General features: G+C 70.5%; 52 protein-coding genes and 7 pseudogenes (2 of these 59 cut by a window edge). 34 read left to right on the top strand and 25 right to left on the bottom strand.

The window, feature by feature from the left end; translation table 11 throughout:
* Positions 1-180: the 5' portion of an SDR family oxidoreductase gene (locus ACFY0O_RS00290; RefSeq protein ID WP_388940796.1), read on the bottom strand. Its footprint begins 660 nt before the window's first position; the window shows 180 of its 840 coding nt (coding positions 1-180); it begins with the start codon at positions 178-180; the stop codon falls past the left edge of the window.
* 227 nt (positions 181-407) lie between these two features.
* The gene (locus tag ACFY0O_RS00295; protein ID WP_388940799.1) at positions 408-1,646 is read right to left on the bottom strand and encodes an MFS transporter; all 1,239 of its coding nucleotides are present in this window, start codon (positions 1,644-1,646) and stop codon (positions 408-410) included.
* Between the two features lie 116 nt (positions 1,647-1,762).
* On the opposite strand from ACFY0O_RS00295, the gene ACFY0O_RS00300 reads away from it, so the two are divergent.
* Positions 1,763-2,437, top strand: coding sequence for a TetR/AcrR family transcriptional regulator (locus ACFY0O_RS00300; RefSeq protein WP_388940802.1), 675 nt, complete (start codon positions 1,763-1,765; stop codon positions 2,435-2,437).
* 227 nt (positions 2,438-2,664) lie between these two features.
* Positions 2,665-3,600 carry a DUF5996 family protein gene (locus tag ACFY0O_RS00305; RefSeq protein WP_388940804.1) on the top strand — a complete coding sequence of 312 codons (936 nt, stop codon included), beginning with the start codon at positions 2,665-2,667 and terminating at the stop codon, positions 3,598-3,600.
* 26 nt (positions 3,601-3,626) lie between these two features.
* Here the strand turns inward: ACFY0O_RS00305 and ACFY0O_RS00310 are convergent.
* A pseudogene (locus ACFY0O_RS00310) lies at positions 3,627-3,704 on the bottom strand (VOC family protein); the annotation flags it as partial.
* A gap of 269 nt (positions 3,705-3,973) precedes the next feature.
* On the opposite strand from ACFY0O_RS00310, the gene ACFY0O_RS00315 reads away from it, so the two are divergent.
* The 3 genes from ACFY0O_RS00315 to ACFY0O_RS00325 all read left to right on the top strand — a co-directional run bounded on the left by ACFY0O_RS00315 (position 3,974) and on the right by ACFY0O_RS00325 (position 5,987).
* Positions 3,974-4,372 (top strand): TipAS antibiotic-recognition domain-containing protein, encoded by a 399-nt coding sequence (locus ACFY0O_RS00315; RefSeq protein ID WP_388940807.1) that lies wholly within the window; start codon positions 3,974-3,976, stop codon positions 4,370-4,372.
* A gap of 578 nt (positions 4,373-4,950) precedes the next feature.
* The gene (locus tag ACFY0O_RS00320) at positions 4,951-5,157 is read left to right on the top strand and encodes a transposase domain-containing protein (RefSeq protein ID WP_388942196.1); all 207 of its coding nucleotides are present in this window, start codon (positions 4,951-4,953) and stop codon (positions 5,155-5,157) included.
* Positions 5,158-5,426: 269 nt separating this feature from the next.
* The gene (locus ACFY0O_RS00325) at positions 5,427-5,987 is read left to right on the top strand and encodes a hypothetical protein (RefSeq protein WP_388940809.1); all 561 of its coding nucleotides are present in this window, start codon (positions 5,427-5,429) and stop codon (positions 5,985-5,987) included.
* A gap of 118 nt (positions 5,988-6,105) precedes the next feature.
* Here the strand turns inward: ACFY0O_RS00325 and ACFY0O_RS00330 are convergent, their stop codons facing one another.
* The 6 genes and pseudogenes from ACFY0O_RS00330 to ACFY0O_RS00355 all read right to left on the bottom strand — a co-directional run bounded on the left by ACFY0O_RS00330 (position 6,106) and on the right by ACFY0O_RS00355 (position 9,367).
* Complete coding sequence (locus ACFY0O_RS00330) at positions 6,106-6,831, bottom strand: DUF6461 domain-containing protein (protein ID WP_388940812.1); 726 nt, start codon at positions 6,829-6,831, stop codon at positions 6,106-6,108.
* A gap of 834 nt (positions 6,832-7,665) precedes the next feature.
* The gene (locus ACFY0O_RS00335; RefSeq protein WP_388940814.1) at positions 7,666-7,833 is read right to left on the bottom strand and encodes a hypothetical protein; all 168 of its coding nucleotides are present in this window, start codon (positions 7,831-7,833) and stop codon (positions 7,666-7,668) included.
* Positions 7,834-7,956: 123 nt separating this feature from the next.
* Entirely contained in the window at positions 7,957-8,106 is a 150-nt protein-coding gene (locus tag ACFY0O_RS00340) for a hypothetical protein (protein ID WP_388942274.1), read from the bottom strand.
* Positions 8,107-8,249: 143 nt separating this feature from the next.
* A pseudogene (locus ACFY0O_RS00345) lies at positions 8,250-8,342 on the bottom strand (hypothetical protein); the annotation flags it as partial.
* A 180-nt stretch (positions 8,343-8,522) separates the two neighbouring features.
* The gene (locus ACFY0O_RS00350; RefSeq protein WP_388940816.1) at positions 8,523-8,951 is read right to left on the bottom strand and encodes a MarR family winged helix-turn-helix transcriptional regulator; all 429 of its coding nucleotides are present in this window, start codon (positions 8,949-8,951) and stop codon (positions 8,523-8,525) included.
* A complete protein-coding gene (locus ACFY0O_RS00355) occupies positions 8,951-9,367 on the bottom strand; it encodes an SRPBCC family protein (protein WP_388940817.1) in 417 nt (138 codons plus the stop codon). Before ACFY0O_RS00355 ends, ACFY0O_RS00350 begins: the two co-directional genes overlap by 1 nt.
* A 171-nt stretch (positions 9,368-9,538) precedes the next feature.
* On the opposite strand from ACFY0O_RS00355, the gene ACFY0O_RS00360 reads away from it, so the two are divergent.
* Positions 9,539-9,898, top strand: coding sequence for an immunity 53 family protein (locus ACFY0O_RS00360; RefSeq protein WP_388940820.1), 360 nt, complete (start codon positions 9,539-9,541; stop codon positions 9,896-9,898).
* A gap of 163 nt (positions 9,899-10,061) precedes the next feature.
* Positions 10,062-10,454: a helicase associated domain-containing protein gene (locus tag ACFY0O_RS00365; RefSeq protein ID WP_388940821.1), complete on the top strand. Its 393-nt coding sequence runs from the start codon at positions 10,062-10,064 to the stop codon at positions 10,452-10,454.
* Between the two features lie 433 nt (positions 10,455-10,887).
* Here the strand turns inward: ACFY0O_RS00365 and ACFY0O_RS00370 are convergent, their stop codons facing one another.
* Positions 10,888-11,100 (bottom strand): hypothetical protein, encoded by a 213-nt coding sequence (locus ACFY0O_RS00370; protein WP_388940824.1) that lies wholly within the window; start codon positions 11,098-11,100, stop codon positions 10,888-10,890.
* 738 nt (positions 11,101-11,838) lie between these two features.
* Between ACFY0O_RS00370 and ACFY0O_RS00375 the strand changes: the two genes are divergently transcribed.
* Both ACFY0O_RS00375 and ACFY0O_RS00380 read left to right on the top strand, forming a co-directional pair.
* Positions 11,839-12,534: an alpha/beta fold hydrolase gene (locus ACFY0O_RS00375; RefSeq protein ID WP_388940826.1), complete on the top strand. Its 696-nt coding sequence runs from the start codon at positions 11,839-11,841 to the stop codon at positions 12,532-12,534.
* A 6-nt stretch (positions 12,535-12,540) separates the two neighbouring features.
* A pseudogene (locus ACFY0O_RS00380) lies at positions 12,541-12,717 on the top strand (SAM-dependent methyltransferase); the annotation flags it as partial.
* On the opposite strand, the pseudogene ACFY0O_RS00385 reads toward ACFY0O_RS00380, so the two are convergent.
* Together ACFY0O_RS00385 and ACFY0O_RS00390 are read right to left on the bottom strand one after the other, a co-directional pair.
* Positions 12,701-13,926, bottom strand: a pseudogene (locus ACFY0O_RS00385) (NAD(P)/FAD-dependent oxidoreductase); the annotation flags it as partial. The pseudogenes ACFY0O_RS00380 and ACFY0O_RS00385 overlap by 17 nt on opposite strands.
* A 396-nt stretch (positions 13,927-14,322) precedes the next feature.
* Entirely contained in the window at positions 14,323-15,540 is a 1,218-nt protein-coding gene (locus ACFY0O_RS00390) for a phosphatidylserine/phosphatidylglycerophosphate/cardiolipin synthase family protein (RefSeq protein ID WP_388940829.1), read from the bottom strand.
* A gap of 663 nt (positions 15,541-16,203) precedes the next feature.
* On the opposite strand from ACFY0O_RS00390, the gene ACFY0O_RS00395 reads away from it, so the two are divergent.
* From ACFY0O_RS00395 to ACFY0O_RS00430, 8 genes are all read left to right on the top strand, one after another.
* Positions 16,204-17,280: a globin domain-containing protein gene (locus ACFY0O_RS00395; protein ID WP_388940831.1), complete on the top strand. Its 1,077-nt coding sequence runs from the start codon at positions 16,204-16,206 to the stop codon at positions 17,278-17,280.
* Positions 17,281-17,315: 35 nt separating this feature from the next.
* Positions 17,316-17,933 carry a pyridoxamine 5'-phosphate oxidase family protein gene (locus ACFY0O_RS00400; protein WP_388940833.1) on the top strand — a complete coding sequence of 206 codons (618 nt, stop codon included), beginning with the start codon at positions 17,316-17,318 and terminating at the stop codon, positions 17,931-17,933.
* Between the two features lie 211 nt (positions 17,934-18,144).
* The gene (locus ACFY0O_RS00405) at positions 18,145-18,906 is read left to right on the top strand and encodes a metallophosphoesterase family protein (RefSeq protein ID WP_388940835.1); all 762 of its coding nucleotides are present in this window, start codon (positions 18,145-18,147) and stop codon (positions 18,904-18,906) included.
* A 193-nt stretch (positions 18,907-19,099) separates the two neighbouring features.
* Positions 19,100-19,858 (top strand): ATP nucleotide 3'-pyrophosphokinase, encoded by a 759-nt coding sequence (locus tag ACFY0O_RS00410; RefSeq protein ID WP_388940836.1) that lies wholly within the window; start codon positions 19,100-19,102, stop codon positions 19,856-19,858.
* 274 nt (positions 19,859-20,132) lie between these two features.
* On the top strand, positions 20,133-21,716 hold the full coding sequence (locus tag ACFY0O_RS00415; protein WP_388940839.1) for a sigma-70 family RNA polymerase sigma factor: 1,584 nt from the start codon (positions 20,133-20,135) through the stop codon (positions 21,714-21,716).
* Positions 21,717-22,051: 335 nt separating this feature from the next.
* On the top strand, positions 22,052-24,457 hold the full coding sequence (locus ACFY0O_RS00420; RefSeq protein ID WP_388940841.1) for a non-reducing end alpha-L-arabinofuranosidase family hydrolase: 2,406 nt from the start codon (positions 22,052-22,054) through the stop codon (positions 24,455-24,457).
* Between the two features lie 39 nt (positions 24,458-24,496).
* Positions 24,497-27,127, top strand: a complete 2,631-nt coding sequence (locus tag ACFY0O_RS00425) for an RICIN domain-containing protein (protein WP_388940843.1) — start codon at positions 24,497-24,499, stop codon at positions 27,125-27,127.
* 195 nt (positions 27,128-27,322) lie between these two features.
* The gene (locus tag ACFY0O_RS00430) at positions 27,323-28,210 is read left to right on the top strand and encodes an NAD(P)H-binding protein (RefSeq protein WP_388940845.1); all 888 of its coding nucleotides are present in this window, start codon (positions 27,323-27,325) and stop codon (positions 28,208-28,210) included.
* A gap of 1,688 nt (positions 28,211-29,898) precedes the next feature.
* Here the strand turns inward: ACFY0O_RS00430 and ACFY0O_RS00435 are convergent.
* Positions 29,899-30,246 (bottom strand): hypothetical protein, encoded by a 348-nt coding sequence (locus ACFY0O_RS00435; RefSeq protein WP_388940847.1) that lies wholly within the window; start codon positions 30,244-30,246, stop codon positions 29,899-29,901.
* A 497-nt stretch (positions 30,247-30,743) separates the two neighbouring features.
* Between ACFY0O_RS00435 and ACFY0O_RS00440 the strand changes: the two genes are divergently transcribed.
* On the top strand, positions 30,744-31,865 hold the full coding sequence (locus ACFY0O_RS00440) for a serine hydrolase domain-containing protein (protein WP_388940850.1): 1,122 nt from the start codon (positions 30,744-30,746) through the stop codon (positions 31,863-31,865).
* A 223-nt stretch (positions 31,866-32,088) separates the two neighbouring features.
* Positions 32,089-32,184, top strand: a pseudogene (locus ACFY0O_RS00445) (transposase); the annotation flags it as partial.
* Between the two features lie 451 nt (positions 32,185-32,635).
* Here the strand turns inward: ACFY0O_RS00445 and ACFY0O_RS00450 are convergent.
* The gene (locus tag ACFY0O_RS00450) at positions 32,636-33,505 is read right to left on the bottom strand and encodes a class II glutamine amidotransferase (protein WP_388940852.1); all 870 of its coding nucleotides are present in this window, start codon (positions 33,503-33,505) and stop codon (positions 32,636-32,638) included.
* A 696-nt stretch (positions 33,506-34,201) separates the two neighbouring features.
* Between ACFY0O_RS00450 and ACFY0O_RS00455 the strand changes: the two are divergent.
* Positions 34,202-34,495: pseudogene (locus tag ACFY0O_RS00455) on the top strand (transposase); the annotation flags it as partial.
* A gap of 153 nt (positions 34,496-34,648) precedes the next feature.
* Here ACFY0O_RS00455 and ACFY0O_RS00460 read toward each other — a convergent pair.
* Positions 34,649-35,146, bottom strand: coding sequence for a hypothetical protein (locus ACFY0O_RS00460; RefSeq protein ID WP_388940855.1), 498 nt, complete (start codon positions 35,144-35,146; stop codon positions 34,649-34,651).
* A 136-nt stretch (positions 35,147-35,282) separates the two neighbouring features.
* On the bottom strand, positions 35,283-36,227 hold the full coding sequence (locus ACFY0O_RS00465) for an AraC family transcriptional regulator (protein ID WP_388942199.1): 945 nt from the start codon (positions 36,225-36,227) through the stop codon (positions 35,283-35,285).
* 119 nt (positions 36,228-36,346) lie between these two features.
* On the opposite strand from ACFY0O_RS00465, the gene ACFY0O_RS00470 reads away from it, so the two are divergent.
* Positions 36,347-37,030, top strand: coding sequence for an NAD(P)H oxidoreductase (locus ACFY0O_RS00470; protein ID WP_388940857.1), 684 nt, complete (start codon positions 36,347-36,349; stop codon positions 37,028-37,030).
* 129 nt (positions 37,031-37,159) lie between these two features.
* Positions 37,160-37,687: a hypothetical protein gene (locus ACFY0O_RS00475; RefSeq protein WP_388940860.1), complete on the top strand. Its 528-nt coding sequence runs from the start codon at positions 37,160-37,162 to the stop codon at positions 37,685-37,687.
* Between the two features lie 326 nt (positions 37,688-38,013).
* On the opposite strand, the gene ACFY0O_RS00480 is transcribed toward ACFY0O_RS00475, so the two are convergent.
* Entirely contained in the window at positions 38,014-38,358 is a 345-nt protein-coding gene (locus tag ACFY0O_RS00480) for a hypothetical protein (RefSeq protein WP_388940862.1), read from the bottom strand.
* Between the two features lie 418 nt (positions 38,359-38,776).
* Here ACFY0O_RS00480 and ACFY0O_RS00485 point away from each other — a divergent pair, with 418 nt between their 5' ends.
* The gene (locus tag ACFY0O_RS00485; RefSeq protein WP_388940864.1) at positions 38,777-38,959 is read left to right on the top strand and encodes a hypothetical protein; all 183 of its coding nucleotides are present in this window, start codon (positions 38,777-38,779) and stop codon (positions 38,957-38,959) included.
* 38 nt (positions 38,960-38,997) lie between these two features.
* Positions 38,998-39,186 carry a hypothetical protein gene (locus tag ACFY0O_RS00490; RefSeq protein ID WP_388940867.1) on the top strand — a complete coding sequence of 63 codons (189 nt, stop codon included), beginning with the start codon at positions 38,998-39,000 and terminating at the stop codon, positions 39,184-39,186.
* Positions 39,187-39,366: 180 nt separating this feature from the next.
* On the opposite strand, the gene ACFY0O_RS00495 is transcribed toward ACFY0O_RS00490, so the two are convergent.
* The 3 genes from ACFY0O_RS00495 to ACFY0O_RS00505 all read right to left on the bottom strand — a co-directional run bounded on the left by ACFY0O_RS00495 (position 39,367) and on the right by ACFY0O_RS00505 (position 42,401).
* A complete protein-coding gene (locus tag ACFY0O_RS00495) occupies positions 39,367-40,137 on the bottom strand; it encodes a DUF6480 family protein (protein WP_388940870.1) in 771 nt (256 codons plus the stop codon).
* An 82-nt stretch (positions 40,138-40,219) separates the two neighbouring features.
* A complete protein-coding gene (locus tag ACFY0O_RS00500) occupies positions 40,220-41,338 on the bottom strand; it encodes a fatty acid desaturase family protein (RefSeq protein ID WP_388940873.1) in 1,119 nt (372 codons plus the stop codon).
* Positions 41,339-41,345: 7 nt separating this feature from the next.
* Positions 41,346-42,401, bottom strand: a complete 1,056-nt coding sequence (locus tag ACFY0O_RS00505) for a ferredoxin reductase (protein ID WP_388940875.1) — start codon at positions 42,399-42,401, stop codon at positions 41,346-41,348.
* A gap of 87 nt (positions 42,402-42,488) precedes the next feature.
* On the opposite strand from ACFY0O_RS00505, the gene ACFY0O_RS00510 reads away from it, so the two are divergent.
* A complete protein-coding gene (locus ACFY0O_RS00510; protein ID WP_388940876.1) occupies positions 42,489-43,628 on the top strand; it encodes a PucR family transcriptional regulator in 1,140 nt (379 codons plus the stop codon).
* A gap of 251 nt (positions 43,629-43,879) precedes the next feature.
* Here ACFY0O_RS00510 and ACFY0O_RS00515 read toward each other — a convergent pair whose 3' ends face one another.
* Positions 43,880-45,274, bottom strand: a complete 1,395-nt coding sequence (locus ACFY0O_RS00515) for a tyrosine-type recombinase/integrase (RefSeq protein WP_388940879.1) — start codon at positions 45,272-45,274, stop codon at positions 43,880-43,882.
* Complete coding sequence (locus tag ACFY0O_RS00520) at positions 45,265-45,462, bottom strand: AlpA family transcriptional regulator (RefSeq protein WP_078944174.1); 198 nt, start codon at positions 45,460-45,462, stop codon at positions 45,265-45,267. Before ACFY0O_RS00520 ends, ACFY0O_RS00515 begins: the two co-directional genes overlap by 10 nt.
* Positions 45,463-46,367: 905 nt before the next feature.
* Here ACFY0O_RS00520 and ACFY0O_RS00525 point away from each other — a divergent pair.
* Complete coding sequence (locus ACFY0O_RS00525; protein ID WP_388940882.1) at positions 46,368-46,754, top strand: hypothetical protein; 387 nt, start codon at positions 46,368-46,370, stop codon at positions 46,752-46,754.
* A gap of 83 nt (positions 46,755-46,837) precedes the next feature.
* Here ACFY0O_RS00525 and ACFY0O_RS00530 read toward each other — a convergent pair whose 3' ends face one another.
* Positions 46,838-47,686 carry a DUF1932 domain-containing protein gene (locus ACFY0O_RS00530; RefSeq protein WP_388940885.1) on the bottom strand — a complete coding sequence of 283 codons (849 nt, stop codon included), beginning with the start codon at positions 47,684-47,686 and terminating at the stop codon, positions 46,838-46,840.
* A complete protein-coding gene (locus tag ACFY0O_RS00535) occupies positions 47,683-48,210 on the bottom strand; it encodes a hypothetical protein (RefSeq protein WP_388942276.1) in 528 nt (175 codons plus the stop codon). Before ACFY0O_RS00535 ends, ACFY0O_RS00530 begins: the two co-directional genes overlap by 4 nt.
* Here ACFY0O_RS00535 and ACFY0O_RS00540 point away from each other — a divergent pair.
* Positions 48,159-48,722 carry a DUF2254 family protein gene (locus ACFY0O_RS00540; RefSeq protein ID WP_388940887.1) on the top strand — a complete coding sequence of 188 codons (564 nt, stop codon included), beginning with the start codon at positions 48,159-48,161 and terminating at the stop codon, positions 48,720-48,722. The genes ACFY0O_RS00535 and ACFY0O_RS00540 overlap by 52 nt on opposite strands.
* A 149-nt stretch (positions 48,723-48,871) precedes the next feature.
* A complete protein-coding gene (locus ACFY0O_RS00545) occupies positions 48,872-49,426 on the top strand; it encodes a DedA family protein (protein WP_388940890.1) in 555 nt (184 codons plus the stop codon).
* A 190-nt stretch (positions 49,427-49,616) separates the two neighbouring features.
* Here ACFY0O_RS00545 and ACFY0O_RS00550 read toward each other — a convergent pair whose 3' ends face one another.
* Positions 49,617-50,141 carry a hypothetical protein gene (locus tag ACFY0O_RS00550; RefSeq protein ID WP_388940893.1) on the bottom strand — a complete coding sequence of 175 codons (525 nt, stop codon included), beginning with the start codon at positions 50,139-50,141 and terminating at the stop codon, positions 49,617-49,619.
* A 370-nt stretch (positions 50,142-50,511) separates the two neighbouring features.
* On the opposite strand from ACFY0O_RS00550, the gene ACFY0O_RS00555 reads away from it, so the two are divergent.
* The 6 genes and pseudogenes from ACFY0O_RS00555 to ACFY0O_RS00580 all read left to right on the top strand — a co-directional run.
* Positions 50,512-51,147, top strand: coding sequence for an esterase/lipase family protein (locus ACFY0O_RS00555; protein ID WP_388940895.1), 636 nt, complete (start codon positions 50,512-50,514; stop codon positions 51,145-51,147).
* A 798-nt stretch (positions 51,148-51,945) separates the two neighbouring features.
* The gene (locus ACFY0O_RS00560) at positions 51,946-52,542 is read left to right on the top strand and encodes an alpha/beta fold hydrolase (protein ID WP_388940898.1); all 597 of its coding nucleotides are present in this window, start codon (positions 51,946-51,948) and stop codon (positions 52,540-52,542) included.
* Complete coding sequence (locus ACFY0O_RS00565; RefSeq protein WP_388942201.1) at positions 52,466-52,720, top strand: alpha/beta hydrolase; 255 nt, start codon at positions 52,466-52,468, stop codon at positions 52,718-52,720. Before ACFY0O_RS00560 ends, ACFY0O_RS00565 begins: the two co-directional genes overlap by 77 nt.
* Before the next feature lie 23 nt (positions 52,721-52,743).
* Positions 52,744-53,911, top strand: a pseudogene (locus ACFY0O_RS00570) (serine hydrolase domain-containing protein).
* Between the two features lie 232 nt (positions 53,912-54,143).
* Positions 54,144-54,965 (top strand): FAD binding domain-containing protein, encoded by an 822-nt coding sequence (locus ACFY0O_RS00575; RefSeq protein ID WP_388940901.1) that lies wholly within the window; start codon positions 54,144-54,146, stop codon positions 54,963-54,965.
* A gap of 3 nt (positions 54,966-54,968) precedes the next feature.
* On the top strand, positions 54,969-56,458 hold the 5' portion of the coding sequence (locus tag ACFY0O_RS00580) for a molybdopterin-dependent oxidoreductase (protein ID WP_388940903.1). It continues 1,249 nt past the right edge of the window; the window shows 1,490 of its 2,739 coding nt (coding positions 1-1,490); it begins with the start codon at positions 54,969-54,971; the stop codon falls past the right edge of the window.

Raw genomic sequence — 56,458 nt, forward strand, 5'->3', positions numbered from 1 at the left:
GGCCAGGGCGGCGGGGAAGGTCTGCGGGTCGGTGAGGTCGAGGCGCACGGTCTCGACGCCGGCGGGCGGGGTGAGCCGGTCGGGCTGGGCGGAGCCGACCCGGACGGGCAGGCCCGCGTGGTGGAGCAGGTGGGTGAGGTGGGTGGCGACCGCGCCGCGGCCTCCGGTGATCAGGATCATGATGCTTCCTTGGTTGTCTGTGCTGGTCAGCGGGTGGAGTGGGGGTCAGTGGCGCTGGGGCTGGGCGTTCTTCGGCAGGAGGCGGACCAGGCCGCAGCAGGCGGTGGTGATGGCGGCCACGATCAGGAGGCTGAGGGTCATGGCGTGGGCCGGGTGGTGGGGGGTGTGGAGGTAGACGGTGGTGACGGCGGCGGCGCCGAGGGCGTTGGCGAGTTGCTGGACGGCGGTCAGGGAGCCGGATCCGGAGCCTGCTTCGTCGGGGGTGACGTCGCCGAGGTGATGTTGTAGACGGTGCCGAAGCAGGTGCCCATGCCCAGTCCGATCACCAGCACCGCGGGCACGATCACGGCAGGGCCGGTGGTGGTGGACCAGATGTGGACGGCGGCGGCCAGGGCGAGCGTGCCGGCCAGGGTGGTGGCCAGGCCGATCAGGATCAGGGTGCGGCCGAGTTTGGCGATCAGCTGGTAGCAGGCGATCGAGGCGATCACGATGCCCGCGGCCATCGGCGCGCTGCCGGTCAGGGCGGTGCGCAGGGGCGTGTAGCCGAGGCCGCCCTGGAGGAAGAGGGAGATGACGTAGAGGAGGCCGGAGACGGCGGCGAAGAAGGCGATGCCCAGGGTGAGGCCGGAGACGAAGCCGCGGTTGCGGAAGAGGGACGGCTGGATCAATGGGCTGACGGCGGTGGCCTGGCGGCGGGCGAAGAGGGCGAAGAACACCGCGCCGACGGCGAGTGTGGCCCAGGAGGCCGGGCGCCAGTGGTGATCGGAGCCGTCGATCAGCCCGAACAGCAGGCATGACATCGCGCCCGCCAGGAGCAGTGAGCCGCGGGGGTCGATCACGGTTGCGGGTTCGCCGGTGTCGCAGGGCAGGAAGCGGTGGGCGGCGATCAGGGCGGCGCCGCCGAGGACGATGTTGATCAGGAACATGGAACGCCAGCCGAGCCCGAAGGGGTCGGTGTCGATAAGGGTGGCCGCGAGGATCGGACCGCCGACCGCCGACAGCCCGAGAACGGGGCCGAAGGCGCTGAACGCCTTGCCGATCTGGTCGCGGGGGAAGACGGCGCCGAGGATGCCGAAGCCCTGCGGGATCAGCAGGGCGCCGAAGGCCCCCTGCGCCAGTCGGGCGGCGATGAGGATTGCGGGGCCGGTGGCCAGGCCGCAGGCGACCGAGGCGGCGGTGAAGCCGGCCAGGCCGGTCAGGAATACCCGGCGGCGGCCGTACTTGTCGCCGAGCCGGCCTCCGACGACCAGGAGCACGCCCAGGGCGAGGGCGTAGGAGGCGCCGAGCCATTGGACGAAGGACGGGCCGGCGTGCAGGTCGGCGGTGATGGTGGGGGCGGCGAGGTTGGTGATCGTGGCGTCGATCAGGTCGAGGATCTCGGCCGCCAGGATCACGGCGAGGACCGCCCAGCGGCGGGAGGGGGAGAGCGTGCCCGCCCCAGCGGTCACGGCGGTGGTGCTGGTCATGGGAGGTACTTCCAGAGCGGGACGAACATAATTCGTCGCGAACAGCGTTCGTTCCGACGGTAGGGAACGAACACTGTTCGTGTCAAACGTTGTTCGTCCCGGGCTAGGATTCACCCATGAGCACGCAACCGGTAAGCCGCCGCGCGCGGCCCGCGAAGGCCCCCCTCAGCCGCGACGTCATCGTGCGCACGGGGCTGAAGATCCTCGACCGCGACGGCCTGGACGCCCTGACCATGCGCCGCGTCGCCAAGGAGCTCGACACCGGCCCCGCCTCGCTCTACGTCTACGTCGCCAACCGCGACGACCTCATGGCCGCCATGCTCGACCAGGCCCTCGCCCCCGCCCCCCACACACCCCTCCCCCCACGAGGCGACTGGCGGGAACAGCTGCGAACCCTGGCCCGGGCAGCGGTGGAGGCGATGAGCCGGCACCAGGGCCTGGCCCAGGTCGCGCTCGGTGCCATCCCCACCGGCGAGAACGCCCTCCTCGTCCTCGACCGCCTGCTCGCCCTCCTCAAGACCGGCGGCCTCACCGACACCGCCGCAGCCTGGGCCGTCGACCTCCTGTGGCTCCACATCGCCGCAGCCGCCGCCGAACAGAGCACCTACAACACCAAGCAGGCCGACGAGGAGAACACCATCGCCGAAGCCGACCGCCACTACGCCGCCCTCCCCGCCGACCGCTACCCCATGATCACCTCACTGCGCCACGCCCTCCTCTCCCCCGGCGACCGCGACACCTGGGCCCTCGACGTCCTGATCAACGGCATCCTCCACACCCCCACAGGCTGAGTCCCCCAGCCGCTCCCGGCCGCAAGCCGGAATGCACATGGGCAACTCCAATGCTCAATGGCCAGGTTCGATGCACAGCCACACCAGGGACCTGTGACTGAGCACTGGATCTGTCCAATTCCCACCTTGGCCGGAGGGTCCCCTCGGCGGCGTGCGGGATGTCCCCGGCGGGGCCATGATGAGACGGCCCGGCCACCGCGTGAGCGCCGGGCGGGAAGGAGCAGGCGATGGAGCTGTTTCCGCCGGCGCCGCTGCCGGAGTGGCGGGACACGAAGGAGACGCTGCACCGCTTCGAGCAGATTGTCGGCAAGATCCGCTTGGCTGCGAGCACTCGGCGCAACCACTGGTGGAACGTTCCGTTCCATGTCACTGGGCGCGGCATCACCACCCGTCCGATGGGTCAGGTCGACAGGAATCCGATCTTCACGGTCGACTTCGACTTCGTCGACCACCGGCTCGCCGTCATGACGCTGGACGGCGCAGAGCGGTCCTTTCCGCTTTCGGGGCAGTCCGTCGCGTCCTTCTACGATCAGACCCTGGCCGCTCTGGCCGCGCTCGGCGTCCAGGTGAACATCGCCGTTCCCAGACCCTTCGATCTACCCGACACCGACCGGCCGTTCGCCGAGGACACCGAGCACGCGACCTACGACCCGGTAGCGGCAAACCGCTACTGGCGGGTGCTGAGCCAGGTGACGTCCGTGCTGGAGGAGTTCGCGGCGGGCTTCTCGGGAAAGGCCAGCCCGGTGCACCACTTCTGGCACACCTTCGACATCGCCCACAGCCGGTTCTCCGGGCGCCGGGTCGACCAGCCCAGGCAGGCTGACCCCGTCACCCGGGAGGCGTACTCCTCGGAAGTGATCAGCTTCGGCTTCTGGTTCGGCGACGACGCTTTTGCCGAGCCCGCGTTCTACTCGTACACCGCCCCCGAGCCCGCCGGCCTGGCCGAGGCGCCGCTCAGCCCGGCGTCCGCGCAGTGGGTCGCGCGCGGCGACAGCCACCTGGCCGTGCTGCGCTACGACGCGGCCCGCGCCGAGGCCGATCCACGTGCCGCCGTGCTCGCCTTCTACGAAAGCGCCTACCAGGCCGGGGCCCAACGCGCCGGATGGGACATCGCGGCGCTTGCGTGCCCCGGCGGAATCACGGACCCGGTCCGTCGCATCTGACGAATTCCGTCAGCAGTACAGCGCGGTGCAGCCTTGATGATGCACGGGTTCTCCTCCAACACCACCTGCCCGCCCAGCACATCGGCATGGAACGCCCGCGACATTCGGACCGGCTCCCGCACCCCGGAGCCTGTTACCGCCCCTCTCAAGCGGCGACGGCTCGCCGTTCGAGCTGCGCCTTTCTGCCGCCTGCCGACCGGGACGGAGCGCCGGCGGGTCCAAGAAATGGTTTGCCGACCCGGTGTCTGTGTGTCACCGTTCGGCCTGGACCGGCAGTTGATCATCGGCAGCCGGTCGACGTCGACATGTCGGCGGCCTCTCGGGGATCCACCGGAGAGGTGACGAAACGATGGGAACCGGTGCCGTGGGGAAAATGTACGAGGACGAGTGTCGCCGGGCGTTGGCCGAGGAGCAGGCGAAGAGCCTTGCCGGGACCAACCACTGGGAACATGTGGACAGGGAGCGGGTCCACCAGGACTGGGACGTCCTGTACCGCGAGATCACGGCTTTCCTGGACGGCGGCTCCCTGCCAGAGGACCAGCAGATCCAGGAGCTCGTCCGCAGGCACTTCGACATCGTCAGCCGGTTCTACACCCCCTCCAGGGAGGCTTACGTCGGCATGTCGCTCTTCTACGCCGAGGACGAGGCCATGAGGGCGTTCCACGACTCCTACCACCCCGGGATGGTGGATTTCCTGGGCGCCGCAATCAAGGTGTTCGCCGAGCAGGGGAGCGGGTTCGCCGCCAGCGCAGGGGCCGAGGCTTCGGCGTAGTCGGGGGACACGGGCCAGGCCATGCATGGACGGGGCAGGCCCCGGGCTGCCGCAGCCCCTGGGAGGAGGAAGCAGATCTCCCGTCCTGCCACCCTGGGGGCTGGCGGCGACCGGCCGACGTGAAGGGGTGAGGGGGTCGGGTGGACGGTCCACGGTGTGGCTGTGCGTCAGGCAGGCGCGGATGAGGACCGACCGGCTGGTGGCCGTGGAGCCTGCTTCCGGCCGCCTCGCCCTGCACTTCACCGGCATGCGCCAGCCTCTCCACCTCGACCTGCCCGGCCCCGACTCCGGGGGTACGCGGGTGTCCGGCCGCGCCGGCCAGCTGCTGTCCGCCATCGCGTACGCCGCCACATCCCCGCAGCCGCCCTCATCACCTACCAGGACGGCGACGAGTACTTCGCGGGCTCCTTCACCGCCCGCGCCTTCACCGGCCAGGTAACGTCGTCGCCCGGCGGCCACTCAAGCCGGCGCCCATCCTCGCCGAACTCAACGCCCGCCTTCCTGGTTCACCCGCGAACGGGGCTTCGGTCGCCGCCGTCCTGGCTGAGACCGGGGCCGTCCAAAGCCGGTTACGGTCCCTGCCCCCGCGAGTGGGCGTCTACTTCGTGCTTGCCCTCGGGCTGTCCCCGCACCTGGGCCACGCCAAGGTCTGGGACAAACACGTCGTCGGCCTGACCGGGCTGCCGGTGCCCACGCCGTCGGAGAAGGCACTCCGCGACCTGCGCCGACGTCTTGGTGCGGCACCGGTGAAGGCGCTGTTCGAGATCGTGGCCTTCGAGGGGTGAAGTTCGATCACGGTGCTGGACGCCGAACGCAACCGCGGCCGGTTCGGCCGGCCACGCAACCGTTACGGCTGGACCGGCTACCCGCTCCTACGGCTGATGGCCCTGGTCGAGACCGGAAGTCGCGGCCTCCTCGGCGACGGGTTCGGCCCCAGGAGCTCGTTCTCGCCGACCGAGACTTCGACGACGGAAAGTTCCTGGCGAAGGCCGCCGCCGGCGCCCAGTTCCTGGTCCGCATCACCTCCAGCCGGCGCCCACCCACTGTGGGCCGGGTGCACGACGGCTCCCTACTGGCTCACACCCACGGCGTCACGGTCCGCATCATCGAGGCCGACATCACCGCGACCTGCGCGGACGGCACCCGCCTCCACGACGGATACCGGCTGGCCACCACCCTGCTCGATCCCGATCTGGACCCCGCTGGGGCGCTCGTGCGGCTCTGCCACGAACGCTGGGAGATCGAATCCGCCTACTACGCCCTGCACCACACCCTCATAGGCCGGGCCGTGCTCTCGAACCTGCTGCCAGCCCGCCGAGCGCGGATCAGCCTGCGCAAGGTGAAGTGCCCGATCTCCCGCTGCACCTACGCGAACCCCGAGGACCCGAGACCTCGCAGCGGCACACGAAACGACTCCGTGACGATCAGCGTCCACGCCATCCAGCCGACGACCGCTCCGTTCATGCCTCGTCGACACCCGTTCCCGACCGTCACGCCACAGTCGGCTCCCCGGCCGCCATCCCTGATCGACCGAGGACTCGATGTTCTGCGCTCCAACCCGGTCGCCACTGGGACGCCCAGGAGTTGGCCGCAGAAGTCGAAGTCGACAACGTGAACAGCTTCTGTGGCCACATGGTCCCGACAGAGACGGATCGCCAAGGTCAGGCAAGGCGCCTACACCCTGCCCCTGTTGGGCGACACCGAAATGTCGGTGGTTGCCGACCCCTCGTGTGTCAGAGCTGATCTCGTCGCAGCTGTGCATACGTCTGCTCGCCGTGCGCGTCCGTGATGTCGACGGTGACGCTCTCCCAATCCTCGACGGGTTCCTCCGGGACTACCCCGAGCTGGTACTCGGACTCCGCCAGTAGCTGCGCGGTCACCCGCACGCCGGTAAGGCGCTCCGCCAGCGCCATGACCGCAGCCTTCCTGTCGACGTCCGGATCGGTGTCCCCTGCCGGGTTGAGGCCGACCTCCCTCATCAAGGCGTTCAGCTCATCGGGGGTACTGCCAGTCCGAACCATCGGCCATTCGAAGGTGGTCCGCAGCTCGCCGTCCTCGTACCAGTGGAAGAAGTCCATGGGTTTGCCCCCGTTGCTCGAATGAGAGACACCACGCGTCCCGGCGGACAATGTCTCCATGAGGCGCGGGCGCGTGCCCAGGTCGCCTCCGAACTCCAGCGCGAGCGTCCACTCGCCGCCCTCGCCCGGCACGGTGAACGCTCCCGTAAGGAAGGCATCGGGCCACTCCTCAGACTCGTCGACAAACTCCTGCTGCTCGGAGATGAGATCGCTGAGCCCCTCACACTTCTCATCGCGCGGCTCGGCTCCTACGATCCGGAACAACTCCGAAGGAGAGACCCCTCGTACCAGCGTCAGGGTGTACCCGACCTCCAGCCCGTAGGCGAACGGCGAGGCCGGGGAGCGTATCCAGCCGTAATCGGCTGCGGTGGCGGAAGTCATGCAGCGCATCCTGTCAGCCCCCACTGACATGCGCAGAGCGCGAAAGCGCAGTTCTTGACGTGCGCCGTTCTCGCTCAACTTCGTGGCCTTGTACCCGACGCGGGTAGGTGATGGGTGTGAGCCACACCCCCTACGGCCGCCCCGTCTCCTCGGCCACGGCATGCCTCCGACATGCCCGCCCCTCGTCCCCACCGCCGGAGGCCAAGCCGGTGGCCGCTCTCCCGCCGGCTGTCCGGCCCGTACCGGCCTTCCACCACTGCGCGCCGTCGGTATCGCCGACGGCGCCGGGTCCCGGCGGACGCACCCTCGGCGGGCTGCGAGGCGGTGAAGACGGGCACAGTGTGAAGGCGGCCGGTGGCCTGCGCCGCCGCAACAGCGAACGGCTCGAACAGCCGGCCCACCCGGCGGGGCACGGCGAGCAGGAGGCGGCGCGGGACCGGCCCCCGGCCGGTGTGGCAGGCTCCCGCCCCGACTCAGCCTCATGTCGGAGCGGGGTTCTGAGCCGATTCTGCCGCCTTGACGGTGATGATCTTCTCAGCCTCCTCGCCGGGGATCTCCGTCTCGACTCCGGACGCACCAGGATCACGTCCAGGACGTCACGGCTCCCCCACGCCGCCGCGAACCTGACACCCGTCCAGGGGTGCCCCGGGCCGGCGCGGCCAGGTACTCAACAACCTGCCGGGAGATGTCCGGGCTCAGGGGTACCGTGCGGCCGACCGCGCGCAGCCGACCATCCTGGTTGTGGCGGCCGAGAATGAGGAGCTGAGGGCGGGCGACGGTGCCCGTGATGGTCGGGGGCTAAGTGCTCGGCTCCGGAAGTCCTTTGGGGGTTGATCATCCGGCGAGGCGGAACGAGGTTCTCATGACCTGGTTGACCAGGTTCATGAACGGGTCGATGCCGGTGCGTGGTTCGGCTCGGCCGAACACCTTTGCGTGGTGGACGTCGTAGGCGGCGAGGTAGGCCAGGGCGCCGCCGCGGCCGTAGGTGTGGTTCACGCGCATGGCTCTGGCCTGTCCGGGCGCCAGGGTGGGGTGGCAGCGGCAGCGGGCCTGGACGGAGGCCCTCTCGTCCGCGCTGCTGACGTACTCGTTCGGTCCGAGTGGGTGGCCTTGCCAGGGGCGTGCCTACAGATGGAGGACGCGTCCGGCCTTGATACGGAAGCCGAGGTCGGTGAGGAAGATCCAGGAGCGGTTCTGACAGGGCTTGCGTGCCGCCTCGGCCGGCCAGCGGCGCACGGCGGAGGCCGATATGAACGCGGTGATGCCCCGTTCCATGGCCGCCAGGGCCAGTTCCGGGCACTACCAGCGTGCCAGCGGCACTCCACTCTCGGCGGGTAACTGGAGGGCCAGTGCCTTGACCTGGGCGGCCGGCCGGACCAGTTGCGGTCGGCCAGGGCGGGCAGTCCTCCATTGGCAAAGCCTCCCCACCAGGTGCGCACCGTGTCCAGGTGCAGGCCGGTGTCGCGGGCGATCCGGGCGTTGGAGTGTCCACGGGCCGCAGCGAGCACCACCCCAGCCCGGCAGCGGAGTTGATGGGGGGGGCTTGTGACCGTAGGCCATCTTCTTCAGCCGATGGCGCTCGCAGGCACGCGAAGGAGTCGCCGTTCCTCGGCGTTGGGGCGGACCCGACGGTGTCACGCGGACACCGTCGGGCGACGGATTTGGGGCCGTCGGTGTCCGCGTTGGGGGCTTCAGGATTCGGGGTTGGCCAGGCGGCTGAGCATGGTTACGGCGTCGTCGTGCGCCACCGGCTGGAAAAAACGTGCGTCGACGTTCTCGACGGCGGCGATCGCGCGCGGAGCCAGCTCGGCTCCGGCACTGGTGACACGCAGCCGTTTGGCGCGGGTGTCGGCGGGGTCGACCTCGCGCTCGATCAAACCCTTGGCCTCCAGGGCGCGCAGGACTTGCGAGGTCATCTTGACGTCGGTGCCGGCCTGGCGGGCCAGGGCCTGCTGGTTGGGGTGTTCGCCGTGCGTGTTCAGCCACCAGGTGCAGGCAAGGAGAACGAACTGGACGTGGGTGAGGTCCATTGGGCCGAGGGCCGCGGCGATATCGCGCTGCCAGCGCAGCGTGGCGTGCCAGAGCAGGAATCCGGGGCTGTCGCCGGGGCTGAGGGCCATCAGTCCTGTGCCAGCTTGACCAGGGCGGCCATGGTCTCGGGCCAGTCCGCGGTGACGGCCGGACCGATCCGCGGGCCGAGCTGGTCGGCGCCGGGGCCGGTGATCTCCATCCGGTACGTCACTCGAGTGCGGCCTCGCTCGCCCTGGTCGAGCCGGTGAATGGTGCGAAGGAGCAGCCCGTCGAACCGGGCCTCGTCCACAAACAGTTTGTTGACGGTCGCCTCGGTGACGATCAGGTGCACCGGGTCCTGGCCGGCTGGCGTCATCACGATCTCAGCGCCCGCCGCGAACGGGCCGCTGATCTGGATGCTCGCGATGTCGGTGTTCCAGACTCCCCAGTTCTCGACGTCAGCCCACAGGCGCCAGATCCCCTCGGGTGCGGCGTCGGTCTCGGTGCTGTGCTCGTACGTCCACATCAGTGGCCTCCTGGTCAGCAAGATTCTCTTCGAGAAGACTATCTGCGCGGAGATTATTTGTCCACACGCCCCTCAGCGCCCCTCCTTCGCCCCAGCGGCAGCCCTCACGCAGCACCACTTCTACGTCAACCCCCGAAATGCGTCCGGAGCCGACCACTTGACATCCCCGCCATGAGCGACTCCGGACATGTCCTCGGCTGGCTGCAGGACTGGTACATGGCGCAGTGCGACGGTGACTGGGAGCACGAGTGGGGCGTGAAGATCGACACGCTTGACAACCCAGGCTGGACAGTCCGCATAGATCTAGAGGAAACGGACCTCGCAGAGCACGAATACCCGCGTCAGGATGTCCAACGCACCACGCACGACTGGGTCTCGACATGGACATCCGACAAGGCATTCCACGCCGCGTGCGGCCCCGGCAACCTCACCGAGGCCCTCACGATGTTCCGCTCCTGGGCGACCGAGAAGACCCCGTGCAAGACAGCGGGAGACCCGCGACCCGGGGAGCCTTCCCGGTCAGAGCACTAGTCAGCCGACCAGCAAACACACGCCCAGCTGACGATCCGCCACTGCCAACGCCCACTGACACCAAACCGGCGCATCGCAGCCGGCGGCGCCGCGGGGCGCGGCGATCCTCGTCGTCCAGATCGGGCAGTGGCTCACCAACATCCGCCGGCCGGGCGGACTCGGGATGGACCCGGGGGCCGCCGCACGGCGGGCGAAGGCGCTGGCCGCGATCGACGAGGACTGGAACCCCGCGACGCTGGGGTGGAGGGTGGACTGGCAACGCCACTACGCCTACCTCACCCAGCTCCTCGACGAGGGCGCCCGCCTCAAGGCCATCACCCCCGGCGTGACCCGGCCCGGCGAGGACGTCGGCCGGTGGCTGGCCGCCCAACGACGGGACTGGGCTCGGCTGAACGCCGAGCAGCAGGCCCGGTTCGCCGCGCTCGGCGTCACCCCCGGCACGTACCGTGCGGGCCCACCAGGCGCCCGCAAAGACGAGCGCGGCTCAGGGTCCGGGCGGGGCGCAGCCGACTTCCAGACGGGCATCCAGGCCCGCCCCCGGGCGAGGACATGTTGAGCGGCTCCCGGACGGGACCGAACACCGCACCGGGGTCTGGAGCGCCAACCAGAAGCAGCGGCGAGCGGCGCCGTGCTCGGAGCAGGAGTCGGCCGGGACCACGCCGCCGCAGTCATGGTGGTGGCAGACGCATTCCTCGCCCGGGCCGACGTAGGGCACCGCGTGCCGGAGCACCCCGCCCGCAGCCCCTTCCGCGGTGCCCCGCGGCATGGCCGACCACGCCAGCGTCACCCGCAGGCCGCCCGCCCCTGAGCGGAACCAGTCGATGATGCGCACCTCCCCCAGCGCTGCCAGCGGCTCCGTCCCCGGCGACGGTCAGGGGTGGTGAGACCGGGCACCCGGAGCCGCGCGTGGCAGCGGCTGAACACCAGCGCGTGGCCGCGCATGATCACATCGCGCAGCAGCGGGCGCGGTAGCGGATCGGCCCCAGAAGTCAGTTCCCCCGGGAGTGCTTGCCCGGTTCGATGATCTCGTCGAGGACTGCCCGGATGCTGTTGTAGATCCGCGATGCCGTGGCATCTGCAAGGCGTTGGTCGTCGGATCCACCGGTCGTGCTGGCGGCATGCAGCCGTTCATCCTCCGCAGCGGCCCAGTCCCGCGCTGCACGGATTCGCCTCAGCAGCTCATCTGCGTCGATCTCAGCCATGTGCGGGACCCTACCGACCGTTCGCCGCCCCGCATAGGGCGCGTCCGACGACTTCGGGCTGCCAGGTGCGGATGGGGAACCACACGCCCGCCCGGAGCGGGTGACCGCCCCCACGTCCCACGTGCGGACCCGCGGAGGCCCGCGGACCAGGGCGTAGTGGCCGCGCTGGAAGAGCGCTGGGCCACACCAGGCGACGCCGTGCGTCGGGGTCCCGACGAGCGCGGTGCCGACCCGGGTCTGCGCCGGCGTCCTGCGACAGCGGGCTCCAGGAGGGCTTGGCCGCCGTGCTGGCGGGTGTTGCCCACGCCCCGCAGCCTCCCGCACCGGCGCCGCAGCAGGCGCGGGGTGGTGAGCCAGGCGGCCGGGATGGTCGCACTGAGCAGGTGGCGGGGATGCGGTCGTAGGGGCTGGCGTCCGTGTGGCCGAGGCCGGCCGTCGCCGAAGATCACGTGCGGCTCCCGGGCGACCGCCTTCAGGCCGTCCACCTCGATCGTGGTGAATGGCGAGGGCGGAGCCGGTGGGTGAGGAGGCCGACGTTCCAGCCGGCACCGGTGCCGGTCTCCGGGACGCGGTGGCCGGGTGCGACGTCGAGCATGTCGAGCGTGCGGAAGGGTGCGAGTACCGTTCCCGACGTGTCCTGTGGGTAGAACCCAGTGTCGCATTCCGTTGGGCCACCGGTCGGCCCTGGCGGCCTGGCCAAGGACCCGTGCTGGCAGGAGGAGGAAAGGTGTCAGTTTCATGATCGGTCCTGCCGCCCCACGAGTACGGCGGATCACTCGCCCCGATGCGGTCCTGCGCGGTGAGGAGGTGGGTGCCGGGCCGACCTACCTGCTCCTTCACGCGGGGGGCGAACGTCGTCAGGTGTGGCGACCGGTCAGCGAGGTCCTCGTCGATGCCGGGTACCGGTGTGTGGCCTTCGACCAGCGAGGCCACGGCGACAGCGAGGGCAGGGCGCGGACACTGTCCGCGTGCGCGGACGACGTCGCCGCGATGGTGCGGGCCGAGCCACCGGCAAGCGTGGTCGTCGGTGCCTCACTTGGCGGGCTCGCGGCCGTCGCCGCCCTCACGGATCCGGCCGCGCGGGCCAGGGTGGCGGGGCTGGTGCTGGTCGATGTCGTCCCCTGCCTCGACCCTTCCAGAGTCCGCCGCTTCCTCGATTCCGTCGGCCCCCTCAACACCCACTCCGAGCTCGTCGAGGACATCCTTGCCCAGGTCCCCCGGCTACGGCAGGTCACTGCGGAACTCGACTTGCCCGTCCTGCTCGTCCATGGCGACCACGGGTCGTCGCTCACTGACGAGGACATCGACCAGTTGCTGCACCTGGCTCCTCACACCACCATCCGGCCCATCCGTGGGGCCGGCCACCTCATTGCCCGCACTCAGCCCATGGCCCTGGCCCAGGCAATCATCGCCACCAGCACCGCCTGGCGGTAACTCGCACTGCGTCCCGAGGGCCGGCTGCTGATCCAGCAGATGTCCCGCGGCCCACACGCCCCCGGCGGAGGCGCCTTCATCGAGACCTACATCGCCCCCGACATGCACATGCGCCCCGTGGGCCGGACCGTGGACCTCCTGGAGGACGCCGGACTCGAGGTCCGTGGGCGGCAGCGGCGCCGGAGCGGCAGCCGTCCTCATGGAAGCCCCAGCCGTGCCAGGCCCCCCGCGAACGCGGTGACCCCGTCGTTCAGGCGGGGCAGCTGCTTTTGCGCCGCGACGGAGGCGGGGGTGTACACCGGGTGCTCGTAGATCATCCGTTCCACGATCCGGTCGGCGGCGATGCCGTCGGCCGCGCCCAGGGTGACGACGTAGTCGGCGCCGTCGGGCAGGTGCTGGAGGCGCCGCATGTCGTAGCTGACGCGCACGGGTTCCGTGGCGGGGTCACAGCCGGTCATCCGGTAGTTCCAGCAGGCGCGGGCCCGGGGCGAGCGCGGCAGGACGGCGGTGTCGGTGTGCAGCACGGTGGGGTTGCGGGAGTAGGTGAACGCGCCCAGGAGCCGCTTCTCGTCGGCGGTGGGGTCAGCGAGCAGGCCCAGGGCCTGGTCGGGGTGGGTGGCGATGACGACGGCGTCGAAGGCTTCGGTGCCGCCGTCGCCGGTGGTGACCCGTGCGCCACGGCCGGTGCGCCGGACCGCCTCGACCGGACTGGAGGTGCGGCCGCGCTGGATGTGCTTGGCGGCGGCGGTGACGTAGGCGGCGGAGCCGCCGGTGATGGTCTTCCACCGCGGGGCGCCCGTGACGGACAGCAGGCCGTGGTGGTGCAGGAACGTGAACAGGTGGGCGGCCGGGTGGGACAGGGCCGTCTGCGCTGGGCAGGACCACACCGCGGCGACCAGCGGCAGGGCGAAATGGCTGACGAAGTAGGGGGAGAATCCGCCCTTGCGCAGGAAGTCCCCGAGCGTGACGCCGGAGTCGGCCGCGCGGGCGAGGAAGCGGCGGGCGCTGCGGTGGAAGACGGGTACCTCGGCCAGCAGCCGCAGGTGGCGGCCGCGCCGGGAGGCCCGCGAGGCGAACAGAGCGGCCGGGCCGCGGGCGCCCGCGTATTCCAGGCCGCAGCCGTCGCAGCGGACCGACATGCTCATCTCGGCGTCCTGCGTGCCGACGTCCAGCTCGCGGAAGAGCCGGAGCAGGGTGGGGTAGGTGCGCCCGTTGCGGACGATGAACCCCGAATCCACCGCTACCGCGCCCCCGCCGGGGGCCGGCAGGTCGCGGGTGTGGGCGTGACCGCCGAGCCGCCCGTCGGCCTCGTAGAGGGTGACCTCGTAGGAGGAGGCGAGGACGTAGGCCGCGGTCAGGCACCCCGCCTCCCACGACGGCCGCTTTCCGCAGTTCCACCACAACCGCTCCCGCCACTCGACACGCCGCCCGACTGCTGCGCTTCACCCGTACTTCGCAGCGGCGGGGCGGCTGGATTGGTGGAGATCCACGACGGTGGGGCGGTGTGTGTGAATGTGTTCAGGCGGTGAGGGTGGCGAGCTGTGCGGTGCACACGGGGGGGCGTCGCCGGGGTAGAAGGCGAGGACGCGGTACTCGTCGCGCTCGGCGTCCTGGCCGCAGCGCTCGTCGCCCGACATCTGCTGCAGCGCCGACACCAGAGCTGACCAGGCGTGTGCGGCCGTTCACCGCTGCGGCCGCGGCTGGGCGACGCACGACGCCGAGCGCCGGTGCGGGGACGCCGCCACCGCACGGTGATGGTCGAAGGGTCGGTCGGCGTGTTGCGCCCGCTCAGTCCGGCCGCTTCGCCCGTGCGGTCGCCTCCAGGAAGCGGCGTATGGGCAGGACCGCGGCCTCCCGGACACGTTGCAGGGGGGCGCGGCGCTTCCAACGGCCCGCGTCGATGGTGACGCTGCGTTCGAGGTCGGCGTCGAAGTCCCGGTCGAGGCCGGCCGTGAAGTCCTCGTCCAGGACGGCGAGCATGACCTCCTCGTCATGGTCCATGGAACGCCGGTTGAAGTTGGTGGAGCCGATCAGCGACGCCAGTCCGTCCACCGTCATGATCTTGGCGTGCATCATGGTCGGCTGGTACTGGCGGATCGACACGCCCGCCTCCAGGAGGCGGGCGTAGTGGAACTGGCCGGCGAGCTGGCAGGCCCGCTGGTCGGTGTGCGGTCCGGGCAGCAGGATCTCGACCGTCACCCCGCGCCGCGCCGTCGCGCACAGAAGGTCCACGAAGTAGGTGTCCGGAGCGAAGTAGGCGGTGGCCAGGCGGAAGCGGCGCTCCGCGGAGGTGAGCATGACGCGGATCAGGGTCTGCATGTCCTGCCAGCCGAAGCTGGCCGAGCCGCGGACCACCTGGACGACCGAGGAGCCGGGCTGCTCGTGCTCGGTGAAACGGTCGCGGTCGTCGTAGAGCTCGTCGTGGCACTCGGCCCAGTTCTGGGCGAACGCCGCCGCGATGCCGTCGACTGCCGGACCGCGCACCTTGACGTGGGTGTCGCGCCATTCGTCGGGGTTGCGGGCGTTGCCGCACCATTCCTCGGCGATGCCGACGCCGCCGGTGAAGGCCGTGTGCTCGTCGACGATCAGCGCCTTGCGGTGGCATCGGTGGTTCTGCTTCAGGGGCGACAGCCACAGGGGTCTGCGGAACCAGGCGACCTGGACTCCGGCGGCCTCCATGTCGGCGAGGAGTTCCGGTTCGATCTTCTGGGCGCCGTAGCCGTCCAGCAGCAGGCGTACCCGCAGTCCGGCGCGGGCGCGCTCGGCCAGGGCGACGGCGAAGTCCCTGGCCACCTCACCGCGCCAGTACACGAAAGTCATCATGTCGATCGTGTGCTCGGCGTCACGGATGGCGCTCAGCATCGCGGGGAAGATCTCGTCTCCGTTGCGCAGTGCGGTGAGTGCGTTCCCCTCCGTTGCGGCAATCCCGATCAACCGCTCCAAGCGGCGGCGCAGCCTCTGTATACCCGCCGGGCTGTCACCGCGATGCTGCTCCACGACAGTCATCGAGAGTCCTTGTCGCTAGGGAATCGGTAAGCCGCGGAAGCCTACTGCACCGGTGCGGGGCAGAGGACGCGGCCGTCCGGTCTTCGACCGCGGTCGGTTTCGGCGCGGACGAGTCGTGCAGCCGGCCGCGTCCGGACTCCTCCTGGGCGGGCGCTGCCCGACGGGGCGAGCAGGGCGCGTCCGGCACGCGGTGTGCGGCACCGTGGCCACCACGGCGTTCGAGGCCCGGCCGGCGGCCGCGGTCTATTCCCCGAATTCCTCGTTCGAATCCCCTGAGCCGCCCACATGATGCGACAAGATCCGGGAACGAGTTCTAGCGGATACAACCCTTCCCGCAATCGGCAATCTGTTCAAAGATCATGGGCGGTCCGGAAGCATCTCATCCGCTTCTAGGGCCGGCGCCCCTACCCGATGAGGATTCATGCTCTCCCGACACGCCATCGATCCTTCCGCCCCGATACGCAGACCCGTCCGGGCAACGAGCGGAGGAGCGCTCGTCCCTTGAGGTTCCGGATCGGCCGTCCCCACAATCCGCCCGCCCACGAGCCCACGGAACCGGCGGACCATCGCACCCCCGCCGCTGCGCCGCCCCAGGCCTCCGAACCGCCCCTGTCGGAGCACGAGATACGCCTGGTGAAGGCTTCGGCAGCAGTGGTCGCTCCCGTGGCCGCAGAGATGACGGTCTACTTCTACGCCATCCTGTTCGCCCGCTACCCGCAAGTACGTCCGCTGTTCCCGCCCGGGATGGACGCCCAGCGCGGTCGCCTCCTGCGCGCGCTGCTGCACATCGTGGACGTGGTCGACGACCCGGCGAACCTCATCCGCTTCTGCGGGCACCTCGGCCGCGACCACCGCAAGTTCGGCACCCTCGCCGCGCACTTCCCGGCGGTCGGCGAGTGCCTCCTGGACTCTCTCGCCCGCTACGCGGGGCCGGCCTGGACGCAGGACATCGCCGCCGCGTGGACGAAGGCGTACGGCGTGGTCTCCCAGGTCATGATCAGCGCCGCTGAGGAGGACGAGGCAGTGCGGCCCGCCGTCTGGCCCGCCACGGTGGTGCACCACCTCCCCCGCGGACACGGCATCGCCGAGGTCACCGTGCGCCCTCACCTGCCCTACGCGTACCAGGCCGGACAGTACGTGAGCATGGAGACGCCGTGGTGGCCGAAGCTGTGGCGCTACTACTCCCCCGCCAACGCCCCCCGCGCCGACGGCACCCTGACCTTCCACGTCCGCGCGGTCCCCGGCGGGTCGGTCAGCGAGGCGCTGGTACACCGGGCAGCGGTGGGCGACGTGCTGCGGCTCGGCCCCCCGATGGGCGACATGGTCCTGGACGCGGCCGTGCACAAGGACCTGCTCTGCGTCGCCGGCGGTACGGGGCTCGCCCCGATCCGCGCCCTCGTCGAAGAGGTCGCCCGTCGCGGGGGGCACCACCAGGTGACCCTGTTCCTCGGCGCCCGCACGGGTGACGAACTGTACGGGGTGGACGACATGCTGCGGATGGTCCAGCGGCACCACTGGCTGACCCTGCGGGGCGCGGTCTCCCACGAACACATCCCCGGCATCCGGGGGTCACTGCCGAAGGTGCTGGCCGAGTACGGGCCGTGGTACCAGCACGACGTGTTCCTCAGCGGACCGGCGGCAATGGTCACATCCGCCAGCGAAACGCTGACCCGCCACGGTACGTTGCCCGACCGTATCCACCACGACCCGTTCGAGACCCCCGTCCTGTCCGCCCGCTGAGCCGGATCCCCCTTCAGTTTCCCAGGAGCAGCCCCGTGATCTTCCCTCCACCGTCGTCCGGTTCGGCCGGTGAGCGCCGGTTGCAGCAGCAGCTCGGCACGGCCGAGCGCGCCGCCCGCTTCTACGACCAGCAGGTACGCTCCCACCTGACGGACGAGATGCGGGAGTTCATCGGCTGCCAGAGCATGGTGTTCCTGGCGACCGCCGACGGCCACGGCGAGTGCGACGCCAGTTTCCGCGCCGGGCCGCCGGGATTCGTCCACGTCATCGACTACCGGACGCTGGCCTACCCGGAGTTCCGTGGGAACGGTGTACTGGCCAGCGCCGGCAACATGAGCGAGAACCCGCACCTGGGCATGCTCTTCGTGGACTTCACCCACCACCACGTGGGACTGCACGTCAACGGCGTCGCGCGGCTCTACGAGGACACGGAGCTGCGCCGGGTCCACCCCGGCCTGCCCACCGACGTCGCCCCGGGGCGGGGGCCCCAGCTGTGGGTTCACCTCACGGTCCAGGAGGCGTACATCCACTGCTCGAAGTACATACCCCACCTGGAACCGGCTCCCCGTCCCCCGGCCCACGACCCGGCCCGGCCCAGGGACGCGGACTACTTCACCAAGCGCCGTACCGCGGTGTGGTCGGGCCTATCCTGACGCGGTGTGCGCCGGTGCGCGGTACTGCCCAACGGCCCTGGAGTTCGGGGCGTGCCCGCCAGACGGTCCGGCCGGCGACACCGCCGTCCGGACCGTCGGCCCGAGGTCGTTGTTCTTGCCGGCCGGGCTCACGCGTCCCCCCACCGCGCCTGAACTACGCCCCCGGCGAAAGATCACACCCTTCGGCTGCTGCCACCCCACCATGGTGACCATGCCGAACCGAGTAGCAGTCCTGTCCGACATCCACGGAGTCCTACCGGCCCTGGAGGCCGTACTCGCCGAACCGGACGTCAGCACCGCCGATCACATCGTGCTCACCGGCGACATCACCGCCGGCCCACAACCAGCCCAGGTGCTCGACCTGCTGACCAGCCTCGGCGAGCGCGTCATATGGATCAGCGGCAACGCCGACCGCGAACTCCTCGAATACCGCCGGGGAGACCGCGACACGATCCCCGACCCGATCGCCCCCTGGGCAGCCGAACAGCTCCGCGAGGACCACCTCGACCTTCTCGGCTCGCTGCCGCGATCACTGTCCCTGTCCGTGAACGGGCTGGGCAAGGTGCTGTTCTGCCATGCCACCCCTCGCGACGACGAGGAGGTCGTCCTGGTCGACTCCCGCCTCGACCGCTGGAAGGAGGTCTTCAGCGGACTCGACCCGGACATCCGCACCGTGGTCTGCGGCCACACCCATATGCCGTTCGTCCGCCTCGCCCACGGCCGGCTCGTGATCAACCCCGGGAGCATCGGCATGCCCTACGGACGAACCGGAGCACACTGGGCCCTCCTCGGGCCGGGCGTCGAACTCCGCACCACGCACTTCGACCTCCAAGCCGCGGCCGCACGGATCAGCCAGGACTCGTCCTACCCCGACATCACCGCGTGGGCCGACTACTTCCTGCACGCTCGCGCGACTGACGCCGACGCCCTCGCCGCCTTCTCCCCACGCGACGGACGCGATCAGAGTCTGTGACACCCGCTCCCCGCCTACGCTGACGGGACGGCGGTCACCGCACGGGCAGGGTGAGCCGGCGGCCTGGACCGGGGCGCGGCTCGCCTGGGCGGCGGCGAGCCACAGGTCCTCGCACATCTTGGACAGTAACCCGCTGGCCACTGGGGTGGTTGTGCCTGGCACACACCCCGACCAGCGTGAAGGCGGACACCGCATGACCCTCACCACCAGCCGCTCCCCCATCGTCAAGGGCCTGCTCGCCGCAGCGCTCACCATGGCCGTCACCGCGACAGCCGGCTCCGCAATGGCGGCTGCCGGGGACGACGACTGGAAGGGAGCCGGCGGCCTGACTCTCAACAGCGTCGACAACGCGAAGGTCGACGCCTACCTCGACCGGGCCCGGCAGGCCGAGAAGGCCATCAGCACCGACGTACGCGCCGCCGCCCAGATCTCGGGAGCCGAACTCATCGGCTTCGACCAGCGGCTGAAGTCCGCGGACTCACTCAAGCGGAAGGTCGCCACCTCCCTCAAGGACAACCCCAGGCAGGATGTGGACAGCGTCCTCGGCAGGCTCACCGACGCCGTCCGCTACACCCTGCAGTGGCCCGACGACCACTACACGACCGGTGTCACCCAGGCATCCACCGTCCTGGCGGCCTGGGGCAACGACAGCACCAAGTGGGCCAACACCTGGAACCGCACCAGCGGCTACAAGGGCCTCAACACCGGCTGGCGCGCGACCCGCTCGGGCCAGCTCTACGAGATCCAGTTCCACACCCCGGCCAGCAAGCACGCCCAGGAAGCCACCCACCTCCTCTACGAGGAGCAGCGCCTGCCCTCCACCAGCCCCGAGCGGAAGAAGGAACTCCAGGCCCAGCAGGACGCCCTCTTCCGCGCCGTCCCCGTCCCCGACGGAGCCGACCGGCTGACGGCACCCGAGCACACCACCGTTCCGGTGCCCGTCGTCTTCTGAGCGCCAGGCGAGGGCGCCGGCACCGCCGACCGGAACCGGCGGATCTCCGGCACCACGGCGGGATGCTCCCGGCCCGGGCCGGCCGAGGCGTGACATGACGTGGTCTTCCTTGAGGACGTCGCCCCTGATCCCGCGGTGTGGTCACAGCGCCCGCGGCGCCCGCATCGCATGCTCGGGGGTGACGGGTGGCTCAAGGCTCGGGCTTCGGACGCATTCCTCGCGGGTTAGGGTTTGACGCCGTACTCGGCGGATCGCTCCCCGAAGGAGGGTGGGAATGGGGCTCATGGACGCGGACCACACTGGGCTGGTTGTCGCGGCGCAGGCCGGTGACGAGCGGGCGCGCGAGGAGTTGGTCGCCGCGTACCTGCCGTTGGTCTACAACATCGTCAGGCGGGCGCTGAGCTCCGGCGCGGACGCCGACGACGTCGTCCAGGAGACCCTGCTGCGCGCGGTGCGCGACCTGCCTGCCCTGCGTGCCCCCGAGAGCTTCCGGTCCTGGCTGGTGGCGATAACGCTCCGTCAGATCAACACGCACTGGCAGCGTCGACGTGCCTTCGACGACCGGATCGCGGACCTCGACGAGGCGCTCGTGATACCGGACGCCGGCGCGGAACCCGAGGACGTGACGATCCTGCGGCTGCAGATGTCGGAGGAGCGCCGCCGGGTCGTCGAAGCCGGCCGTTGGCTCGACCCCGACCACCGGGTGCTGCTGTCGCTGTGGTGGCAGGAGTGCGCCGGCTTGCTGAGCCGTGACGACATCGCCACCGCGACGGGCCTCACCGTCGCCCATGCGGGCGTGCGCCTGCAACGCATGCGCGAGCAGCTCGACCTGAGCCGGACGATCGTCGCCGCGCTGGAAGCCCACCCGCGCTGTCCGGGGTTGGACGAGACCGTCGTCGGCTGGGACGGTCTCCACGCGCCGGTGTGGCGCAAGCGGATCGCGCGGCACACCCGTGACTGTCAGGTCTGCCTGGCGACGACGACGAAGCGCGTCCCCGCCGACGAACTGCTGCTGCTCACCCTCACGCCGCTGGCCGTCCCGGCCGGACTCGTCGCCGCGCTGGCCGCCAAGGGCCTGCTGTCGGGAGCGGCCGCGAGCTCCACCGGGCTCGCCATGACACCCGCCGCCGCCGGCACGGCAACAACGGGAGGCGGTCTGCACGGCGCGCTGACCGGCAAACTGCACGCGGTGACCGCTCATCCGCTGCTGGGCATCGCCGCTGGCGCGGTGCTCGTCGCGGGGACCGCCACCTACGCGGTCTGGCCCGATCCGGCACCCCGGGAGCCCGGCGTCACCGCCGCCCGCACGGCCGGCGATCCCGCGCCGGTCCCCTCGTCCACCATCGCGTCGGCCGGCGCGTCGTCCCCGTCGCCGTCACCGTCCCCGTCGCCGTCACCGTCCGCATCGCCGGTGGGTCCGTCCCCCGTCGCGGGCACTGTTCCGCTGGGCGTGCAGTCGCTGGAGTCCGTGGACGAACCGGGGCTGTACCTGTCGTACGCGGACGACTTCGCGACGCTGAGCAGCGCGGCACAGGCACGGAAGCGGCTCACCTTCACGGTCGTCCGGGGTCTGGCCGACACACGGTGTGTGACCTTCCGCGCAGCCGACGGCCGCTATCTGCGCCACCGTGACCTGCGCCTCCAGCTGAGCACCGACGACGGCAGCGAACTCTTCCGCGAGGACGCCACCTTCTGTGCGCGCCCCGGGGAGGGCGCGGGGTCGGTGACCCTGCACGCGCACAACTATCCGGGATCGGTCATCCGCCACCGCGACGGCGGCATCTGGCTCGACGGCTCCGACGGCACGCGGACCTTCGCCGGACAGGCCTCCTTCATCGTGCGCAAGGCCCAGGGCTGAGGACCGTTCCCGAAGCCGCACCCTGAGCCGCTCCCCGGGGACGACCAGACCGGCGGGCTCGTCATAACACTTTCCGTCTGCGAGATGCATCACCGGGCGATCGTCCGGTCAGGGCGACTTTTTCGTTACGAGGCCACGTGCTCGGAAGCCTCCACTTCGTGGGGTTTCCTTCCCGCCGCTCACCACGAGGTGCCGGCGCGGAAGACTCCCCCGCTTCCACCGTACGTATCGCCTGAAGAAAGCCTCCCCATGACGCGACGCATCCCCCAACCCACGGCGCCCGGTCCGCACACGACCACGGCACCCAAGGCGGCCCGCGGCCCCCGAGGTGAATCATGAAGGGCAAGGGCACGCACCGGCTCACCCGGCGGCGCCGGACCGTGACGACAGCGCTGGCGGCCGCCGGACTGGTGGCGGGCGTCGTGACGCTCTTGCCCAGCTCCGCCGGAGCCGCGACCCCCCTGGGCACGCAGGCCGCCCCCTCGGGCAGGTACTTCGGCACCGCCGTGGCCGCCGGCAGGCTGGGCGACTCGGCGTACTCCACCATCCTGGACCGGGAATTCAACATGGTCACGCCGGAGAACGAGATGAAGTGGGACGCCACCGAACCGTCCCGCGGCAACTTCACCTTCTCCGCGGCCGACCGGATCGTCGACCATGCCGCGGCACACGGCCAGCGCCTGCGCGGCCACACCGCGGTCTGGCACTCGCAACTCCCGCTCTGGGTCAAATCCATCGGTGATGCGAACACGCTGCGCGGCGTGATGAACAACCACATCACCGCCCTGATGTCCCACTACAAGGGCAAGGTCTACGCCTGGGACGTGGTCAACGAGGCCTTCGCCGACGGCTCCACCCAGCACCGTGACTCGGTGTTCCAGAACGTGCTGGGCAACGGCTTCATCGAGGAGGCGTTCCGCACGGCCCGGGCGGCCGACCCCGCCGCCAAGCTCTGCTACAACGACTACAACATCGAGAACTGGGCGGACGCCAAGACCCAGGGCGTCTACAGCATGGTCAAGGACTTCAAGTCCCGCGGCGTGCCGATCGACTGCGTCGGGTTCCAGAGTCACTTCGGCCCCGGAGGCCCGCCGTCCAGCCTCCGGACCACCCTGGCCGCCTTCGCCGCCCTGGGCGTCGACGTCCAGATCACCGAGCTGGACGTCGCCCAGGCCTCTCCGGCCCACTACGCCGACACGGTCAAGGCCTGCCTGTCCGTGGCCCGGTGTACCGGCATCACGGTGTGGGGCATCCGCGACGGCGACTCCTGGCGTCGCGGTGAGAGCCCCCTGCTGTTCGACGACAACGGCAGGCCCAAGGCCGCCTACACCGCCGTCGTGAACGCCCTCAAGGCCGCCACCGGCACCACCGGCGGGACCGGAGGAACCGGGACCGGGGCGATCAAGGGCGTCTCCTCCGGCCGGTGCATCGACATCGACAACTCCAGCACGGCCAACGGCACACAGGCACAGCTGTGGGACTGCAACGGGCAGACGAACCAGCGCTGGACCTACACCGCAGGCAAGCAGCTGATGATCTACGGCAACAAGTGCCTGAGCGCCAAGGCCGACGGCACCGCCAACGGCACCGCCAACGGCACCGCGGTGGTCATCGGGGACTGCACCGGCGGCGCCGGCCAGCAGTGGAACGTCAACCCCGACGGCTCGATCGCCGGCGTCCGGTCCGGGCTGTGCCTCGACGCCGTCGGCGCGGGCACCGCCAACCGCACCAGGATCCAGCTGTACTCCTGCTGGTCCGGCGGCAACCAGAAGTGGACCGGCCCCTCCGGGACGTCGGCCCCCACGACGTCGGCGCCGACGGGCGGGACGTGTGCTCTGCCGTCGACGTACCGGTGGACATCGACGGGTGCGCTGGCGCAGCCGGCGAACGGGTGGGCGTCCCTGAAGGACTTCACCACCGTGATGTACAACGGCCGGCACCTGGTCTACGGCTCGGACTTCTCGGGATCCTCGTACGGCTCGATGATGTTCGGTCCCTTCACGAACTGGTCGGACATGGCGTCGGCCCGCCAGACCGGGATGGACCAGGCCGCGGTGGCTCCCACGCTGTTCTACTTCGCACCCAAGAAGATCTGGGTGCTGGCGTACCAGTGGGGCCCGTGGCCCTTCATCTACCGCACGTCCAGCGACCCGGCCAACCCCAACGGCTGGTCCGCTCCGCAGCCGCTGTTCACCGGCAGCATCCCCCGCACCGAATCCCCCACCGGCCCGATCGACCAGACCCTGATCGCCGACGGCAAGAACATGTACCTGTTCTTCGCCGGTGACAACGGCAAGATCTACCGGGCGAGCATGCCGATCGGGAACTTCCCGGGCAACTTCGGCTCCTCTTACACGACTGTCATGAGCGACACGCCGGACAACCTGTTCGAGGCGCCGCAGGTCTACACGGTCCAGGGCCAGAACCAGTACCTCATGATCGTCGAGGCCAGAGGCGCCCACCAGGACCGCTACTTCCGCTCGTTCACGGCCTCCAGCCTGAGCGGCCCCTGGACCGCACAGGCCGGCAGCGAAAGCAGCCCCTTCGCGGGCAAGGCGAACAGCGGCGCCACCTGGAGCAACGACATCAGCCACGGTGACCTGGTCCGCGACAACCCCGACCAGACCATGACCGTGGACCCCTGCAACCTGCGGTTCCTCTATCAGGGCAAGTCCCCCACGGCGGGCGGCCCCTACGACCGGCTGCCCTACCGGCCGGGCCTCCTCACCCTGCAGCGCTGACCCGCCCCGATCACAGAAGTACGCAAGGAGAACACCCCCATGAAGAACCCCCCGAACGGTGGGCGCCGCGGACGTCACCGCCGTCGCTGGACCGGGACCGGACTGCTGCTCGGTGTGCCCGCCATCCTCGTGCCGTACCTCCTGTACGTGCAGGACGACTCGCAGGCCGCGACGGTGGACGGCGACGCCTACTACCGGCTGGTCTCCGTACGCAGCGGCAAGGCGCTGGACGTCAACGCCTTCTCCACCGCCGATGGCACCCGCATCCAGCAGTGGACCGACCAGAACACTGCCAACCAGCAGTGGAAACTGCGACCCACCGGAGACGGCTACTACGAGCTGGTGAACCGCAACAGCGGCCAAGTACTGGGCATAGCCGGCGACTCAACCGCCCTGGCGGCCGCCGCCGAGCAGCAGACCGACACCTCTTCCGCCTCCCAGGAATGGCGGATGGACGAGGTGAGCGGTTCCGACGCCGTCGTCGTCCTCACCTCCCGCAGGAGCGGCCAGGTCCTGGACGTCTCCGGTGGCTCCACAGCCGACGGCGCGGCAGTCATCCAGTACCCCGGCCATGGCAGCACCAACCAGCAGTGGAGGCTCGTGAGGACGGCCGGGACCAAGGCTCCCGGAGCCGGACCGTACACCTGGCGAAACGCCCAGGTGGTGGGCGGCGGTTACGTCACCGGACTCGTGTTCAACCCGCGGGAGAAGGGCTTGCTGTACGCGCGTACCGACATGGGCGGCGCCTACCGCTGGGACACGGGGGCCGAGCAGTGGATCCCGCTGACCGACTGGATCGGCGAGAAGGACTGGAACCTCCTGGGCGTCGACGCGCTGGCCACCGATCCGGTCGACGCCAACCGGCTCTACCTCGCCACTGGCACCTACACCAACAACTGGGCGGGCAACGGTGCGATCCTGCGCTCCGCGGACCGCGGCCGCACCTTCCAGCGCACCGACCTGCCCTTCAAGCTGGGTGGCAACGAGGACGGCCGCGGGGCGGGCGAACGGCTGGCGATCGACCCAGCGGACAACGGCACCCTGCTGCTGGGCACCCGCAAGAACGGCCTGTGGCGCAGCACCGACCACGGCGCGACATGGGCCCAGGTCTCCTCGTTCCCCGTCAAGGACGGGGCGAGCAGCGGCGCGGGCATCTCCTTCGTGACGTACGGACCGGCCGGCAGCAGGACGGTCTACGTCGGCGTCGCCGACCGGTCCACCTCCCTGTACCGCTCCACCGACGGCGGCAGCACCTGGCAGGCCGTCGTCGGGCAGCCGACCGGCCAGATGCCGCAACACGGCGTGGTCTCCGGTGACGGCTCGCTGTACCTGACGTACACCAACGCACTCGGCCCCAACGGCGTCACGGCGGGCTCGGTGTGGAAGCACACGCCGGCCGGCGGGGCGTGGAAGAACATCTCCCCGTCCCAGGGCGGCTACGGGTTCTCCGGTCTGGCCGTCGACCCGCGCAAGCCCTCCACGGTGATGGTCACCACCCTTGACCGCTGGTGGCCGCAGGACGAGATCTACCGGACCACCGACGGCGGCACGACGTGGAAGGCACTGGCCGAAAAGTCGGTGCGGGACGCCTCCGCCGCTCCGTACGTGGGTACCGGGACCGGGCACTGGATGACCGCGCTGGCCATCGACCCCTTCGACTCCGGGCACGTGCTGTACGGCACCGGCAGCGGCATCCTGCGCAGCAAGGACGCCAACGCCTCCGACAACGGCGGCACCAGCCACTGGAGCGTGGGGGCCCGCGGGCTGGAGGAGACCTCACTGCTGGACGCGATCGCCCCGCCCGGCGGCGCCCACGTCGTCACGGCCATGGGCGACCAGGGCGGATTCCGCCACGACTCCCTGACCGAGGTGCCCGACGGGCGACTGAAGAACCCGATGATGAGCAACAGCACATCCATCGACTTCGCGCAGTCCAACCCCTCGATGATGGTCCGCGTCGGCCGTGGGGGTGCACAGGACGGCGCCTACTCCACCGACGGCGGCCGCAGCTGGAACGGCTTCGCGTCCGAACCGGTGGCCGGCGCCGACAGCGGCCGGGTGGCGCTCTCCGCCGACGGCTCGGCCATCGTCTGGACGCAGGCCGGCCAGGCCCCGTACCGCTCGACCGACAAGGGAGCGAGCTGGTCGAAGGTCGGCGGCCTGGGCTCCGACGCCGTCGTCGTCGCCGACCGCTCCTCGGCCGGAACGTTCTACTCACTGACCGGCGGCACGCTCTACGCCAGCACCGACGGCGGGGCGACCTTCAGCGCCCGGGCCGCCAACCTGCCCGACGACGGCCGGCTCAAGGCCGTCCCCGGAGTCACGGGCGACCTGTGGATCGCCGGCGGTGGCCAGGGGCTCCTGCACTCCACCGACGGCGGCCGCACCTTCACCAGGCTCGCCCCGGTGAAGGCCGCCTCCGCCATCGGCTTCGGCAAGGCCGCACCTGGCGCCTCCTACCAGGCCCTGTACCTGCTCGGCACCGTCAAGGACGTCACGGGCGTCTTCCGCTCCACCGACCAGGGCGCCACCTGGCTCCGCGTCAACGACGACGCGCACCAGTGGGGCAGCATCGGCGGCACCGGCGTCATCACCGGTGACCCCGACGTCTTCGGCCGCGTGTACATCGGCACCAACGGACGCGGCCTCCTGTACGGCGACCCGTCCTGACCCCTGCGCTCGGGCACGGCCGCAGGCTCGACAACCTGCGGCCGGCCCTCGCCCGCCGCCCCGCCGACGGGCCGGAGCGCACCCCCGAACGGACGAACGTAGGACCTCGACCCTGCTCGAGGTCAAGGGTGCGGTCGGGTGGACGGGGCATGCGGGATGGTGGGGTCGTGTGGAGGCGAAGGAAGGAATGGGCTCATGACCATCGTGGTGACGACGCCGACCGGGCATGTGGGGTCGCGGGTGGTGCGGTTGCTGCTCCAGGCCGGGGTGCGGCCTCGGGTGCTGGTGCGTGATGCGGACCGTCTGGACGGGGAGACGCGTGAACGGGTCGAGGTGCGTCAGGGGGACCTGACCGATGCGGGGTTCGTGCGGGAGGCCGTGGCGGGGGCAGGGAACGTCTTCTGGGCGGATCCGACTCCGCATACGACGGCTGATCCGGTGGAGGTCTCACTGGCGACGGCAGCGCCCCTGGCGGCGGCAGCACGGGCGGGGGACGTGGGGCGCGTGGTGCTGTTGAGCAGCGTCGGGGCGGAGAAGCGGCACGGGGTCGGGCACATCGACGCCCTGGGCCGGATCGAGGCGGAGCTCGATGCCACCGGGGTGGACGTACTGCACCTGCGGTGCGGGTACTTCTTCACCAATCTGCTGCTCGATGTGGAGGGGCTGGCCCGTGGGGTCTTGACCACGGCCTTCGATCCGAGCCGTCCGATGCCGTGGGTGGATCCGCGGGACATCGGGGACGTCGTCGCCGCCCGGTTGCTGGCCGGCGACTGGCGGGGACGGGTGGTGCAGGCGGTGCACGGGCCGGAGGACCTCAGCTTCGAGCAGGTCGCCGGGATCCTCACCGAGGCACTCGGGCGTACGGTCCGGGTCGAGCCGGTGGGGGACGACGCGGTGCGCCAGGCGCTGTTCGCGGCCGGGCTGCCGGCGTCGGCGGTCGAGGGGATCGTCGGGATGGCCGCCGGGTCGCGGGGGCTGGTGCCGGAGCAGTCCCGCGATGTGCTCACCACGACGCCGACACGGCTGGCCGGGTGGGCCCACGCGGAGCTGCGTCCGGTGGTGGAGAAGGCGGACGGTTCCTGAGCCCCTCTCCCCCCGGAGAGTGAGTCGGGTCCGTTCGCCGCGGCGGCGCCGCGGAGCGGGGCGTCGCGGTGTGTCTCACGCCGGGATGTGGTGGAGGAGCGGGCCATGCGGCGGGCCGGCGGGTGGCGGGCCGACTCGTCGCGCAGAAGGTGGAGCGGGCGTGCCGACGGCGTCCCTGAGAGCCGTTTTCCAGGCCAGTGGTGGGAGGCTCTCGTAGACGGCGACGGTGTCCGCGAACAGGGTGCCCCCTCCCCTGTCCGGCAGCTGGTCGGCCTGTGCCGGCGCGCCGGCAGGGGCCTCGCGCAGGACACGTCAGGCCGTACGGGGTGCCTGGCGGGAGGCCACGGCAGCCGGGCCGCATCAGGGCGGCGCACCGCCTGCCCAGGCGGATCGCGGCGTTGCGGCCGACTCCAGAAGCAACAGCACGTCCGGCCCTCCGGGGCCCGTCGCATCCTGGCGAACCAGGCGGGTGCCGAACCGGTTCACCCACAGCTGTTTCCGGCTGACGGCCAAAAGCGCCGGCCGGGGAAGGCCGGCCTGCCCGGATGCACCGGGCGAGCCCGCTTGGCTAGCGGCAAAGGGTGCGCGGCGGGGCGCATCGGTGGCGAAGGAGGCTGTGGTGTCGACTACGGCAGATCAGGCGGAAGAGGAGAGCGCAGCGCCGGTCCCGAACGGGAGCCCGGCACGGTGATCCTCCACCGCACCGGCTCCACGCCGCTCTGGCGGTGGAGGTTGAGATGGAGGCCAACTGACCCACGAAGCGCGGTGTTCCGACCACGGGCCCGTCTGGGTGACGGCGGTCGACGTTCCCCCGCAGGCCCGGGGCGCTCTGTCAGACATCGGGGGCGTGGCCGGGCCGGGGATGGCAGGACGACGGAGGGGTACCGTTCCAGCGGCCCGCAGACGGCCCCAGGGGGAAGGGGTGCCGTCTGCGGTCACCAGCGCGCTCGCTGAACCGGTGAGAGGTGCCGCTGTCACCGACGCATGTGTCCCCGACACAACTCCCCAAACCTGGTGCGCAGCAAGCCGGTCAGGCCGACGACGACGGTTCAGGCCCGATCGTGAACAACTGCGCGCAGTCGGTCGTCTCCAGCAGGCGCAGGAGCTGGCGGGGGGGCCGGGCAGGCGCGGCTCCTGGCCGGTCTCGGCGACGACGGCCCGGTGCGGGCGCTGCTCGGCGGCCAAAGCGTCGTGGAGCGCCTGGTGGAAGGCCCATCGACACCGTCACGGTTCCCGCCATGCGCATCTGCCCCTCTCACCGGCCGGCCACCGTAGGGCGAGCGGTACCGGCTGTGCGAGAGCGCCGCGCGGGCTGCGGGCGGGACGGCAGTTCCTGCCCTGGGCGGGTGACCGGCGGCGGCCCAAGCACGCCCATCACGAACGCCGACCACGCCGACCACGCCGACCACCACGACGGCACCAACAGTCACCTCCACACCTGAACCGCACACCGGAGCGGCAGCGGCGCCGCCAGGCAGCGGGGCCAGTCACGCTGCGCAATTCTCGACTACAGGACGCGACGCCGACCGCGATGCCGGGCGTTGCAACGAAGCCAGTGGGCCATCAAGAACCGGCACTAGCGTTCGCGAGCACGGGGTGGCATTGGCGATATCCGCGCTGCCGCGTCCCCGGTCTCGGGGGCACCCCGGTACGGGCCTCCTCAACAACGTGTGGCCGCAGTAGAAGCCTCACACTTCTTTCCCGCAGTAGCGCGCGGAAAGGGAGGGCTCCGAACCCGCAAGGGCGGCAGCCATGAATGCCCGGCATCCCCATACTCCCCCCAGCTCGGCCGGCAGCCGCGCCCCGGCCGATACCGGGCCGCTGTCCGAGGTCGTCTGCCAGAAGCAGCCCGACGGCGTGCTGATCCGGGTATGGGGCGAGTTCGACGCGACGCCCTGGCCTCCCTGGACGGGGAACGCGCCATCATCGACCTCAGCCAGGTCACCTTCGCCGACACGACGCTGCTGCACACCCTCCTCGACGCGCGGGCCGAACGCGAACTCATCCTGGTCGGCCCTCTCCCCCACCACCTCCACCTGCTCTTCGACGGCACCGCACCCGCCACTGCTTCACCTTCGCCCCAGAGCGCAACCACACCTGAAACCCAAGGTTCCGCCGCGCCGGACACCAGCGATGTCGGCGAGGTGACGCAACCTGCCGGCCAGGACGCGCGCCGGCGACCGCGGCCTCGGTGCTGGCTCATCCGCCTGGGTCCAGGTGGACCTGGATGCCCTTGCCGCCGAGGACGGTGCGGATCTCCACCTGCGAGGCCGGGTACTGCACCAGCGGCCGGCCGCGGCCGCCGGTGCCGGCGAGGCGGCGCAGGGCTCGTGTGGGTGACGGCGATGTCGATACCCTCCCGCACCCAGCCGTGCCAACCTAGCCAACGTCCTCTGCTGGTTCCACCCGTCCGTCCCCGAGGCCCGTGCCCCTCCCAGGGGTCCGAGCCTCGGGCGTTGTCGGGGTCGGGTCAGGGGCGGGTGGGGGTGCTCCCCCATGGCCAGGGGAGCTTGGCCACGGCAGGGTTGCGGGCATGACGCACCCCGTGAACTCCGCTCTGCGCAAGGCCCGTTCGATTCAACTCGCCGCCGTCGGCGCGACCCTGGTGGCGGTCGCCGCCGTAGCTCCGCCGGCGTCGGCGGCCACCGGCGGTGCCCGGCTCCCGGCGCCCGTGACGGCGGCGGTCGGCGACCGCTACCCGGTGGACGAGGCCGAGCTGGCGAAGCTGATGGCACCCGGCTCCGAGGCGAACGGCACGATGGTGCGGGTGGCCGGCCCCGGCACCCGGTGGGTGAAAGCGGTGGGAGCCGTCTCCCAAAATCCGGCGGCCTCCTTCCGGATCGGCAGCATGACGAAGATGTTCACCTCCACCGTCGTGCTCCAGCTGGTCGCGGAGGGGCGCCTCGATCTGGACACGCCCATCGCCGAGGTCCTGCCCGAGCTCGTTCCGGCGGCCTGGCACCCGATCACCGTCGGACAGCTGCTCAGCCACACCAGCGGGCTGGGCAAGCCCTGCGGGGAGCTGAAGGACGGCACGGGCCTGACCCCGGAGCGGGTCGTGGCGGCCTGGACGAAGGCGGGCTGCCCCGCGCCGGAGTACCCCGTCACCCGCCAGCAGTACAACGGCGGCAACTACTTCCTGCTCGGCCTGGCGATCGAGAAGGTCACCGGCCGCTCCTACGCCGACGAGGTCCAGCGCCGCATCGCCCGCTCGCTCGGCCTGCACCACACCTACGTGCCCCGGTCCGGGGACTCCTCCATGCCGGTCCCGTCGCTGGCCGCGCCCACCCCGCAGGAGCCGTGGGCCTGGGCCGAGGGCGGCATGATCTCCACCGGCCCTGACATGGAGCGGTTCATGAAGGCGCTCCTGGGCGGCCGGCTGCTGCCGCCGGCGCAGCAGGCGCTGCTGACCGAGATGCCGGAGCTCGCCCGGACCGCCAAGCGGCCGTTCAGCGCGGCCGGGCTCATGACCGCCCGACTGTCCGACGGCACCCGGGTATGGGGGAAGACGGGCAGCATGGCGCAGTACACCAGCGGGGCCTTCGCCACCGCAGACGGCCGTCGGGTCGTCACATACTCCTACCTGCCGACGCCGGAGCTGACCTCGGACCAGGCCGTCGCGCGCGCCGTCGCGATCATCGAAGCGGCGCTCTGAGCCCCAGTCCCCCCGGCCCTTCCAGCGCGCCCGGCCGGGTGCGCGGTCAGTCTCCGGAGCGGGCAGGGGGACCGCTCCGAGCGCGAGCCCCTACCCCCCCCCAAGGCCGCACCGTATCCCGGGCCGCCGACAACACGGCCGTTCAGGTGGGAGCCGTGCGGAGCCTTGCGGGAAGCCGGCCACCAACCACATTGCCGCGGCCCCGTGGTCAGTGGCCCCGGGCCTGACGTCCATGCCGGGGATCGGCGTCAGGACCGGAGCACGCATCCTCATCGACGTCGGCGACGGATCCAGCTTCCCGTCCGCCGCCCACCTGAGCTTTCGCCATGCTCCGCGACGGCACGTTCTACGAACCCCAACCCGTCCCCACGGGCTGCGGAACCCATACGTGCGCCCCCCGCCGACCTTCAACCCTCCCGGACGACGCCACCTCGCCATAGACCAGTACGGCGATCCTCGGCCCGGCGGCGGCTGTGCCTCTTCACCCTCGCTGGCCTGGACGTCTGCCCACACCACCGGGTGCGCGGCGTTGGCCGTCCATCCGCAGCCGCAGGCGCCCTTCACCACGACATCGTCAGGAAGCACTGACATCGTGGACCGCTGCCGACCCGGCTGTGACCGCAAGCCGACCCCCTACCTCGCCGCCCTGGCCTGCCCGTACCGCCACAGGAGTCAGCGCCCTGCGCGCGGCACTGGTCTTCACCCCCGGCGAGGTTGACCGCCTGATGGGAGTTACACCGTGACCGTCATTTTCCAGCCGGTCACGCCTCTCAGGCGGCCTGTTGGGAAGCGGCTGCCTCGGGGTGGAGGTCATCGAGGGTGAGCTGGTGCGCCGGAGGATCGAGAAGGATGATCTGCCGGGTGAGGCGGAGGTCGGGGCCGACGTGGAGGAGTTCGCCGGGTTCCATCTGCAGCCAGTGGGGATTGTCGTCCATGGGCTCGCTGGCGACGACGACCGCGGGGCATTGGGCCAGGTGGGAGGAGTGGACGCGCATGCGGCCGTCGGTGCCGGTGTGGTCGAGGTGCCGGCTGCCGTGCTGGCCTCCCGCTCGGCGCTCGAGCACGTGCAGGCCATGGGTGTCCGGGTAGCGCAGCGCCCACAGTTCCTTGGGGGTGATCAGGATCAGGTTGATGGCGTAGACGGGCACGTTCGCCGCGATCCATTCAGCGGCCCGCCGGATGCCCTCGGTGACGTCCCCGTCGTGGCGCCGGGTCTCCCGGGTGATCAGGGCGAAGAACCGCTCGGAATCGGTGTCTCCGTTCACCAGGGACCGGTCTTCGCCGAGATGGGCGTCCAGCCTGTCGAGGCCCTCGATGACCCCGTTGTGCGCGAAGAGCCGCCCATCCTGCTCGAATGGGTGGGTGTTGCGCAGGTCGAGGCTGCCGGTGGAGGCGTAGCGGACGTGGGCGATGAAGGTGGCCGACTCCGCCTGCCGGGCCTTCTCGGCGAAGGCGCGGTCGCGGTAGGCGGCGATGGGCGCCTTGTCGACCAGGGGGGTGCCGTCGGCGCTGAAGTAGCCGAGGCCGGTGCCGTCGGGGTCGTGGTGGCTCTGTCGACTGAGACTGTCGGGGGCGTCCAGGAGCCAGAAGGTGGCGTGCGTGCGTTGCGGGGCACTGCTCAGGCCGAAAAGACGGCACACGGCATTCCTCCAGAGGAGTTGGCCCGAGCCGTCGGGCTGGCGGTTCGTGGCCTGGGTCAGTGGCGGCCGCGCGGGCACCGGTTCTGGTCTCCGCGCCGTAGGCGAAGCGACAGCCGCCCGCTGGTGGTGAGGTTCGTGCTGCTTGTCCGGTCGGGGCAGGATACGGCGCAAGTCCTCCAGGAGCAGGTCGGCCACGCCATGGCCGACGTGGCAGCGAAGTGATCCCCCCGGTTGCGGCCCCTGTCCTGATCTGCGGCGGCCCGCGAAGGCCCCCGGCAGCGTACGGCCGGGCCAGGCCACTCCCGCGCCCCCGCTCCGTCCCGGCACATCCTCGCCGACCGGGAGACCGACGGCCCGAACAGGGCCCGCTGGCATGGCGCAGGCACAGGCTGGCCGTGGCGGCGGCGTCGCGCGGACGCACCGGCTCACCTGTTCGACCCCGCCCACCGGCGGTTGATCCTCTTCACAGAGGCCGGGAAGGCTCCGGCCGCACGACATGGGCTCAGCTTGTTCTTTATGGTCCGGCTCGGATGTCAGACCCGCCGCTTAGAGTCCTGGCTGATGGGGCCGGTCCCGGGGCCACCAGCACCGGAGAACGGCAGCCTCCCTGGTCTGCGCGGGGGTGGTCACGGCCCAACCGGCGTCCAGGCTCTGTTGAGGGCCACGAGTGCAGCCCGCCAGCCCGGCCCCATCCCTCGCCCCGATTGGATCGACCACGAGGGCGAACTTCCCCTGATCGAGGGCACCCTGATCCGCCTGAAGGTCGACCATCTGCCCGGCGGCGATGACCCGCTGCCCGTCTGGCTTTGGTCCTCCCGGACCGGCATGACCGGCGCCGACGTCGATCTGCGCTGGCAGGCGTTCCTGCGGCGCTTCGACCTGGGGCACACTTTCCGGATGATCAAACAGACCCTCGGCTCGACCTGCCCGAAACTCCGCACCCCCGAGGCCGCGGACCCCTGGACCTGGCTGATCATCACCGCCCACACCCCTCCGCCTCGGCCGGCCGGTCAGGCGCCCCGAAAGCACCGCAGAACGAGACCAGGCCGGACCATAAAGAACAAGGTGAGTACCTGTTCCTGAGCCGTGCATGACATGGCGTGCGGTGGCCGGTAACTGGGCACAGACGTGTGCGGCTCTCAACTAGTAGATGATCCATGCCTGCTGGGGAAGGATGTGGTGAGGGTCATCCAGTACGTGCTCAGCGAAGATCACCGGGCGTGTGACCAAGTGATCAGCCACACGTTGGACGCTGACCACCAATCCGAGGCTCCACGAGCACGGGATCCCGGTTCCCAGGTAACCAAGCTCGAGGTCGTCTTCGGGGAACCGTTCTGCGGCACGGGCGGTCATCCACCGTTCCACCTCGGAGGGCGCGCGGCCCGTCAGAGGTACCCCTTCGGCGAGGACCTGCGGTCCCCGCAGGCCGTCAACAGCAAGTCCCTCCAGCTGCTCGTCGCGACTGTAGAAGAGGAACAGTCCAGACTTCCAGTACTGGCCCTCTTCCCTGGCCTGCCGACCGTCACGGAGGTGCGTGGTGATGCACTGTTGGGCCTCTGCTGTCACGTCGGCCAGCACCGCCGATACTTCGTCAGGGTTCATACCGAAGCGCAACGGTCCCACACCCAGATACGGGTCCACGACCCACTGTGGCCGATCGCTGTCGGGCCGCACATCCCATCTGTCATCCACGGCTACACAGTCTGCGGCAGGACCTGCCCGCCCCTGACCTCGGCCCCGGGCATAAGCTCCGCGGAGTCCACCCCGCGTTCGGAGGTCAGGCAGCAGCCGCGGCGGTCCGGAACGTGCGGGGGCTCAGGCCCCTGTGGCGCTTGAACGCGGCGCTGAAGCCGAAGGCGTCGGCGTAGCCGACCGCCCTTGCGATCTCGGCGATGCTGAGGTCGGTGTCGGTCAGCAGCGCCTCCGCCTCGTCCATCCGGCACGCGGTGAGGTAGGCGAGGGGCGGTCGGCCCATCAGCCGGGTGAACCGCTTGGCGAACAGCGCCCGCGAGACGCCGGCCCGGGTGGCCAGCGACGCCACCGTCCAGGCCTCGGCCGGCCGGTCGTGGAAGGCCTGCAGGGCGGGGGCGAGCACCGGGTCGGCGAGGCCCCGGTACCAGCTGGGCGCGTCGGCGCCGGCCCGGTCGAACCAGCTGCGCAACGTGCACACCAGGGCCCAGTCGAGGAGCCGGTCCATCAGCGCCTGCGAACCCGCGGTGAGCTGCGCGGCGTCGGCGGCGGCCGCCTCCAGCCAGGCGCAGACCTCCGCGTCCTCCTTGACCACGAGGACGGGCGGCAGGGCCCGCAGCAGCCGTTCGTGCCGACGGCCCGAGGCCCGGTAGGCGCCCACGATCAGCGAGGTCGCCTCCTGCGCGTCCGCCCCCCAGCGGATGCCGCCGAGTTCCTCGCCGGCGCACTCGGCACGCGGGCCGAAGCAGGCGATCTCGTACGCGGCACGGTCGCCGGGGACGGTGCCGGGACCCTCTGCGAGGTGGAACGGCGCGGAACCGTTCACGATGGCTGTGTCGCCCGCCGCGACCGGCCGTTCGGTGCCGTCGGGCAGCAGCAGCGTGCCGCCGCCGCGCAGCACGCTGACCATGGTGAGGGGTGCGCCGTCGGCGAAGCGGACGGTCCAGGGCGCCGTCAGTACGGCGTGGCTGACGACCGAGCCCTCGGCCCGGATGCCACTCAGCAGGGAACTCAGAAGGTCCACGCAGCGCAGCGTAGACGATCTCCAATGTTCCGGAGCGTTTCTCCCATGGATCATCCACCTGCCCCCGGCTGTACTGGACTCGTCGAACGGACCACACCCCACCGCACCGAACCAGTCAGGAGAACACCGTGACGCAGCAGCACGGCAGCGACGCCAGGACCGCCCTCGTTGTCGTCGCCCACCACCGCACCGACTCCCTCACCGCGCACACGGCCCGCCGGGCCGCCGCCCGGCTCGAGGCCGCCGGGTACCGCGTCGACCTGCTCGACCTGCACGCCGAGGGGTTCGACCCCCGGATGAACGCGGCGGACCAGCCGGACTGGGGCGACCGGGAGAAGGCGTACTCGGACGAGACGCACGCCCACATGCGGCGCATCCTCGACGCCGACGTCGTCGTCGCCGTCTTCCCGGTGTACTGGCAGCACGTGCCCGCGATCCTCAAGGGCTGGATCGACCGCGTGTGGAACTACGGCTTCGCCTACGGCCGCAGCAAGCCCCGCCTCGCCGGCAAGCGCATGCTGTGGCTGGCCCTGGCCGGCGCCACCTCCGACGACCCCGTCGTGGAGGGCATGCGGACGCTCCTCGAAACCAACCTGAACGAGGGCATCGCCGACTACTGCGGCTTCTCCCGTTCCACCGTCGGCCTGCTCACCGACGTCGAGGAGCGCCCGCAGAGCTTCGACGCCGAAGGCACCCTGCTGGTCGGCGAAGCGGTCGCGGGCGCAGAACGGGAGGCGCAGTACGCCGACCTGGACCGGCGCGCCGGGGAGATCGTGGAACGCTTCGCCGCCGAGGACCTCGTGACGGCCTGAGCTTCCCGGTTCCCGCCGCGGCGCCGATGATGCGGGACCGGCGTCGGCGGGGTGGGGTGGTTCCGTGGTGGGGTCCGGGCGGGAACTCGGGGACCTGATGGCCGCGGTCCGGCGGGGCGACGCGGAGCCGTGCGCGCGCTGCTGGGGGCGGCCGCAGATCCGGACGCCTCGCGGACGACGGCCTGCCCGCCCTGTGCCTGGCCGTCCGCGCCCACGACACCGCCGTCGCGGCCGCGCCGGCCGGCGGCGGCGCGGACCCGCACCTCGCCCTGCTGGACGGTACGACGCCCCTCGCGCGGGCCGTCGCGGGCGGCTCACCGACGCCTACCAGGACCCTGCACGGAGCGGACCTCCCGCCGCTCCCCGAAGCGGAACTCGGGGACTGCTCGCGTCGGCCCGGCGCCGGCACCGCAGGGGCGGCACGACCCCTATGAGGACGCCCTCGAGCCGCGCCTGGCCCACATCGAGATCCGCACCGACGCCGCCACCCTCGCCGAGGAACTCGTCGCATACGACCTCGCCCACGGCACGAGCACCCGGCCGCCCCGTGCGACAGGGGACCGCGACCGGGACGCCGCCCGCGCCTACCTGCGCCGCGAGTGGGTCGCCTACCGCGAGAGCGCGGTACGGCTTCCCCACCGGAGCCAGGGCTGGTAGTCCTGCTCGCCGCTCGGGCAGGATCCGGGCGATGTCGGTGACGGACTCGCCCTTGGCAGCGGCGGTGTAGAGACGGACGGAGCCCCTGGCGAATGCCAGGGGCTCCTGAGGCTGAACAGCCGCTCAACCGAGCTGGGGCGCTACCGGCTGCGTGCCTGCTTCTTGCCGATTCTGTCCAGCATCACCGCGTACGCGCCACACAGAACGGCTACGGCGGTGTACTCGGCCCAAGCGTTGCCCTGAAGGGCATGCTCTACTCCGATGAACACAGCTATCCACACGAGTGTCGCGATGACCTTAACGCCCATACCGGTCCCCAGGTTCGATCAGGCGAGTGCGGAAAGGCAGGCGGCGCCACCCGCCACGACAACCTTGCTCGCGATGTCCTGTGCTACGTCCTTGCTGACGTAGCGGCCAACGATGAACGCGGCCGCGCCTCCAATGCCGGCCTTGAGAAGACAGTCCTTCACGGCATTGGTCATCTTGCTGTGCTGCATCAGCGATGCGCAGGCGTTCTTGTCCTTGTAGACGGTGCACATGGCCCGGCGTTCACCGACCGGGTCCACCCCCTGCGGGCCACCAGTGGTGGAGGCTGACGCGGTACCCGCGCCCCCCACAATGAACCCACCAAGGAGGGCGATCGACAGTAAGCCGGACGTCGTACGCTTCATGTGAGATTCCCCAATCTCCGATGTGAGACGGCCCCCTGGTCAGGAGGGCCGCCCTTCGCTTCACGGAAACAATATGATCATCTTCCGCTCTGCGTAAGAGATTTGAGGGCAATCTGAGGTCCAGTCAGCTCTGCGATTCCCGGCATCTTCCGCGTCCGCGAAGCCTCCGACGCCGTGGCCCGGCCGCAGCGAATCTGACGCTCCCTGAGTGCGCCCCGCACCTCCTTGGCCCAGGCGCCACCACCACAGCCGCCGCGGCCCTCGCCAAGGCGCCTACGCCCAGCCCGGCCCCCGGGCCCACCGCCCAGCCTCGGCGCGTCGTCCCCGGCTGAGGCGCGCCCGGAGGCCGCGGCCGTCGTTGGGCACCGGTGAAGGCTCCTCTCTCTCCCGTATGCCTGGCGCCCGGGTGCTCCGGCTCGTGCCCACCACCATCCCTCCGGCGTCCCCCCGGGTGGCTCTGTGCAAGCCCCGCCACTCCGGCCCGCTCAGCCGAGGACAGCGGGCCCTCGGGGCCGACCTCGCGTGGCGGGTCGCGGAGGACTACGCCACGACCCTGCTCGCCGCGTACGAGGACCGCCGCTGGAGTTCGCCGCCGTCCTAGCCCGGACGCACTGGACCGCGGAGTCGGTGCGGGCCGCCATGCGCGAGGACGAAGACGCCGCGTATGGGGGACAGTTGGTCCACGCCCTGGAGGGCGGGAGCGCCGACATCCTCCTGGCCCACGTGCCTGCAGACGACCCCGCGCTGCACTCGCTCCGCCGCCTGATCGACGTCCTCGCCACAGCCGCCGAGCAGCTCCCGGGAAGGCCTCCCGGCGCCGCCGCCTGACCTGCGGGGCGGAACGGCGAAAGCCGGACAGGCACGCGCCAAGCTCGACACCATGCGCGGCATCCTGGGCAGACCCGAGCAGGGTCCTCGGCCCCGAGGCTGCTATCGCCGCGTCGGCCACCGCGTCAACCCGCCATGAAGACGTCCGCTCGCCCCGTCGGCACCGCAGTCGCCCGGGCCTCATCCTGCTCGTGGTGGCCAAGCCTTCCGGCCGACCACCGGCCGGTGCTGGAGCCGGCGCCTTTCCGTCGTCGGCGTCAGCTCCGTCACGTGCCGGTAGCCGATGTCCGTGGCGGCGAGCGCCCGCTGGAGCCACGCCGCGATGGCCCAGGAGTAGTAGTCGGTGCCCTGAACACCGCGGGCGCTGGCGGAGATCGAGCAGCAGCCCAGCCCGACGGCCCCGCCGCAGACGTTCAGCACGATGGCGTAGGCCGGGAAGAAGAGGGCGCAGGCCAAGGCCACCAGGCAGATGACCAGGAGCGGGCCCTTGGCCCAGCCGCGGGTGAGAGGACGGTACGGACCCGCGCCGGCGCCTGTGCTCGACTCACCGGGCGGCGTCTCGTTTGGCGGCGCCCCCGGGTTACGCCGGAACGTGTTGCGCGGCTCCTGATCTGGAATGCGTGCGGACATGTCCGCCTCCGCGAGCCCCGTCTCGCCAGCACGCCGACCGGACTCACTGTCGGGTCGCCGGGCCGGTCTCCCTACGCGTGTCGGTCGGACCGTATGAAAGAGGCCGATGCCGATCTTGGACCAATCCGGGCCCACCACCACACCCTCGACCCCGGATAGCCGGCGTCCGGGCAGGCAACAACCAGACCCGTCCGGTCCCGTCCGGTCCCGTTCGCCCCCAATCGGCCCCACTGCAACCCGGGCACGACCCGAGCCTGCGCCGGCACACCAAGATCCAGACCATTTCCGGACCAGTCCCCGAACGCGAGCCGCACCATGCATCGTTCGCCTGGAGCAGTGAAGTCCGTTGCCCGGAGCCGGTGTTACCGCTCCAGACAACAACGGCGCCGGCCCACGCCGGGAATCAGGCCGCGACGAGCTCCCGCTCGCGGTCCGGCGTCGTGATCCTGGGCTTCCTGTTCGGCAGCGAGAGCCGGAAGACCTTGTGCCACGCTGAGAACACCTGCTTGGGCAGGGGCCCGGTGACGTACTCCAGCTCGTACTTCTCGAACAACGCACGCACCTTCACCGCGACCTCGGCGTACCGGTTGCTCGGCAGGTCGGGGAACAGATGGTGCTCGATCTGGTGCGACAGGTTGCCGGTCATGAAGTGCATGGCCTTGCTGCCGCTGATGTTCGCCGAGCCCATCATCTGGCGCAGGTACCACTGGCCGCGCGTCTCGCCCTCGATCGACCGGCGCTCGAAGACCTGGACGCCCTCCGGGAAGTGCCCACACATGATCACCGAGTGGGACCAGATGTTGCGGACCAGGTTCGCGGTGAACGTGGCGGCGAGCGTAGTGAGGAACGAGGGGCCCGACAGCAGCGGGTGGATCACGTAGTCCTTGAGCACCTGCTTGCGGATCTTGCGGCCCACGGCCCTGGCCCGCGCCCGGAACTCCGGGTTCTTGCGGCGGCGCTTGTTCAGGTTCTTGCCGAGCTCCAGGTCGTAGGCGGCGATGCCGTACTCGAAGGAGCAGGCGTTGAGGAAGTTCCACAGCGGCTGGCCGAGGTGGAACGGGTGCCACTTCTGGTCCTCGTCGACGCGCATGATGCCGTAGCCGAGGTCGTTGTCCTTGCCGATCACGTTCGTGTACCTGTGGTGCAGCTCGTTGTGCGAGTGCTTCCACTGGTCGGCCGGCGAGACGTGGTCCCAGTCCCAGGTGCTGGAGTGGATCTTCGGGTCCCGCATCCAGTCCCACTGGCCGTGCAGGACGTTGTGGCCGATCTCCATGTTCTCCATGATCTTCGCCACGGACAGGCCGGCGGTGCCGATCAGCCACGCGGGCGGGAAGAACGAGAACAGCAGGACGCCCCTGCTGGCCAGCTCGAGCTTGCGCTGTGCCGAGATGACCTTGCGAATGTAGGCGGCGTCCTTCTCACCACGGCCGGCGATCACCTCGTCACGGATCGCGTCCAGCTCGCGGCCGAGCTCCTCGATCTGCTCCGCGGTCAGGTGGGCGGTGGGGTCGATGGCGGTCAAGGTGCTCCTACCGTTCGATGTCGCAAGGGCCCGCCGCGGCGGACACGCAGGTCTGGATGAGGACGCCCGGCCCGGCCTCGGTGATCTCGCCGGTGCGCAGGTCGCGCACGGCGCCCGCCGTGAGCGGCGCGACACACCCGAAGCAGATGCCCATGCGGCACCCGGACGGCATGAGCACGCCAGCCTCCTCGCCGACGTCCAGCAACGGCGTGGCGCCGTCCGCGTCGACGGTCTTGCCGGTGGTACCGAACGTGACCTCGCCACCGTCGCCGACGACGACCACGCCGGGGCGGAAGCGTTCGGTGTGCAGGCGCTCTGGGACGCCGCGCCCGCTCCAGTGCTCCTCGGCGGCGTCGAGCAGGCCGGCGGGACCGCACGCCCAGGTCTCACGCTCGGTCCAGTCGGGCACGAGCTCGTCGAGGCGGGCGACGTCGAACATGCCGTCCGTGTCGGTGTGCACCTCGGTGAGCCGCAGCTTCTTGTCCGCGACCAGGTCGTGCAGATCGTTGCGGAAGATCACGTCGCGCGGCCGCGGTGCGGAGTGGACCATGACGACGTCGTCGATCTCGGTGTCGCGCAGCATGCCCATGACGGGCGTGATGCCACTGCCGGCCGTCAGGTAGAGCACCTTGGCGGGCTTGGCCTCCGGCAGCACGAAGTCACCGGTCGCCGGGTCGAGCTGGATCAGCGTGCCCGGTTGCGCCCTGCGGACCAGGTGGTTGCTGACCTTGCCGTCCGGGATCGCCTTCACGGTGATCGTGATCCGGCCGTCCCCGCGGTTCGTCGGCGAGGTGATCGAGTAGGCGCGCCACAGGCGCACCCCGTCGACGTCGACCCCGATCCGGACGTACTGGCCGGCCGTGTGGCCGCGCCAGCCCCGCCCCGTCCTGATCACGATGGTCGCGGCGTCAGCCGTCTCGGGATGCACGCCTTCGATGCGCCCCCGCAGGCCGCCGCCCGCACGCAGCGGGCTGACCAGGTCGAGGTAGTCCGAAGGCAGCAGCGGCGTCGTGACCATCTCCAGTAGTTTCCACGCCCCACTACGGAGGGCTGCACTCGTCATGACCCCAGCTTGATGCGCTTCGGGGGGTAAAGTCTTATCCGTAGGACGTGAATCTGCTCGGCTGAATTGTGCGCAGGGAACAAAGACGTGAGTCATGCCATCCGGAGGGCCAGCGAACTGGTCCTGGACGAGACGACGGTCACCGCGCTCCGGGCCGCAGTGAGGACCACCGCCGACGAGGTCGTCCAGGCGATCATCGACGAGGTCCCTCCCTACGCCAACGCCCTTTCCGGCCGCATGGGCGCCACCATCCGCCGAGCCGTCCGCACCGCCCTGGGCCTCTACCTGGACCTCGCGAGCGGAAACGCCACGGGCGGCGACGCCAGCGACGCGGCCTACGAGCTGGGCCGCGGCGAGGTCCGCGACGGCCGTTCGATGGATGCCCTCCTCAGCGCCTACCGGGTCGGCGCCCGCGTGGCCTGGCGAGGCCTTGCCGCCGGAGCCGTACCCGCGGGTCTGCCCGCTGCCGAGGTCGCCAAGTTCGCCGAGCTGACCTTCGCCTACATCGACGAGCTCTCCGCCGCGAGCGCCGCGGGCCACGCCGACGAACTGGCCGCCCGGGGCCGGGCCCACGAGCGCCACCTGGAACAACTGGCCCGTGACCTCCTCGCCGGCGCCGGCCCGGACCTGCTCCTTGCCGCTGCCGGGCGGGCCGGGTGGCAGCCACCGGTGTCACTGACCGCAGTCCTGCTGCCCGCCGAGCAGGCCCGGCCCGTCTACCGCACGCTCGACCCGGGCACCCTTGTCCTCGACGATCTACCGGACGCCTCCGGCGTGCTGCTCGTCCCCGATGCCGACCGAGCACATCTCTTGAGGCGGCTGCCCGACCGCACCGCCGTGGTCGGCCCCGCCCGGCCATGGACGCGGGCGTCCGCCTCGTACGCACGAGCCGTACGCGCGCGCTCCCTCTCCGCCGACATCCGCGACACCGAGGACCACCTGCCTGAACTGGTACTGAGCGCCGACCCGGACGCGTTCGCCGACCTGCGTGCCCGAGCCCTCGCACCGTTGCGGACCTTGCCGGCCGGGACCGCACGGCGGCTGGAGGAGACGTTGCGGGCGTGGCTGCTGCACCAGGGCAGGCGGGACGAGGCGGCGGCGGCGTTGTTCGTCCATCCCCAGACCGTCCGGTACCGGATGTCGCAGCTGCGGGGGCTGTTCCCGGATCTCGGGTCGCCGCACCGGGTTCTCGAACTGACGCTGGCGGTCGGTCTCCGGCCGGGCTGACGTGCTCCTCGGGCGCGCCTACCAGGATCGAGGTCGATGTCCGGAGGGTGCGGGGCCTGCGCGGCGGCCCGGCGCCGGGCCAGGGCCCGGCTCGTCCGGCCGACGGCGCCTGACCTGGGCTTTTACCCGTCAGGCGCCGTCGGCTCGACCCGCTCCACGCGGACACTGATTTTTACTGTTCCTCCCAGTTCCTCCCACCCGTATCCCACTCCAGACCGGCTGTTCCGGACCAGTCACGGACCAAACCGCGCTCACCGGGCCGGTGGTCCGCCCTTACTGACGCGGTCCCACTCCTCCATGGACTGCTCGATGAGACGGTTGGCCTGCTCCTGCACACCGTCCAGGAACTTGGCGTAGTACTTGAACAGGACATGGATGCTGTGACCAGCCCGCCGCGCGCATTCGGCAGGGTCGACACCCGAGTGGAGCCAGAACGAGATCCCGGCATGCCGGAGGTCGTACGGTCGCTTCGCCAGGCCGGCCGCGAGCTCCGTGCGGGTCAGGACGTACTCCCGCGCCCTCGACCACGTGATGCCGTACGCCGCCGCCTCCACGTAGTTGCCTGCCAGGTTCTGGAACAGCCGCCCGTCCGGGGCGACGCCGAAGCGCTCGATGTGGTCAAGCAGGACGCGAACAAACGCCGGCGGAATGGGCACAGGTCGGGTCGCCGTCGCGGCACGACGCTTGAGCGAGTGGACTTCGTAAACCTCGCCGTCGTCCGTCCAGTCCTTGCCCGCGGTGACAACGCCGCCCGTCAGGTTGAGCAGGCCCCAGCCGGTCTCGGGCAGGTGACACTGTTCGAGACGGAGGTGGATGACCTCGGCTGGCCGCATGGCCGCGAAGTACATGCAGCCGAAGAACGCTTCGAGATGGGGACCACGGCCCCGCTGCTCTCCCACCGCCGACAGGAGGCGAGCGACCTGGAGGGGATTGGGGACGGCTGCCGGGTCGACCTCATCCTCGACCGACGGAGGGTTCCACCTGATCCCCGCAAGGGGGTTGTCGACGAAGTAACCATTCTCCACGGCCATGTTGAGCACTTCGCTGAACGCTGACCTCTTCCGGCGCGTGGTCTTGGCAGCAGCAGGCTTGCCGTCCAGCTTGAGGCACAGCGCGTCCAACGCTCGACGCATGACGGCGGCGTCATTCAGGGAACCAAGGGGCAGGGAATTCCTCTTGGCCCACGCGAGCGCCTTCCTCCATTCCTCGGGCGGCTCGTGCTCCCAGGCGTTCTTGTTGAACGCGTAGGAGTACAGCGCCCTCCGCAGCACTCGCGGCTCCGCGTAGACCGATCCTGGACGAACCAAGGCAGGGGTGACGGTGGCGAACGCGTCTGCGAGGGTTCGCCGCGTGTTGCCGGGAGTCCGCGCCCACCTCTGTTCGAGGTACTCGTGCACGAGGTCGTACCATGTCTTCTTCTGCCGCAGGGCTCGCAGTTCCGACGCGGGCAGCCCCGACGCTTCGTCAAAGGCTTCACCTTCTCGGGCTGCCGTCATCAGCTTGGAACGCCGACTCTCGGCGAGGCCGAAAGTCATGAACGATTCTGACTTTTCGAGCCCGCTGACTGTCCATCGCACCATGAATGGCTTGCGCCTATCAGGGCGCTCGCGGATATCCCAAAAGCGAACGTTGTAACTCAGCGCCAAGTGTCCGAATCCCTTTCACAAGCCTCCCACCAGGCATCCAGGTCCGAGCGACGGCACCTGAGTTCACCATTTGGCAGTTTGATCATGCGGGGCGCATCCCCGCGTGCACGCATCCGATAGAAAGCGGACGGACTCATGCGGATTTCCGCCAAGACCTCCGCAAGCTTCAAGGCAGGCGGACGAGCCACTTCCTTCTCCTCACGCAAACTCACGACATGGCCGCACTAGTGCGATGGCAGACAACGGAAACGCACAACCGCATGGCCATGCGATGGCTGCTTGCCCCAACACGCGCAGCGAGTGGACTGTTGCGTTCGCATCGCCCCACCGCCAAGCGCAGCGACACGCGAACGAAGGAAATGGTCCGGACAATCCCCGGTTTCGGAAACCGGGGATTGCCCGCTATATTGCGCACTGCAGTAGCGGCGTCAGTCGGACACGGAGTACATCGGCACTGCAGCGTCCGGGTCCGCGCAGGACACCAGGGCCTGCCCGGCAAGCCGCGCGAGGCTCGCCTCAGCCTGGCGGTCGGAAATACCCACAGCCTGGGAGACCCCACACACGGTTGCCGTTGGATGCGCGCCCATGTAGGCAAGGACCCTCTGATCACGCCGGAGGCCGCGCTGGAGCTGGTCTTCCACGAAGAGGCCGGCGGCGCACACGCAGAGACAGAGCGCGGTCGCTAGGGCTTCCCGATCTCCGCCCAACTGGGCAGTGATGGCGTTCAGGAGGCCAAGGGTGAAGAGGGCGGGCGCGGTGAAGCGGAGCGAGCTAAGCAAGTGCGCGGACAGTCGTCCTCCTCGGGCACTCTCGGGTCGGCATCGCCGTCGGATCGTCTCCGCCACCCGTCTGACTAGGGACGTTGTACGTTGACATGCACGAACGGCAGGTTCCAGTCGTTTGGGCATCGTTGTCGTCTGCCGTGGGCGAATCGAGCACTAGCCGACCCAGCGCTTGTGGGGGGATTTGACAGACTGCCAGAGACGTGCGGCCCGGCTGCCATGGGAAGACCCGCAGGGCGCTTAAGCACGTCGCCCAACCTGGGCCGTGAAATCGCGGCCCGGCGCGAACGACGCACAGCTGGGGAGAGACAATGGCTCAGCCGACAGCAGCCGTAGTCGCGGTATCCGAGATGGCGGTGGTCCGGGCACTGGAACTGGCAGGCAACCGCCTGATGGGCCGGAAGGGCCGGGGTGACCGAGGCACGCTGCAGCGCATGGCCCCCTGGGACCGACACTCGTTCTTCCGTGTGACCGGGGAGGAGGCGGACAAGGTGCTCACCGGCGTCTGGGAAGCTCCCGCCGCGCGCGGGGTCCCGGAGGAGCTCCTGCGTGAACTGGATACCTACGTCCGGCTGCTCCTGGCGTCTGGCCACTCCTTGCACCGTTCCGACCTGGTTGAGACGCTATCGCGGATGCACCAGCAGGTCGTCCTGCCCTGGGAGGCAGGCGAGGCTTCCGCGTCGCCTGTCACTCCGTGACCGGCCACAATCCGTCCGCCAGTGCCGTGGTCCTTCCACCGGCTGTCCCTGCAAAGATCCATGGGCGCACGTGCACCCTGTCGTCAGGAGGACGCCAAACCCCTACCTCGCAGGTGGGCAAGGGTAGCTGCGACGGACAAGTCGTAGCGGTCCTTGTCCTGCTCCCAGCGGGTCAGCACGGCGACAGTGGCATCCGCAATTTCCGTCGGCAGGTCAGCCGCTCGGAGGGTCTCGGCGATGTCCTCCATCTCCGGTGCCCACCGCCAGGCCCGTGCAGCGACGCTGGGAAGGTACTCCGGATCCGAGAGGATATTCGAGGCCATGGTTGCTGCTTCGGCGGTCAGCTCAGCACCCACCCCGTGCGTGGCGGCAAGAGCGTGGGCGACGCCGGCGAGGGTCCGAGCAGCCTTCTGATAGCTGGCGAACGCCATCTTCAGCGCGGAAGCGGAGCCGATGTCCCCGCTCGCGCGCCGCGGCTCGAGGTGGGTGTCCTTGAAGAGTCCTTCAACGACGCCGACGGCCTGCTGGTCGCCGGCGAGGTATAGGCGCGCCGTCCGCTGACCGCCCGGCGGCGGCCCGAAAATCGCGCCGTCGAGGACGACCGAACCCGGGCAGACCGCGCCCGCGATCTGCTTCATCCTCTGGGGATTGATGGCGTTGGCGTCCACGTACACCCCGGAGAAGTCGTGACCGGCAACCTCCATGGCCACGTCCTCGGCTGCTTGGGGCGGGCACACGGAGAGGACCACGGAGCTACGGTCAAGGGCTACGGCCAGGCTGTCCACTGCTACTGCTCCAGCCTGCAGGGCCCGTTCACGGGTCGCTTCGCTTCGCCCGTCGGGCACCCAGAGCACCTCGTGACCTGCTGCCACGGCTTGGGCGGCGACAGCAGCGCCCATGGAGCCTGGGTGCAAGACGGTCACGGTGGTCACGGGCTGCCTCCTGGTGGAAGTTCGGCAATGGGACGTTCCCTGTGGGCAATGATCGACTCCCGTAGGCCGATCGCAACAGGGGATCCTGCACCGGGATGTTCCGCCAGCTGACGGCTGAAGTGGCCGATCCGTCGGTCCACGCTCTCCGTTCGGCGGCGGGCGTTGGTTTCAAGCACCGTGTGAACCTGTTGTGCAGCGCCTTCGATGTCTCCCCGCCCGAGACGGGCCATGGCGAGGTCCATCCTGGCCAGGGACATCTCGCCGAGCCGCTGTCGTGCGGGCGGAGCCGCTTGGAAGATCGCCACGGCCTCGTCAGCACGAGCCTCTGCGTCCACCTGATTCCGGCGTCCAGACAGCCAGAGGTGGGTGCTGCTGGCATAGAAGAGCTGCTTCTCCACGGGGAACGCCATCATGCCGCCGGGCAGATCCCCGTCGGCCGCGAGTCCTTCGCGAAGACGCTGCGCGGCGGCCAATGCCGCAAGCGCCTCCTCGGCCCGGCCCAACTGGCCGTACGCGGAGGTCATCGCCCGCCTGGAGGCCGACGCCGAGCTGCTGGAGCGGACCGGACCGGCTGGGCTATTGGCTCGGCTCGTTGCCCGGCATCTCATTGCTTGCGGTACACAGCGATCGCGGCGCACTCCCGACCGCCGTGGGAGCGGTGACGTGGGTGGGCAGCGAGCGCAGTGCGCTGCAGGACAGGGGATTCGCGCTGAGGCAGCTGGCCGACATCGCGTTGCGGGCGCTGTCGCCGGCGGAGAACGACCCGACGACCGCGGTGCAGTGCCTCGACCGCATCGTGCACCTCCTGGCGATCCTCGCCACCCAACGACTGGGACCGGTCCCCCACCACGACCGGGCAGGCCGGGTGCGGCTCCTCCAAGCCGCACCCGGATGGTCGGAGGTCGTCGACATCGGCATCGCCGAGCTCCGGTCCGCTGCCGCCGGCCAGGCCCAGGTGACCCGCCGTCTCCTCGCCGGCATCAACGACCTCCTCACGCGATGGCGCTTCACCGTCGATAACACGAAGGTCAGCTGATTCGAGCGGACAAGCATGACCGCTTGCGCCTCCCGGATGTGGTGATCGGAGGCTTGCCGCCCACCCCCCGGCCAGCCAACCCTGTAGCGTCGGATTCGGTTCCCCCTTGGGCGGGCAGTCCACGGGCGCGAACGCCGAAGGGACGGCTGATGCATACGATCACCGACTGGCTGGGCAGCCTTTCCGGCCCCGTGGTCTACGCCGTCGTGGCCGCCCTGGTCTTCTTCGAGGACACCCTGTTCTTCGGCTTCGTCCTGCCCGGCGAGACCGCAGTGTTCGTCGGCGGGGTCCTCGCGAGTCAGGGCAAGGTCTCCGTGTACTGGCTCGCCGTGGCCGTGGTCCTCGCCGCCATCGCCGGGGACAGCGTCGGCTACGAGATCGGCCACCGCTTCGGCCCGCGGATTCTGGAAACCCGCCCGCTCCGCCGTCACCGCGACCGCGTCGAAGCGGCCCAGGACATGATCCGCCGCCGTGGGGCCCCCGCTGTGTTCTTCGGCCGCTTCATCGCCTTCTTCCGCGCGATGATGCCCGCCCTGGCCGGTATTTCCCGCATGCCTACCGCCGGTTCCTCCTCTTCAACGCCCTCGGCGGCTTGGTCTGGGGTATCGGTTTCACGCTGCTGGGCTATTTCGCGGGCACCGCCTACACCAGGGTCGAACACCAGGTCGGTCGGGTCATCGCGGTGCTCCTCGCCGCCCTCGTGATCGCAACCCTGATCGTGTGGCACGTGCGGCGGCGCCGGCACTCCGCCAGCAAGGGTGAACACGACAACTCGGAGGACGGCAAGCCGGGTCAGGCCGGGTAGCCGACCCGCCTCTCCGCAGCCGGTGCCGGTGCCGATGCCGGTGCCGCCATTGGACACCGGCCCGCACCCGGTAGAGCACCGCGTGGTGCCTAACGGTTCGACGGCAACGGCGGCCCAAGGGTGATAAGCGGCGGCTCTTGGAACAGATCACTCGATGCCGTCACGAACACGGAGACGTTGCCGGCTGCGACTTCCACACTTGTACATCCGAGTTCGGCGGTGCCGGGAGCCGGGGTCTCCACGCCGTTCACGTTGACGACGGCGCCCGCCGGGCCGAAGGCCGAGCTGTCCAGCCCCGGGGGCTCGGCGCGGCCAGAGTTGTACAAGAAGCTCATGAGTTCGCCAGCGACCTGCGGCTGGTTGCGGATCCGGAACGACTCAGGGACGCGCCGGGCGGTGGACACGACGGCGGCCGGCTCGCTGCCTTGGTGGTAGCAGGCGCTGACCTGGTACAGGAAGCCGTCCGTGTAGTGGCGTTCCAAGAAGCACACCCAGTTGGACGGGGCGTCGGCGAGTTCCGCCAGCGGTCCGCCGAATTCCTCCTCGACCTCCGCCCATGTCGGGTCGTGCAGATCGTCCGGCTCATAGCCGCCGGGTCCCTGTTCGCGGAGCATCGCGCCTCCTCAGTCGGCGGCCGGGCCCGCCAACTCCGCTGACGAGCTTAGAAGATGAAGTACGCACATAGCACACCTCGGCGTAGTCCTGGACCGACCGCCTAGGGTGCGAGCCGGGGGGCGGGATGGCCACGGCCAGTATCTCCAGGGCGGTCCTGGCCCGGCCGCCTGGATGCCCATGCGTGCGGCGCGGTGCCTCTACTGCTGGGAGTAACGTTCCAGGGGTGACGCGGGCGGGCCAGTCGGGTGATGGACGGCGCGCAGTGCGGGGTCGGCGAAGACGGACGGCACTACAACGCTGCCTATGACCTCACGTATCCGGTACGCATCCCGCGTCGTTGCCCTGGCTTGTCTGGCCCTGCTGCCCCAGGTGGCTGTCGCGCCGGCCGTCGCGGCCCGTGCGGCGGCCATACCCGATCCGATCGTCTTCGTCCACGGCTGGAACAGTGACGGGTCGACCTGGACCACCATGGCCGACCGGTTCCGCGCCGACGGCTGGCCGGCCGACCGCCTCCACCAGTGGAGCTACCCCACCAGCCAGTCCAACGCGACGACCGCCTCGGCACTGGCCCGCGAGATCGACCGCGTCCTGGCCGCCACCGGCGCCGCCAAGGTCGACCTCGTCACGCACTCCATGGGCAGCCTGTCCTCCCGCTACTACCTCAAGAACCTGGGCGGGGACACCAAGGTCGACGGGTGGGTGTCCTTGGCGGGGCCCAACCACGGCACGGGCACCGCCTACTGGTGCGGTGGAGCGTCGTGCACGGAGATGCGGCCGGGGTCGGCGTTCCTCAACGAGCTGAACTCCGGGGACGAGACACCGGGCAGCGTCCGCTACGCCACCTGGCGCTCCTCCTGCGACGGCATCGTCAAGCCCGAAAACACCGTGGTGCTGGACGGGGCCCGGAACACCCGGACGGCAAGCTGTGTGCAGCACACCGGCTTCCCGGTCGACCCGACCGTCTACCGGGACGTCAGGGATTACATCGTGGCACGAAGCAGGTAGGGCCAGGTGGGGTTCGTCCGGTGAGGGGAAGGGCAGAGGCGGCCTTGTCGCTGCTCACGAACACGCCCGCCTGGCCAGCCGCGACAGGAGCTCTCGGTGCAGCCTGGGCCGCACGTCAGCCTCGGTCTTTGCACTCGGCCAGGCGACGTCAGCACGTCATGCCCGAGCCGAGGCCGAGCTTCTGCGGCAGTGCCCCCGCGATCCCGGTATGCAGCACGAAGATGCCCCGCCCAGGCACGGTGTGGAGGCCTTCCACAAGGGCGTTGAGGCGCTGAACCGGAAGTACGCGGGAATTACCTGCGCGGCTGCCGGGGGGCCCGGCAGCCGCCGATTGGTGCACTGCTGGCCCTGCTGCTTTGATGGAATCTGAGCGGAAGTCCCGGAAACCAGTACGGGCGATCTCCACATGACGTGCGAGCTGCCTTCGGCACCTGACTTCCAGAGGTCGGTTCAGACGGATTCCGGTGTCGCACGGGAAGGGCTCCGTCGTGACCAAGGCGATGCGGTCCATGGCCCTGTTGGTGAGTGCGGGGCTGTCCTCGGCAGTATCTCTTCGGGCGGGTCTTCCGCAGCAGCGCCGGCCGCGACACCCGGGGCCGCGACGTTCGAGCCGGGCCCTTGTCCGCCCACGCTCGAGCCCGATCCGTCTTACGACAAGGCGCGCTGCGGCAACCTCGTAGTGCCGGAGAACCGTGCCGCGGCCAACGGGCGCACCATCCGGCTCGCGGTGGCGATCGTGCCGGCTGGCCGGCGCTGACTTGTGCGGGTCTCGACGCGTTCCGCGCCCGCAGCGTCGGTGTGGCCTATGACTCCGCTGTGGCGAAGCGGGGGCACCTCGAAGCGGCGACGGCATGTCGCGGCAAGCTGGTGGGCGGCGGCGCCGACCTGGGCGCCTACAACACCGGCGAGAACGCCGCCGATGTCGCGGATCTGCGGACGGCGCTGGGCATCGGGCAGTGGAACGTCTACGGGGCTTCCTACGGCACGGATCTGGCACTGACCCTCATGCGGGAGCGCCCCCAGGGGATCCGTTCGGTGATCATCGACGGCATCGTCCCACCCGACGCGGTCACCCTCGGCGGGTTCTGGAGGAGTGCCCACGAGGGATGCGAGGCGCTGTTCCGTGCGTGTGAGGCCGAGACCGCATGCCGACATCGCTATCCCGGCCTCGAGGCCACGTTCAACAAGCTGGTGCGCAAGCTGGAGGCGAACCCCGTCGAGGTCTCGGTGAAGTTGCCCACGAGCGGCAGTCCGGTGAAGGTGGTCCTCGACGGCGGGGCACTGGTCAACTGGATCCAAAGCTCCCGCGTCGGTGCGCGTGCCCACCAGGTGTGCGATTCCGACCCTGGTGATATCGGGTGGTTTCGATGCCAAGACCGGTGCGCAATGGGGTGAGCACGCCGCCCGGACCCTGTCCAAGTCGAAGGTCATCACCATACCCGGCCTCGGACACGGAGCCGGAATCTTCTCCTCTTGCGGGCAACAGGTCGTGGCATCGTTCCTCCGCACCCCGTTGGCGCCGGGGACGAGCTGCGTGGCAGGCGTCTCGCCGAAACCCTTCAAGACGTCATGAACCCCCGCACGCGGCTGTGCGCCATGGTTCTCGTTCTGGTTTCGCTGCCGGCCGGCTTCGGCTTCGGCCCGGCCAGTGCGTACGAGCCGCCGACCACTGCTGCTCTTGACGCGGCGTTGCGGCGGTCGCTCGCGCAGACCGGCGCTCCCGGTGTGGTCGCCGCGGTCCGGACGCCCCAGTACACGTGGATCCGCGCGGTCGGGGTCGCGAACACGAACACGGGCGCCGCAATGACCGAGGCCATGCACACGCGCATCGCCAGCGTCACGAAGATCTTCACCGTCACCCTGCTGCTGCAGGCCGCCGCCGACGGTTTGCCGTCACTCGACGACCCGATCAGCCGCTACTACCCGAACATCCCGAACGGCGACAAGATCACCCTGCGCATACTCGCCAGTCACCGAAGCGGTATCGGGAACTACGAATCCAACGACCGGTGGGTCGCGCAGTGGAAAGCGGATCCCGAACGGGCCTGGACACCGGCGCAACTGGTGTCGTTCGGCATCGAGGAATCACCACTGTTCCCGCCCGGGAGCGATTTCCGCTACTCCAACACCAACACCGTGCTCATCGGCCTCGTCCTGGAACGGGTCACCGGCAAACCGCTGGAAGCTCTACCGGGAACGCATCCTGCAGCCACTCGGCCTGCGAGGGACCGCCTTCTCCGGCGCCAACCCCGCCATCCCCCCACCGCACCCCCGCGGCTACACGCTCTTCGGCCAGGCCGCCGGGGCGGCCCCCGTCGACGCCACCGACTGGAACCCCTCGGTCGCCTGGGCCGCCGGAGGGCTGACGTCGACGGCACAGGACCTGCTCGCGTTCGGGCAGGCCATGGGCACCGGCAAGCGCCTGCTGCCACCCGCACAGCAGGCCCAGCGACTCGACTCGCTGCTGCCCGAACCCGGAAGGCCGGAAGCCCGCTACGGCCTCGGGCTCATGGGGCTCCGCGACTGGATCGGGCACACCGGTGAGATCCCCGGCTTCACGGCGACGCCCTTCTACCACCCCGGGCTGCACGCCACCGTGGTCGTCCTGGTCAACAGCGACATCGCGTCCGGAGCGTGCCCGCCGCAGGTACCCACCTCGGCCGGCAACCGCCGCGACCGCCCGTGCGAGGCACCGGCGAACCTGATCAACGCCGCGCTCGCCGACGCCCTGGGCGAACCCGTCCCACCCGCGCCGGCGGCATGAGAACGCACAGTGAGGAGAACGGTGCAGGGCGAGGAGGGTGGTCACGTACCGTGTCGGTGGTGTCACCCGCCACAATGGTTCTGCGGTAGCCTCGTCGCGGCCTGCCGGCTGCTTGCCGCGCGGCCCCGGCCCCACCCGCGTGACACCTGTCCCGGGCCCCGCGGACCAGCGTGCGCCCGGTTGGTGGTGCCGCGGCGCGACCGAGTCCCGTCAGGAGAGGTGGTGGAGGTACGTGGACGTGCTGGTGGAGGAGGCCGTCGACGGGTCGTGCCCTCTGCTCTGGCGGGCCGGTGACGCCTGGCTCGCGGGCGGCACCACGCTGTTCGCCGAGCCGCGGCCCGGTCTGCGGCGGCTGCGTGACCTCGCGGGATTCGGCTGGCCGGCGTTGACGGTGGCCGAAGACGGGATCGAGGTGGCCGCCACCTGTACCGTCGCCGAGCTGCTGGCCTTCGCCGAGACGCCGGACGGCCCGTGGCCGAGTGGGCGCGCGCTGATCGCGCACTGCTGCCGGGCGTTCTCGTCCTCCTTCAAGGTGTGGAACACCGCGACGGTGGGCGGGAACCTGTGCACCGCGCTGCCGGCCGGTCCCATGATCTCCCTGATGGTGGCGCTGCGCGCGACGCTGCGACTGATGGGCCTCGACGGGCGCGAACGCGAGGTGGCCGCGCGGCGGTTCGTCACCGGCGCCGGCAGGACGGTGCTGCTCCCCGGTGAGCTGCTGCGCTCGGCCCTGCTGCCCGCCGCCGCACTGAGGGAGCCCCATACGGTGCGCAGGGTGAGCACCCATCCGTGGGGCCGGTCCGTCGCCCTGGTGACCGGCTCCCGCGACCCGGTGAGCGGGGCCTGCACCGTCACCGTCACCGCCGCCACCGCACGTCCGGTGTCCGTCTCCTTCAGCCGTGTCCCGGCCGCGCCGCAGCTGCGGCGCGTCCTGCTGGACTCCCTGACCCCGGACGTCCTGTTCGAGGATCCGCACGGGCGGGCGGACTGGCGCCGGCACCTGGCGCTGGTGCTCGCGGAAGAGGTACGTACGGAACTGACGGAGCGGCGATAGCCCATGACCTTCCGCGTACGCGTCGACGGGCGCGAGCACCACGAGCCGCCGCGGCCGGGGCAGTGCCTGCGCACGTACCTGCGCGAGCAGGGGTGCACCGGGGTGAAGAAGGGCTGCGACACGGGCGACTGCGGCGCCTGCACGGTGCATGTGGACGGGCTGGCCGTGCACAGCTGTCTGTATCCGGCCCACCGCGCGGACGGACGCGCCGTCACGACGGTGGAAGGGCTGGGCGGCGCGGACGGAACGCATCCGGTGCAGGAGGCGTTCGTACGGGCAGCGGCGTTCCAGTGCGGGTACTGCACGCCCGGGTTCGTCATGACCGCCGCGGCCCTGACGCCCGGGCAACTCGCCGATCTGCCGCAGGCGCTGAAGGGCAACCTGTGCCGGTGCACCGGTTACCGGCCGATCGGGGAGGCGGTGCGGTCGGCCCACGGCGCTCGCGGGGAAGCGGTGGGACGGGCCGACGAAGCGGCGGATCCGGTCGCGTGGGCCCTCGTTGCGGGCAGGGAGCCCTTCACTCTCGATCACCCGGAACCGGACGGCCTGTTGCACCTCGCGCTGGTGCGCTCCCCGCACCGGCACGCCCGGGTCCTGGATGTCGACGCCACCGCTGCGCTGGCCCTGCCGGGCGTGCATGCCGTCCTCACCCACCGGGAGGCGCCCCGCGTCCGCTTTTCGACAGCCCTGCACGAGAACACCGGCGACGACCCCGCCGACCAGCGGGTCCTGGACGACGTCGTACGTCACGTCGGACAAAGGGTCGCCGTCGTCGTCGCCGACTCCCCCGCCCTCGCGGCGCGGGCAGCGGAGCTGGTGCACGTCAGGTACCAGGTGCTTCCCGCGGTCACCGCACCGGAACCGGCGCTCCTCGCGGACGCGGTCCGCGTGCACGAGGACGGCAACCTGGCCGGAGAGGTCCACCAGACGGTCGGGGACACCGCGAGGGGCCTGACCGAGGCGGACATCGTCCACACGGCCGTCTTCCGCACGCAGCGGGTCCGGCACACCGCCCTGGAGTGCCACGCCGGCCGGGCCTGGTTCGACCCGGACGGCCGGCTCCGCCTCCACTGCGCGACCCAGGCCCCGCACCTGGTCCGGCGGCGCCTGTGCGAGGTGTTCGGGCTGGACCCGGACCGCTTCCGCGTCAGTGCCGGACGGCTGGGCGGGTCCTTCGGCCGCGGGCAGGACCTGCAGACCGAGGACGTCGTCGTGCTCGCCGCGCTGCACACGGGCCGCCCCGTGCAACTGGAGCACACGCGCACCGACGAACTGACCGCCACCACCACCCGGCACCCCTTCCACGTCGAGGTCACGATCGGCGCACGCCGGGACGGGACCCTCACTGCGTTGAAGCTGCGGGTCGTCGCCGACACCGGCGCCTACGGCAACCAGGGCCCCTCGGTCCTCGAAGTGGCCTGCACCGAAGCCGTGGCGCTGTACCGCTGCGCGAACGTCACCGTCGAGGGGTACTGCGTACGCACCCACAACGT

It is taken from the genome of Streptomyces sp. NPDC001594 (assembly GCF_042893675.1).
In the GTDB taxonomy this organism is placed as follows: domain Bacteria; phylum Actinomycetota; class Actinomycetes; order Streptomycetales; family Streptomycetaceae; genus Streptomyces.

Excerpts from the sequence above, each read along its gene's own strand:
- ACFY0O_RS00300 (WP_388940802.1), top strand. The coding sequence starts at position 1,763 with ATGAGCACGCAACCGGTAAGCCGCCGCGCGCGGCCCGCGAAGGCCCCC.
- ACFY0O_RS00420 (WP_388940841.1), top strand. The coding sequence starts at position 22,052 with ATGAAGGGCAAGGGCACGCACCGGCTCACCCGGCGGCGCCGGACCGTG.
- ACFY0O_RS00360 (WP_388940820.1), top strand. The coding sequence starts at position 9,539 with ATGAGCGACTCCGGACATGTCCTCGGCTGGCTGCAGGACTGGTACATG.
- ACFY0O_RS00340 (WP_388942274.1), bottom strand. The coding sequence starts at position 8,106 with ATGGAACGGGGCATCACCGCGTTCATATCGGCCTCCGCCGTGCGCCGC.
- ACFY0O_RS00550 (WP_388940893.1), bottom strand. The coding sequence starts at position 50,141 with ATGCTCCGCGAACAGGGACCCGGCGGCTATGAGCCGGACGATCTGCAC.
- ACFY0O_RS00415 (WP_388940839.1), top strand. The coding sequence starts at position 20,133 with ATGGGGCTCATGGACGCGGACCACACTGGGCTGGTTGTCGCGGCGCAG.
- ACFY0O_RS00540 (WP_388940887.1), top strand. The coding sequence starts at position 48,159 with ATGCCGCAAGCGCCTCCTCGGCCCGGCCCAACTGGCCGTACGCGGAGG.
- ACFY0O_RS00330 (WP_388940812.1), bottom strand. The coding sequence starts at position 6,831 with ATGACTTCCGCCACCGCAGCCGATTACGGCTGGATACGCTCCCCGGCC.
- ACFY0O_RS00430 (WP_388940845.1), top strand. The coding sequence starts at position 27,323 with ATGACCATCGTGGTGACGACGCCGACCGGGCATGTGGGGTCGCGGGTG.
- ACFY0O_RS00425 (WP_388940843.1), top strand. The coding sequence starts at position 24,497 with ATGAAGAACCCCCCGAACGGTGGGCGCCGCGGACGTCACCGCCGTCGC.
- ACFY0O_RS00490 (WP_388940867.1), top strand. The coding sequence starts at position 38,998 with ATGCGCGAGGACGAAGACGCCGCGTATGGGGGACAGTTGGTCCACGCC.
- ACFY0O_RS00355 (WP_388940817.1), bottom strand. The coding sequence starts at position 9,367 with ATGTGGACGTACGAGCACAGCACCGAGACCGACGCCGCACCCGAGGGG.
- ACFY0O_RS00370 (WP_388940824.1), bottom strand. The coding sequence starts at position 11,100 with ATGGCTGAGATCGACGCAGATGAGCTGCTGAGGCGAATCCGTGCAGCG.
- ACFY0O_RS00405 (WP_388940835.1), top strand. The coding sequence starts at position 18,145 with ATGCCGAACCGAGTAGCAGTCCTGTCCGACATCCACGGAGTCCTACCG.
- ACFY0O_RS00335 (WP_388940814.1), bottom strand. The coding sequence starts at position 7,833 with ATGCGCGTGAACCACACCTACGGCCGCGGCGGCGCCCTGGCCTACCTC.
- ACFY0O_RS00410 (WP_388940836.1), top strand. The coding sequence starts at position 19,100 with ATGACCCTCACCACCAGCCGCTCCCCCATCGTCAAGGGCCTGCTCGCC.
- ACFY0O_RS00350 (WP_388940816.1), bottom strand. The coding sequence starts at position 8,951 with ATGGCCCTCAGCCCCGGCGACAGCCCCGGATTCCTGCTCTGGCACGCC.
- ACFY0O_RS00495 (WP_388940870.1), bottom strand. The coding sequence starts at position 40,137 with ATGCATGGTGCGGCTCGCGTTCGGGGACTGGTCCGGAAATGGTCTGGA.
- ACFY0O_RS00535 (WP_388942276.1), bottom strand. The coding sequence starts at position 48,210 with ATGACCTCCGCGTACGGCCAGTTGGGCCGGGCCGAGGAGGCGCTTGCG.
- ACFY0O_RS00315 (WP_388940807.1), top strand. The coding sequence starts at position 3,974 with ATGTACGAGGACGAGTGTCGCCGGGCGTTGGCCGAGGAGCAGGCGAAG.
- ACFY0O_RS00525 (WP_388940882.1), top strand. The coding sequence starts at position 46,368 with ATGGCTCAGCCGACAGCAGCCGTAGTCGCGGTATCCGAGATGGCGGTG.
- ACFY0O_RS00505 (WP_388940875.1), bottom strand. The coding sequence starts at position 42,401 with ATGACGAGTGCAGCCCTCCGTAGTGGGGCGTGGAAACTACTGGAGATG.
- ACFY0O_RS00390 (WP_388940829.1), bottom strand. The coding sequence starts at position 15,540 with ATGACTGTCGTGGAGCAGCATCGCGGTGACAGCCCGGCGGGTATACAG.
- ACFY0O_RS00545 (WP_388940890.1), top strand. The coding sequence starts at position 48,872 with ATGCATACGATCACCGACTGGCTGGGCAGCCTTTCCGGCCCCGTGGTC.
- ACFY0O_RS00480 (WP_388940862.1), bottom strand. The coding sequence starts at position 38,358 with ATGAAGCGTACGACGTCCGGCTTACTGTCGATCGCCCTCCTTGGTGGG.
- ACFY0O_RS00365 (WP_388940821.1), top strand. The coding sequence starts at position 10,062 with ATGGACCCGGGGGCCGCCGCACGGCGGGCGAAGGCGCTGGCCGCGATC.
- ACFY0O_RS00440 (WP_388940850.1), top strand. The coding sequence starts at position 30,744 with ATGACGCACCCCGTGAACTCCGCTCTGCGCAAGGCCCGTTCGATTCAA.
- ACFY0O_RS00295 (WP_388940799.1), bottom strand. The coding sequence starts at position 1,646 with ATGACCAGCACCACCGCCGTGACCGCTGGGGCGGGCACGCTCTCCCCC.
- ACFY0O_RS00305 (WP_388940804.1), top strand. The coding sequence starts at position 2,665 with ATGGAGCTGTTTCCGCCGGCGCCGCTGCCGGAGTGGCGGGACACGAAG.
- ACFY0O_RS00375 (WP_388940826.1), top strand. The coding sequence starts at position 11,839 with ATGATCGGTCCTGCCGCCCCACGAGTACGGCGGATCACTCGCCCCGAT.